The 57,671-nt window shown below is 55.8% G+C and carries 47 protein-coding genes and 3 pseudogenes (1 of these 50 running past the window's edge); 27 read left to right on the forward strand and 23 right to left on the reverse strand.

Annotated elements, in window-relative coordinates:
• Positions 1-128 precede the first annotated feature (128 nt).
• The 4 genes from Q1B13_RS21430 to Q1B13_RS21445 form a co-directional block, all read right to left on the reverse strand.
• Entirely contained in the window at positions 129-1,106 is a 978-nt protein-coding gene (locus Q1B13_RS21430) for a bifunctional 2-polyprenyl-6-hydroxyphenol methylase/3-demethylubiquinol 3-O-methyltransferase UbiG (protein ID WP_299083868.1), read from the reverse strand.
• A 211-nt stretch (positions 1,107-1,317) separates the two neighbouring features.
• Entirely contained in the window at positions 1,318-2,121 is an 804-nt protein-coding gene (locus Q1B13_RS21435) for a methyltransferase domain-containing protein (protein ID WP_299083863.1), read from the reverse strand.
• Positions 2,122-2,166: 45 nt separating this feature from the next.
• Positions 2,167-4,152, reverse strand: coding sequence for a glycosyltransferase (locus Q1B13_RS21440; protein ID WP_299083860.1), 1,986 nt, complete (start codon positions 4,150-4,152; stop codon positions 2,167-2,169).
• Positions 4,153-4,221: 69 nt separating this feature from the next.
• Positions 4,222-4,635 (reverse strand): hypothetical protein, encoded by a 414-nt coding sequence (locus Q1B13_RS21445; RefSeq protein WP_298934704.1) that lies wholly within the window; start codon positions 4,633-4,635, stop codon positions 4,222-4,224.
• Between the two features lie 203 nt (positions 4,636-4,838).
• Here Q1B13_RS21445 and gmd point away from each other — a divergent pair, with 203 nt between their 5' ends.
• Positions 4,839-5,876, forward strand: a complete 1,038-nt coding sequence (gene gmd, locus Q1B13_RS21450; protein WP_299083857.1) for a GDP-mannose 4,6-dehydratase — start codon at positions 4,839-4,841, stop codon at positions 5,874-5,876.
• Between the two features lie 20 nt (positions 5,877-5,896).
• Positions 5,897-6,775, forward strand: coding sequence for a GDP-mannose 4,6-dehydratase (locus tag Q1B13_RS21455; RefSeq protein ID WP_299083854.1), 879 nt, complete (start codon positions 5,897-5,899; stop codon positions 6,773-6,775).
• 43 nt (positions 6,776-6,818) lie between these two features.
• On the opposite strand, the gene Q1B13_RS21460 is transcribed toward Q1B13_RS21455, so the two are convergent.
• Positions 6,819-7,835, reverse strand: a complete 1,017-nt coding sequence (locus Q1B13_RS21460; protein WP_299083851.1) for an FkbM family methyltransferase — start codon at positions 7,833-7,835, stop codon at positions 6,819-6,821.
• 254 nt (positions 7,836-8,089) lie between these two features.
• Between Q1B13_RS21460 and Q1B13_RS21465 the strand changes: the two genes are divergently transcribed.
• Positions 8,090-9,829, forward strand: coding sequence for an FkbM family methyltransferase (locus Q1B13_RS21465; RefSeq protein WP_299083849.1), 1,740 nt, complete (start codon positions 8,090-8,092; stop codon positions 9,827-9,829).
• 490 nt (positions 9,830-10,319) lie between these two features.
• Here Q1B13_RS21465 and Q1B13_RS21470 read toward each other — a convergent pair whose 3' ends face one another.
• The 4 genes and pseudogenes from Q1B13_RS21470 to Q1B13_RS21485 form a co-directional block, all read right to left on the reverse strand.
• Positions 10,320-10,955, reverse strand: a complete 636-nt coding sequence (locus Q1B13_RS21470) for a DUF1826 domain-containing protein (protein WP_299083846.1) — start codon at positions 10,953-10,955, stop codon at positions 10,320-10,322.
• The gene (locus tag Q1B13_RS21475) at positions 10,952-12,166 is read right to left on the reverse strand and encodes a GTP-binding protein (protein WP_299083843.1); all 1,215 of its coding nucleotides are present in this window, start codon (positions 12,164-12,166) and stop codon (positions 10,952-10,954) included. The genes Q1B13_RS21470 and Q1B13_RS21475 overlap by 4 nt, the downstream gene beginning before the upstream one ends.
• Positions 12,159-13,283 carry a GTP-binding protein gene (locus Q1B13_RS21480; protein ID WP_299083840.1) on the reverse strand — a complete coding sequence of 375 codons (1,125 nt, stop codon included), beginning with the start codon at positions 13,281-13,283 and terminating at the stop codon, positions 12,159-12,161. The genes Q1B13_RS21475 and Q1B13_RS21480 overlap by 8 nt, the downstream gene beginning before the upstream one ends.
• 153 nt (positions 13,284-13,436) lie before the next feature.
• Positions 13,437-13,565, reverse strand: a pseudogene (locus Q1B13_RS21485) (zinc transporter); the annotation flags it as partial.
• 334 nt (positions 13,566-13,899) lie between these two features.
• Here Q1B13_RS21485 and Q1B13_RS21490 point away from each other — a divergent pair.
• From Q1B13_RS21490 to Q1B13_RS21505, 4 genes are all read left to right on the forward strand, one after another.
• Complete coding sequence (locus Q1B13_RS21490; RefSeq protein ID WP_298934712.1) at positions 13,900-14,229, forward strand: Nif11-like leader peptide family RiPP precursor; 330 nt, start codon at positions 13,900-13,902, stop codon at positions 14,227-14,229.
• 452 nt (positions 14,230-14,681) lie between these two features.
• Positions 14,682-15,014 carry a Nif11-like leader peptide family RiPP precursor gene (locus Q1B13_RS21495; protein ID WP_298934713.1) on the forward strand — a complete coding sequence of 111 codons (333 nt, stop codon included), beginning with the start codon at positions 14,682-14,684 and terminating at the stop codon, positions 15,012-15,014.
• Positions 15,015-15,211: 197 nt separating this feature from the next.
• Positions 15,212-16,477: an FAD-binding protein gene (locus Q1B13_RS21500; protein ID WP_299083838.1), complete on the forward strand. Its 1,266-nt coding sequence runs from the start codon at positions 15,212-15,214 to the stop codon at positions 16,475-16,477.
• Positions 16,478-16,492: 15 nt separating this feature from the next.
• Entirely contained in the window at positions 16,493-17,953 is a 1,461-nt protein-coding gene (locus Q1B13_RS21505; protein WP_299083835.1) for an NAD(P)/FAD-dependent oxidoreductase, read from the forward strand.
• 156 nt (positions 17,954-18,109) lie between these two features.
• Here the strand turns inward: Q1B13_RS21505 and Q1B13_RS21510 are convergent, their stop codons facing one another.
• Positions 18,110-18,439 (reverse strand): Nif11-like leader peptide family RiPP precursor, encoded by a 330-nt coding sequence (locus Q1B13_RS21510; protein ID WP_298934716.1) that lies wholly within the window; start codon positions 18,437-18,439, stop codon positions 18,110-18,112.
• 265 nt (positions 18,440-18,704) lie between these two features.
• Positions 18,705-19,664 (reverse strand): pyridoxal-phosphate dependent enzyme, encoded by a 960-nt coding sequence (locus Q1B13_RS21515; RefSeq protein WP_299083832.1) that lies wholly within the window; start codon positions 19,662-19,664, stop codon positions 18,705-18,707.
• Between the two features lie 236 nt (positions 19,665-19,900).
• On the opposite strand from Q1B13_RS21515, the gene Q1B13_RS21520 reads away from it, so the two are divergent.
• The 10 genes from Q1B13_RS21520 (at position 19,901) to Q1B13_RS21565 (ending at position 33,161) form a co-directional block, all read left to right on the forward strand.
• Entirely contained in the window at positions 19,901-20,350 is a 450-nt protein-coding gene (locus Q1B13_RS21520) for an ATP-binding protein (RefSeq protein WP_298934718.1), read from the forward strand.
• Positions 20,351-20,363: 13 nt separating this feature from the next.
• Positions 20,364-21,131: a hypothetical protein gene (locus Q1B13_RS21525; RefSeq protein WP_299083826.1), complete on the forward strand. Its 768-nt coding sequence runs from the start codon at positions 20,364-20,366 to the stop codon at positions 21,129-21,131.
• Positions 21,131-23,365, forward strand: coding sequence for an MFS transporter (locus Q1B13_RS21530; protein ID WP_299800435.1), 2,235 nt, complete (start codon positions 21,131-21,133; stop codon positions 23,363-23,365). Before Q1B13_RS21525 ends, Q1B13_RS21530 begins: the two co-directional genes overlap by 1 nt.
• Positions 23,349-24,491, forward strand: coding sequence for an ABC transporter substrate-binding protein (locus Q1B13_RS21535; protein WP_299083823.1), 1,143 nt, complete (start codon positions 23,349-23,351; stop codon positions 24,489-24,491). Before Q1B13_RS21530 ends, Q1B13_RS21535 begins: the two co-directional genes overlap by 17 nt.
• Entirely contained in the window at positions 24,488-25,267 is a 780-nt protein-coding gene (locus Q1B13_RS21540; RefSeq protein ID WP_299083821.1) for a hypothetical protein, read from the forward strand. Before Q1B13_RS21535 ends, Q1B13_RS21540 begins: the two co-directional genes overlap by 4 nt.
• Positions 25,264-27,114 carry a PP2C family protein-serine/threonine phosphatase gene (locus tag Q1B13_RS21545; RefSeq protein WP_299083818.1) on the forward strand — a complete coding sequence of 617 codons (1,851 nt, stop codon included), beginning with the start codon at positions 25,264-25,266 and terminating at the stop codon, positions 27,112-27,114. Before Q1B13_RS21540 ends, Q1B13_RS21545 begins: the two co-directional genes overlap by 4 nt.
• Positions 27,115-27,139: 25 nt before the next feature.
• Positions 27,140-28,954: a hypothetical protein gene (locus tag Q1B13_RS21550; protein ID WP_299083816.1), complete on the forward strand. Its 1,815-nt coding sequence runs from the start codon at positions 27,140-27,142 to the stop codon at positions 28,952-28,954.
• Between the two features lie 3 nt (positions 28,955-28,957).
• On the forward strand, positions 28,958-30,253 hold the full coding sequence (locus tag Q1B13_RS21555) for a TfuA-like protein (protein WP_299083813.1): 1,296 nt from the start codon (positions 28,958-28,960) through the stop codon (positions 30,251-30,253).
• The gene (locus Q1B13_RS21560) at positions 30,250-31,479 is read left to right on the forward strand and encodes a YcaO-like family protein (protein ID WP_299083810.1); all 1,230 of its coding nucleotides are present in this window, start codon (positions 30,250-30,252) and stop codon (positions 31,477-31,479) included. Before Q1B13_RS21555 ends, Q1B13_RS21560 begins: the two co-directional genes overlap by 4 nt.
• 62 nt (positions 31,480-31,541) lie before the next feature.
• Positions 31,542-33,161: a hypothetical protein gene (locus Q1B13_RS21565; RefSeq protein ID WP_299083807.1), complete on the forward strand. Its 1,620-nt coding sequence runs from the start codon at positions 31,542-31,544 to the stop codon at positions 33,159-33,161.
• 63 nt (positions 33,162-33,224) lie between these two features.
• On the opposite strand, the gene Q1B13_RS21570 is transcribed toward Q1B13_RS21565, so the two are convergent.
• The 6 genes from Q1B13_RS21570 to Q1B13_RS21595 are packed head-to-tail and all read right to left on the reverse strand — an operon-like array spanning position 33,225 to position 43,013.
• Positions 33,225-34,430 (reverse strand): hypothetical protein, encoded by a 1,206-nt coding sequence (locus tag Q1B13_RS21570; protein WP_299083804.1) that lies wholly within the window; start codon positions 34,428-34,430, stop codon positions 33,225-33,227.
• 7 nt (positions 34,431-34,437) lie between these two features.
• Positions 34,438-35,370: a peptidoglycan DD-metalloendopeptidase family protein gene (locus Q1B13_RS21575; RefSeq protein ID WP_299083801.1), complete on the reverse strand. Its 933-nt coding sequence runs from the start codon at positions 35,368-35,370 to the stop codon at positions 34,438-34,440.
• Positions 35,367-38,339 (reverse strand): NHLP bacteriocin export ABC transporter permease/ATPase subunit, encoded by a 2,973-nt coding sequence (locus tag Q1B13_RS21580; RefSeq protein ID WP_299083798.1) that lies wholly within the window; start codon positions 38,337-38,339, stop codon positions 35,367-35,369. The genes Q1B13_RS21575 and Q1B13_RS21580 overlap by 4 nt, the downstream gene beginning before the upstream one ends.
• Positions 38,340-38,352: 13 nt before the next feature.
• Positions 38,353-40,590 carry an NHLP family bacteriocin export ABC transporter peptidase/permease/ATPase subunit gene (locus tag Q1B13_RS21585; protein WP_298934732.1) on the reverse strand — a complete coding sequence of 746 codons (2,238 nt, stop codon included), beginning with the start codon at positions 40,588-40,590 and terminating at the stop codon, positions 38,353-38,355.
• 59 nt (positions 40,591-40,649) lie between these two features.
• Positions 40,650-41,903 (reverse strand): NHLP bacteriocin system secretion protein, encoded by a 1,254-nt coding sequence (locus Q1B13_RS21590; RefSeq protein WP_299083795.1) that lies wholly within the window; start codon positions 41,901-41,903, stop codon positions 40,650-40,652.
• 42 nt (positions 41,904-41,945) lie between these two features.
• Entirely contained in the window at positions 41,946-43,013 is a 1,068-nt protein-coding gene (locus Q1B13_RS21595) for a hypothetical protein (protein WP_299083793.1), read from the reverse strand.
• A gap of 92 nt (positions 43,014-43,105) precedes the next feature.
• Here Q1B13_RS21595 and Q1B13_RS21600 point away from each other — a divergent pair, with 92 nt between their 5' ends.
• The 4 genes and pseudogenes from Q1B13_RS21600 to Q1B13_RS21615 form a co-directional block, all read left to right on the forward strand.
• Complete coding sequence (locus Q1B13_RS21600; protein ID WP_299083791.1) at positions 43,106-44,236, forward strand: hypothetical protein; 1,131 nt, start codon at positions 43,106-43,108, stop codon at positions 44,234-44,236.
• Between the two features lie 134 nt (positions 44,237-44,370).
• On the forward strand, positions 44,371-44,709 hold the full coding sequence (locus Q1B13_RS21605; RefSeq protein WP_298934736.1) for an STAS domain-containing protein: 339 nt from the start codon (positions 44,371-44,373) through the stop codon (positions 44,707-44,709).
• Positions 44,710-44,724: 15 nt separating this feature from the next.
• Complete coding sequence (locus tag Q1B13_RS21610; protein ID WP_298934737.1) at positions 44,725-45,657, forward strand: M23 family metallopeptidase; 933 nt, start codon at positions 44,725-44,727, stop codon at positions 45,655-45,657.
• Between the two features lie 106 nt (positions 45,658-45,763).
• Positions 45,764-45,898 (forward strand): annotated as a pseudogene (locus tag Q1B13_RS21615) (IS6 family transposase); the annotation flags it as partial.
• A gap of 164 nt (positions 45,899-46,062) precedes the next feature.
• Here Q1B13_RS21615 and Q1B13_RS21620 read toward each other — a convergent pair.
• The 3 genes from Q1B13_RS21620 to Q1B13_RS21630 are packed head-to-tail and all read right to left on the reverse strand — an operon-like array spanning position 46,063 to position 49,453.
• Positions 46,063-47,568, reverse strand: a complete 1,506-nt coding sequence (locus Q1B13_RS21620; protein WP_299083787.1) for an ABC transporter ATP-binding protein — start codon at positions 47,566-47,568, stop codon at positions 46,063-46,065.
• Positions 47,565-48,611 (reverse strand): DUF1611 domain-containing protein, encoded by a 1,047-nt coding sequence (locus Q1B13_RS21625; protein ID WP_299083785.1) that lies wholly within the window; start codon positions 48,609-48,611, stop codon positions 47,565-47,567. Before Q1B13_RS21625 ends, Q1B13_RS21620 begins: the two co-directional genes overlap by 4 nt.
• Positions 48,612-48,637: 26 nt before the next feature.
• Positions 48,638-49,453 carry an alpha/beta hydrolase gene (locus Q1B13_RS21630; protein WP_299083783.1) on the reverse strand — a complete coding sequence of 272 codons (816 nt, stop codon included), beginning with the start codon at positions 49,451-49,453 and terminating at the stop codon, positions 48,638-48,640.
• A gap of 228 nt (positions 49,454-49,681) precedes the next feature.
• On the opposite strand from Q1B13_RS21630, the gene Q1B13_RS21635 reads away from it, so the two are divergent.
• Positions 49,682-50,188 carry an RNA polymerase sigma factor gene (locus tag Q1B13_RS21635; RefSeq protein WP_298934741.1) on the forward strand — a complete coding sequence of 169 codons (507 nt, stop codon included), beginning with the start codon at positions 49,682-49,684 and terminating at the stop codon, positions 50,186-50,188.
• On the forward strand, positions 50,185-50,928 hold the full coding sequence (locus tag Q1B13_RS21640) for an anti-sigma factor (RefSeq protein ID WP_299083780.1): 744 nt from the start codon (positions 50,185-50,187) through the stop codon (positions 50,926-50,928). Before Q1B13_RS21635 ends, Q1B13_RS21640 begins: the two co-directional genes overlap by 4 nt.
• On the opposite strand, the gene Q1B13_RS21645 is transcribed toward Q1B13_RS21640, so the two are convergent.
• Positions 50,925-52,337, reverse strand: a complete 1,413-nt coding sequence (locus tag Q1B13_RS21645) for a S8 family serine peptidase (protein ID WP_299083777.1) — start codon at positions 52,335-52,337, stop codon at positions 50,925-50,927. The two genes, Q1B13_RS21640 and Q1B13_RS21645, sit on opposite strands and share 4 nt — an antisense overlap.
• Positions 52,338-52,840: 503 nt before the next feature.
• Positions 52,841-53,716: a LysR family transcriptional regulator gene (locus Q1B13_RS21650; protein ID WP_299083775.1), complete on the reverse strand. Its 876-nt coding sequence runs from the start codon at positions 53,714-53,716 to the stop codon at positions 52,841-52,843.
• A gap of 122 nt (positions 53,717-53,838) precedes the next feature.
• On the opposite strand from Q1B13_RS21650, the gene Q1B13_RS21655 reads away from it, so the two are divergent.
• Positions 53,839-54,135, forward strand: coding sequence for a hypothetical protein (locus Q1B13_RS21655; protein ID WP_299083772.1), 297 nt, complete (start codon positions 53,839-53,841; stop codon positions 54,133-54,135).
• 235 nt (positions 54,136-54,370) lie between these two features.
• Complete coding sequence (locus Q1B13_RS21660; RefSeq protein WP_299083769.1) at positions 54,371-54,604, forward strand: hypothetical protein; 234 nt, start codon at positions 54,371-54,373, stop codon at positions 54,602-54,604.
• A gap of 61 nt (positions 54,605-54,665) precedes the next feature.
• On the opposite strand, the pseudogene Q1B13_RS21665 reads toward Q1B13_RS21660, so the two are convergent.
• Positions 54,666-54,791 (reverse strand): annotated as a pseudogene (locus Q1B13_RS21665) (IS6 family transposase); the annotation flags it as partial.
• Positions 54,792-54,892: 101 nt separating this feature from the next.
• Here Q1B13_RS21665 and Q1B13_RS21670 point away from each other — a divergent pair.
• The gene (locus Q1B13_RS21670; protein WP_299083766.1) at positions 54,893-56,287 is read left to right on the forward strand and encodes a hypothetical protein; all 1,395 of its coding nucleotides are present in this window, start codon (positions 54,893-54,895) and stop codon (positions 56,285-56,287) included.
• Positions 56,288-56,305: 18 nt separating this feature from the next.
• A protein-coding gene (locus Q1B13_RS21675) for a hypothetical protein (protein WP_299083763.1) crosses the window boundary here: on the forward strand, positions 56,306-57,671 show its 5' portion. 197 nt of this gene lie beyond the right edge of the window; the window shows 1,366 of its 1,563 coding nt (coding positions 1-1,366); the start codon lies at positions 56,306-56,308; its stop codon lies off the right edge, out of view.

Below are 57,671 nucleotides of genomic sequence, written 5' to 3' on the forward strand. Positions count from 1 at the left end.
CTCCCTATGGTGGTGGCGTTACAGCACCACATTGGCACATTGCGATGCCGTTCGTGGAGGGGGCATCCACCCCATCAGTTGGGCTAGGTTACGAAGCTTTACGCACCCGATTTTGAGTCGACTTTTGGTTACAACGAACGCGCCAGCCAACCCGCACCCGACAAGCCCGAGGGATCGGGAATAGGCTCGACGGAGAAACCAACGCGGGCCATCAACTCGCGAAAGAAATCTTCAGAGAACCCCAATTCCAGCCACTTGTTGCATGTGATCGCCCAAACGGCTTCGCCGTCATATCGCAGTCCCCAGGGAAAACTCATACCGTTCGAAATTGGTTCCGCAAAAAACGCAATACATCCGTTCTCTGTCAGGACGTTTTCCTTGATCGCCCGCAGCAACTCTTCGAATTCCAGACAATGGTGAAAACTTGAGGAGAACAAAGCCACGTCGTAGCGCTGCCCCGGGTTGCGCGCAGCCTCCAGAAAATCAGCATGCAAAGTACGCACACTGGTCGACAGCGCCTTGGCTTCGCCGGCAGTCCGCTTGAGGAACGCCTCATCAATATCAACCGCACAAACGTCTAGACCGGCGCGGGCCAACGGCACCGCGGTGTTTCCCCAGCCCACTCCGAATTCAATCACGCTCTTCGCATCGGGGGTGAATTGTGCCAGAGCACGAAACCCTTGAACGGCCTTCCCTAATTCGCTCGCGACAACACCCATATCATTGCTCATCCACGGGTAGCCGCGCGCAAAGTCCTCAGGGGAAAGATGTGTGGACGTCAGTTCGTTCGCAACATCATATTCTGTATCCACCAAACGCTGATAGACATCCAATACTTCATTGCGATACGCGTCAGAGAAAGGATCTTGAACGCGCATGCGGTAGGGAAAGTTCTTCTCCTTCCACAGACTGCTTAGGGCTGCGAAATCTTTCGCGGCAACAAGGTCTTTTTTGTAGGCGATGGCTTCTGAGACAAATGCCTCTGAATCAATTAATTTGTCCTGCGCAGGTTTCTTGTCAGAGATATTTGCCGCGGATAGAGACGCCTTCTTACGCTGCCTTTTAAACCACCCCATGTTGCCGTCCCCGCTGTTTGCAAAAGCCAAATTTTTTTCGCCCCGTTTTTTGGGATCGCTTGAACACTAACTCTGACACCAAAGCGCTCATCCTTCAAACTCCTAGCCGCCTTCGGCGCGATTAGCCATATGCGTAATAGACTGATTGCAGCTTGAACAAATCTCAAGGCGCGTCAGCCTGAAGATGTTTCAAGATCAAATACATCGTCGGGGGCTTCGGAATGCAGTTCTTATCACGCCGTCAAATAGCTTCGCACAAAATCACGTAGTGCTCTCCCGGGTATCCCAGCTCAGGGCGATCCATCACTTTTGGCCAATAGTAACCAATTTCAGGAATGGCTTGTGAGAAGACTGTCGGAGCAAACCCGGCGGCGCGCAGCTGCGCCAACAAAGACTCTCGCCCGAACATGCGCATTTCCAGTACGGTGCCGGGACCGCCGTGAAAAATGATATTCTGATCGTAGATCTCATAGCTCCCGTCGGCTTTTCGGGAAACCACCAGCCAATCCTCGCCGATCTGACAGGTCGCGAAGTCAACCATGCCGGGGAAATGCTCAACGGTCTCCGGGCTGCCGTTGAACGGGGTAGAGAATACCAAGTGCCCACCCTTTTTCAGCATCTTCCGCATGTTTTCAAAACCAACCTGCAACGGTTGGAGAACATGTTCGAAGACTTCGGTACAAATGACGAAATCAAGATCCGTGAATTTTTGCCAGTCGTCCGATGTGATATCCAGAAGGGGTTCCTGGTGAAAATAAGTATTGGTAAAGTCATACTTCTTTTTGAGTACTTTGGCGTATCCATCCCATTCACTCATCCCGATCCCTTTGACGTAACGGTCTTTTGTGAACTTGGGTAAAGGGACAGAGGTTTTCATCAAAGCCATACTGAGGCCATGTATGATGCCGCGGAACCGAGCGTTGGATCCGCAGCCTCCACAGATAGCAGCCTCACGATGAAAGTCGCCAGCGGCCAATTTGTTTTTGTGACCACAAATATTACATTTGTAATCAATGATATGATCGGCGGCGAAATCGGTTTCCAAGGGGCACCTCTGACTTATTCTTAGCTTCGACTGGTATGCCGGCAATTACAAGGATTGAGCGAGTTGCTCGGTTTTCTGTTGTGCAATCATATCGTGCAACGCGATCAAGTTCGTACGAAAGGCTTCATCAGAAAATTGTGCCGCGCGTTTGGCCACGTTGTCGCGTAGGGTCTCGATTTCATCATCGGGCAATGCCAGAACTTTTTCGGTGAGAGCAACAAGCTCTTCTTCGGAACTATAGTGAAAGCCTGAGATCCCATCTTCAACAATGAGCGAGGGTCCGCCGTTGTTGACAACAAATGGGATAACGCGCGCGGCCATCGCTTCGACAACACTGATCCCAAAATGCTCGCAGTTGCCTGGGTCCTTGTCGACATTCACGCCCAAACCCGCGCCATGCCAGTACAGAGAAGATTTATACAACAGATCTCCCAACGTATCGGAAGCGGCGTCGACGTGAAATGTAACCGGCAGGTCTTTGGCGTCGGTCTGGCATTTCGTAAAGTATTCTCGGTGTTCCGGTTCCGGGTGCAGAGACCCAACAAGGTTCAACCTGCTTTGAAGGCCTCTGTCCTTCAGTCGCTTCATGGCGCTGACCATCATGTCCTGTCGCTTACAGTGTCCGCCTGAGAAAAACCGCCCAATGGCTAGAATTCCGGATTTCGGTGACGACTTCGGCACATCTATTTTCATACCAACAGGGGGCGAGACAACCTGCAGGTGCTGGTCTTGAAGGTCAAACTCCACGATTTTCTTGCCGATCTCCTCGGCTACAAATTCCGAATAGCAAATGACGGCATCATAATCGGTCAGCCAGGGCAGCCGACGATCAAGTTCTTGCTGAGCAGAAGGGAGGGGGAACTGACAGCAATACAAGCTGATATCCCCCAGTGTTTTACAAGGCGGACAAATTTCGTTGCCCAGACTGAAAAACAGATCAAACCGACGCGATTGTTCAGCCTCTTGATGGGTTATGATCTCAATGGCATCAAGCGTGAGTTCCAGCTTTTCGAGCACCGCAGAGATGCGAATTCGCGAGTAAACTTCGGGTACTACCAGAGTCAGGCTATAGCCGAGTGTCTCAAACACTCTCATGACGCTGAGAAGATAGCGTTCTCCTCCGCCCGGAATGATGTTGTATGGCGTATAGATGCCTGCGGTTTTCTTGTTGCGTGACGTCTCGGGGACTAGCGAAGAAGGGGTTGCCAATGTGTCATGACGGCCGGTTTTCAGGAAATCCTGCCAGCGCGTTACAAATTTTTGCCTGTTGAGCCCAACAATCGTATTGAGGCGTAACTCGTGCGCCTTGTCAGATGTAGTCGTGCTCTCGTAATGCTCGACTTCCGACGCCGGCACGTAGTAGGTTTTCTTTCCCAATGCGCCAATTTTCAGGCACAGATCGCAGTCTTCATAGTAGGCCGGTTCATAGCGAAAATCGAAACCCAGAACATCGATGAAGTCTTTGCGCCGCATTAAAACACAAGCCGCCGACACATAATCTACTGTGCGCATCCGGTTGAACCGGGGTTGATCAGGTGATTGAAATTTGCCGATCTGTACGGCAGAGCCGTCTTCGTCTAGCAAGCCTCCGGCTTCTTGCAGGTAGCCGTCAGGATAAATGAATTTGGGTCCCGAGCAGCCTGCGTCGGGTTGAGTCTTCAGGACTTCGACAAGCGGTGGCAACCAACCTTTTTGTACAATCACGTCATTGTTGAGAAACAGCACATACTCGCCTTTGGCGGCTTCGGCCCCGATGTTATTCCCCTCACCGAAAAAACGGTTTATGGCGAGCGAAAGAACCCTTTGGGGACCTTCATAACTTTCCAAAATGGCCTTGTTTCCTGCAGTGCTGCCATTGTCGACCACGATCACTTCATAAGGGATGCCGTTTGTTCGCTTCCAGATCGCCTCGAGGCAATCAATTGTCATTTCAGGCTTGTCCAGATTCAGAATGACAATCGAGACAACGGGTGTGTCCGCATCGTAATCGGCCGGCATCATTTCGTTAAGCTGTGCGGAATTATGTGACACGCTGTCATCCATTTTATCTGTGTGGCGGTCTTTAACCGGTTCAAATCTACACTGGGATGCTTTCCCTGTTTAACGCGACCACCTGTAGGCCTTGGGCAAGCTCTGGTACTTCGTACTCTTCATCCAAGTGACATATTGGCTGCGGGGCTTGCCATTCTTTTTGAAAATGATTCGTTTACAAAGTGATCGCGGTTGACCGCTTGGGGCAAAAAGGAACAACCGCAAGAATTTTTTAGGACGCCCGTCGGCGCGAAAGAAGAACGTTTTTCGAGGCCCCGCTTGCTCAGTCGATCCTGATTCAGAAGACCTCGGCATGTGTCGGCAACGAGTCGCCAGTTCCATCTCCGCTTTGTAGCTGGCAATCTCAAGCTGACGCAATTCGAGAGTGTGCGCTTGCTTCAGGCGCTCAATTTCAGCGTGAAGTGCTGCAATTTTTGAAGCAACGTCGTCGTCGGGACGCTTTTGGGCGCTTTGTTGTGCCATTTCACTCTGTCCAGCATCAAATATTTTACCGTTTCTTTAATCCTACCAGAACCCATTCACAAGATATCAGATCAATATCGCGGGCGCCTACCATTGATACGGCATATTCATCACCTTGATCTTGCAGCACGTGGGCGAGGATTCGCCAGTGGACGAGGGAACGTTCCTACTTTAGGGAAGGCAAAAGACACTAGAGGTTGAGCATGGCGAAAAAAGCGATCGTAACCGGCATCACGGGCCAAGATGGGGCCTATCTGGCCAAACTACTTCTTGAGAAGGGGTACGAGGTCACCGGCACTTTCCGGCGTGTTGTGTCAACAAATTTCTGGCGCATCGAGAGTCTCGATATTGCCCGGCACCCCAAACTCACACTGGCGGAACTGGATCTGACGGATATGGGTGCTATGATCCGTCTTGTTCAGAAGTTTGAACCTGATGAGATCTACAATCTGGCGGCGCAGAGTTTCGTGGGCATTTCGTTCGACCAACCTCATACGACATCCCAGATCACAGGCATTGGAGCGTTGCACTTGCTCGAAACTGTGCGGATCGTGAATCCGAAAATCCGGTATTATCAGGCGTCCACCTCCGAAATGTTTGGCAAGGTGCAGGAAATTCCGCAGTGCGAAACAACGGCGTTCTATCCGCGCAGCCCCTATGGTGTGGCGAAACTTTATGCCCATTGGATGACAATCAACTACCGGGAAAGCTACGATATTTTTGGTACGTCCGGCATTTTGTTTAACCATGAAAGCCCGCTGCGGGGTTTGGAGTTTGTGACACGTAAGATCACCGATGGCGTTGCCAAGATTAAGCTGGGTCAACTGGATTGTCTGGAACTAGGCAATCTGGATGCCAAACGTGACTGGGGCTTTGCCAGGGATTACGTGGACGGTATGTGGCGCATGATGCAGACTGAAACACCGGACACCTATGTTCTAGCGACTGGCAAGACAGAAACGGTACGTAATTTTGTGCAGATGGCCTTCAAAGCAGCCGAGATCGATGTGACATTCGAAGGGCAGGGCGAGGATGAGATCGCAATGGATGCCGAAAACGGCCGCGTTCTTGTGCGTATCAATCCAAAATTCTATCGCCCGGCGGAAGTTGAACTGCTGATCGGAGATGCGTCCAAGGCAAAGCAGGATCTGGGCTGGGAAGCGACGACCTCTCTGGAAGATTTGTGTCAAATGATGGTACTTGCAGATCTTGAACGGAACCATACGGGCGTATCATTCTGATGAGCAAAGGGCGCTTGTTAATGACCGGACGCTTCGGATTCACCGGCCACTACGCGGCACGGGAACTGACAAATGCCGGGTGGGACGTGTGGAGCACGGGTCTGGCGGGCGCCGTGGACGGCGATGCGAAGTATGTTCCGGCTGATCTGACCCAAAGTGATCAAGTGGCACACTTGCTAGAGAAGGCGACCCCGGATGCAGTGCTGCATCTGGCCGCAATTTCGTTTGTGAAGCACGGCCGGGCCGAAGATTTTTACCGCGTCAATCTGATGGGCACCCGCTGTCTTCTGGAAGGGCTTTCAGAGCGCGGTTTGGGTCAGAAGGGCGTTGTTCTGGCAAGCACCGCCAACATCTATGGTCATACGACGGAAAGCCCAATCTCGGAATCGGTATTGCCGATGCCAGTCAATGACTACAGCGTATCCAAACTTGCAATGGAATATGCGGCGCGGCTGTTCATGGACAACCTACCCATCATGCTGATACGGCCCTTCAACTATACGGGGCGCGGCCAGGATCCAAAATTTCTCATTCCCAAAATAGTTCAGCACTTTCGGGACCGCGCGGCGCGTATGGAACTGGGCAATCTGGATGTTGCGCGCGATTTCTCAGATGTGCGGGATGTTGCGCGCGCTTACAAAGCGTTTTTCGATCAGATTGACCCCGGCACAGTGACCAATATTTGCTCGGGGCGGGCAACACGATTGCAGGACATCGTGACAATGTGTCGTGAGATCACAGGCCATGATCTGTCTATAGAGGTGAACCCCGCTTTTGTGCGCGCGCAAGAAATCAAGGAACTGTCAGGCGACAGCACACGTCTTGAGCGATTTTTGCCCAGCCAGGCGCGTATCCCTTTGCGTGAAACGCTTACCTGGATGCTGGACGGAGCGGCGTAACACCAGGATTCCTGTGGGCAAACCACCGGAAAGCACATTCAAACTATAAGGGATGCGCCCGCGGCAAGCTTTGATAGGCATCCGATTTCATCCAGTATTGCAGCGCAGGCCTTGGGGCGCCGTTACTCTTGAAAACAAGGCGTTTGAAAATACCCCGGCATTTCCCATCACTGTGGAAAAGCATTCGACGGAAAGCTTTGCGCGGGCGGCCGTTGTGGTTGAAGAACATATCTTCAAGAAACGAGCGGTTCTCAAGATACCGCATGTGCTGGGTGGCTGCATCGTTCTTTTCGGCCATAACAGACTGCTCCGACCGTAGGGCTTGAATATGCGATGCATTCTGGTCTCTTTCGATGAGAGCTGACTGCATCTCAACCGTCATATAATCATCAAAGATATTGGGAGGGTATTTGAACGCAGACACTAGTTCATCATGATGTTCGCGCGCCAGATAATACCTGTTCAAGCCATCGCAGTAGACGTCAACGTAGCGCGCCTCGATCAGGATATCTTCCCACTCCTGATGGTTCTCCACCTGTGACATGGGCTCCATTGCTTCAACAACAATGATCCAGGGGCGAAAACGCTCCCAGTCATTTCCTTTCAGTGCAGGTCTTTCAAAACCTTCCACGTCGACTTTGAGAAAGTGGATGTCCTGATCCGCCGTCAGATGCGTGTCACAAATGTCGGCCAAAGTGGTCATTGGCACCGATATGTCGGATTTTTCAAACCCCAGTTCGACATGGTTATCGGCGATCTTGCCAACAACGCTCGATAGACCCGCGTTGCTCATGATGTGCAGAACCGCCTCACCAGGCGTCTCCCCCACCACTACACCTAGGTTGGTATCGCGCAAACGCTCCATATTGAGTTGACTCAGAAGCTCTAAGTTGGGCTCTATGTTGATCCCGTTCCAGCCTCTTTCGTAAAACGCTTTGGTAACATTATGAAAGGATGGCCATGCGGCCCCGACATCTATGTATTTGCCCATCTCGACATGTTTCAGAGCGCGCCATAAAATCAGGTCTTCTGCGTTCTGCGCGTATGAAATAAATGTCATGGCACTCTCCAACTCATCGTGTATCGAGAGCGTCTCTAGCGCGGTTGGCAGTAGTATGCCATGGGAAAATCCTTGATGCAGCTGCCGCATCATGGACGACCTATGAGGGTTGTTAGACCGCTGGTTTCAGCCACTGGCAACCACATGCGATATTTTTGCTATAAGCTTTAGGGCCAATCATTGACAATGAGACCGCTGGTCGTATCGTGCGCGCATCGTGGCAATCTGGCCCGTTGTTATCTGGAGCGTACTGTGTGAACTACCCCCAAGAAACATTGTCCAATGAAGAACGCCTCGCCCTGGGGTTGCGGTGCCGCGATGCTGATTGCGTACCCAAAGTGGCGGATGCCGGGAAAGTCTATCAAGACACCCAAGGTCGCGAGCTTCAGATAATGCACAATGGGCTGCGCGTGCTCAACGGCGGGTATTATGGCGACTGGATGAGCAACCTGATCAAGCTGTCTGACGGACACCATGAGCCGCAGGAAGAACGCCTGTTCCATGAGGTGGATAAGTGCTTGTCCGACACCGCCAGAATGATCGAATTGGGCGGCTTCTGGTCCTACTACAGCCTTTGGTTTCTGCAACATCAGCCTAAACGGCGCTCTGTTGTCCTTGAACCCGAACCGGAGCATTTGGAAGTAGGGCGCATAAACGCAGCACTCAACGGTCTTGAACCCATTTTTAAAGCCGGTTTTGCAGGCCCTGAACACATTCCCTCAGCCTCGTTCCAGGGGGAACGCTCAGGCCCGATGCAGATCCCAGGCTATTCTGTGAACCACTTGATGAAGGAGCAAAGATGGGATCGGCTGGAGCTGCTGCATTGTGACATTCAAGGTCATGAGGTGGCAGTGTTGGAAAGCTGCCGGAAATTGTTTATTGCGGGCAAGGTTGATTGGGTATTTGTCTCAACACATGCGCATCAGATTAGCGGCGATCCTCTGACACATCAGAAATGCCTGCAAATCTTGCAGGAGTGCGGTGCGTTTATCGAAGCCGAGCATGACGTGCATGAATCCTTCAGTGGGGACGGCTTAATTGTTGCGCGCTTTGGCCCGCCACCGCGTGATTGGCAGCGTGTCACGTTAAGCCATAACCGCCATAGCACATCATTGTTCCGCAGCCTCGCTTACGACTTGGCAGAAAACCAGCAAACTTTGGCACACCTTGAAGCGCACCCGCGATCAAATGATGCAGCCGCAACCGTTCAGCATGAAAGCCTTGCAAAACGCGGCACCCTTTATGAGCTGACAGCCGATGGACCCCTGGGCCCTGCAGGGTCGACTCTGTTGCTTAGGGATGATGCTGTCATGTCCCCCGAGATCGTGAAGGAGGCGGCATGGGAATATGATAACATCGGAGCGTTTGCCGCACGTTGTCAGCCCGGCAAGTCCTATACTCTGGTTGATATCGGCTCCAATATCGGGTTGTTCAGCCGGCAACTGGCCTTCGAGGTGCCGCAAATCGCTCGCTTGTTGTGCGTAGAGCCTGATGAAAAGAATTTTCAGGCGTTGCAGTATAATCTTGGGCCCCTGGGGGATCGGGCATCCTTGTTTAACGTGGCTCTGGGGGACACGGACGCGACTCAGGAATTCTTTCGGGATTCTGAAAACATCGGGAATTACTCACTCAATCCTGACGCGATGCGTGCGCGTAGTTTTGATCGTGTAGAAGTCACCACCCGCGAGACGGCAGCCTGGATGCAGACCCATCTCGGCTCCACTGAGGCCATTGTCTGGAAGTCAGACACTCAGGGGTTTGATGAGCTGATAATTTCACGCACGCCCATGGAAATCTGGGAGCGGATTGACGTAGCCCTGATAGAAATCTGGCGCATTGCCAAGCCTGACTTCGACGCTGAAGCTTTTATGCAGCGGCTATCGGTGTTCCCCAATCGCAAACTTGGTACACGTACGGATGTCAGTGTTGATGCGGTTATGGATTATCTGACCGGGGATGACTGGGAATTCGAAGAGCTGTTGCTTTGGCGCTAGAGATGCGAGCGATATGAACCGTCGTAGGTTCAATGGTGGTTGCCAGTTTTCCGCTATCTCGGGTTCATCATCATCTCATTAGCTGTTTTATCTCAAGGCTTGATGGTGCGATCCATTGGATGGAATGGAGGGATGCCTTATGGGACAGTTACATCACGGCTGCGCCACAGGAACGTAAGCATACGAGCAGCAAAACGGCGATCGCAAGCTTCGAACGCTGGGCTGAGCAGCGGGCTCGGGATCAGTGTAAAAACCGTTGCGAGATGGCGAAAGCGGCAAGCGGTCGAGGATAGAAAGCCAGGGCCTAAGGAGCCAATTTCCTCGACGGTTACAACGAGGCCCGTTGTTGGAACGCACTAAGCGGTCTCACGCCTTACGAATAAATCTGCAAAAACGGGTGCTAAGCGGGATTGTCTTCATCCATGTTCGCGCATTGGGTCCTCTCTGCGGGGCCGCTTGCGGAGTTTTGTCTGGACAAGGTTGCGCCCCATCACTGGGCCTCATCGGCATCGAAGATCGGGTCAATCACAATAACCAGGCGTGTTTCGCCCGTACCTGAGATAGGTGGCGAGCGGTGCAACAGACCAGAGGGCGGGTTCTGCGGCCAAAGCGTCCCGCGCATGACCATTGGCGATCCGGTGCCAACAGTGAAGACCCGTTTTGGGTCTTCGCCGTCCAGCGAAATGCCATATTGAGTTCCCGTACCCCGATAAGTGCAGATCAATCGGGCATAGATCGCGTCTACGTGGAATTTGCGGCACGCGTTTGTGGTGATCGCGTCCAGGCGAAGGCGAAGATATGGTGCGCGCATCACTTCCGCAAAACGCGCGGCTAGGTCCGAGATATCCTCTTCAAGCCACGCGCGTTCAGTGACATCTTCCATACCCGCGATTTCAAACAGATGCCTCACCTTGTCTTTCACAGCTTCTGGGCGCAGAACGAGGCGTGCTTTTGGCAGTTTCAATGGATCCAGCTTATCGATCCATGTTTGAAAGTCTGAGGTTAGCTGACGGCGCCAGATTGTTGCGGCACAACCGGGCATTGCAATCTTCGCCAACCCGTCTGGTGTGTCACTGACGCCAACACCCACAGCTGCGTTTTTGATTTCAGTTTGGACGTAGCTCATGCGGCATCCTCAACACGACGCCACAGGGGGAATGGATCGGGCAAGTCTTCTGGAAGATTGTCAGGGCTTGAGGCAAGGGACTCGGGCAGGAGGCAGGCGTTTAGCTTAGAACTCAAAACTGGCCAATCGATACCGGCGCCAATGAATACAATTTCTTGTCGCCGGTCGCCCCAGGGTTCCGCCCAATGCTGTTTGATGTAGTTTTGGGCCGACGCATGCTCTGGCCATCTTTCCTTTGGCACCGATGCCCACCAGGTTCCGATTGGCTTAACGCTCGATAGCGCGCCAGCAAGCGAGAACTCGGCAACCCAGGCAGGTCTGGATGAGATCCAGAAATGACCTTTGGCGCGGATGACACCGGGCATTTCGCCGTTCAGCACGTTCAGAATTTTCTCTGGCTCAAAAGGTCGGCGGGCACGGTATACGAATGAAGAAACACCATATTCTTCCGTTTCCGGAACGTGGTCGGCAAAGCCGTAAAGCTCCTTTGCCCACATCGGATGTTCGTGGGCGACATCAAAGTCGAATAGCCCGGTATCCAGTATTGCTGAACTTGCAACCTCGGAATGGTTCGTCTCGATGATTTGGGCGTCGGCATTCAGGCTGCGAATAATCTTGCGCGCGGCATCGGTGCGTTCGGGGCCCGCGTCTTCCACCTTGTTGAGAACCACGACATCTGCAAATTCAATTTGGTCGGTCAGAAGATGGACCAGCGTGCGTTCGTCCTCTTCCCCAAGTGTTTCGCCACGGTCGCGTAGAAAATCATGGCTGGAAAAGTCGTTGAGCAAGTTCACCGCATCCACAACAGTAACCATAGTGTCGAGGCGGGCGACATCAGACAGGCTCTTATCGTCTTCATCACGGAAGTCAAAGGTAGCTGCGACCGGCAACGGCTCGGAGATGCCGGTTGACTCGATTAGCAAATAGTCGAACCTTCCTTCAGACGCCAGGCGTCTTACTTCAGCTAGCAGGTCGTCGCGGAGAGTGCAGCAGATACAGCCGTTGGACATCTCGACCAGGGTCTCATCGGTGCGGCTCAGCTCAGTCTCCGCACGCACAAGGTCGGCGTCGATATTCACCTCGGACATATCATTAACGATTACAGCGACGCGCTTGCCCTCGCGGTTGTTCAGCACGCGATTCAACAGGGTGGTTTTTCCGGCCCCAAGGAAACCGGACAATACGGTGACGGGAAGACGGGTATCAATCATGGTTAGGAAACACTTCCTCTTTTGTGGCGATTTCTGGCTGATGGGCACGCAGCATGTCGAGGCTTCGCTGCAACTCGGGGCGGTTGAGGTCTCGGGCAATGACCACAATGCGCGAGCGGTGGTCTCCGCCGTTCCAGTTCTTCATCGGGACCGGCGGGTCGAATATGTGCTGAACGCCATGGAAGACAAATGGAGTTTCGACGCCTTCCAGAAAGACGATGCCTTTGACGCGCAGAATGTCTGGCCCTCGGAGCGCAATCAGCGTGTCCAGCCAAAGGTCAAAAGCCACGTCTTTCAACGGCGCGTCCAACACAATCGAAGCCGAGCTTATCCGTATATCATGCGGCGACATCACCAAGGGCGACAACTTGGGTTTGGAGATGCTTGAGAGGTTGTTCAGTGGGGCTAGTTCAGGAGGTGAATCAGGTGTTGTCCACGCAATCACATCTTTCGGCTCTATGTTCTTGCGTAGGCCGCTCCGGCCCCACAGCTTTTCGAGCTTGAAACGACCATCAATCGGTCGTTCGATCTGCGCCGTAGGGTTCAGGCCACTTAGACGGTTTTCAAACGCGTCTGCTGCCGTAGGTGTGACTAGATCCGTCTTACTGAGCAGAATGAGATCAGCCATCGCAACTTGCGAAACGGCTTCGAACTGCGCGTCCAGTGTTGCGGGCCCGTTGGCCGCATCAACGACGGTGATCAACCCGTCCATGCGGGTGGTCCGTGCCAGCTCGGGGTCGACTAAGAGTGTCTGGAGAATTGGGCTAGGGTTAGCTAGCCCGGTCGTTTCGATGATGATCCGTTCAAATCTTAGGCTTCCGTCATCTCGCCGTTCGACTAAGCTTTCTATTGTGCCGGACAAGTCTCCTCGAATGGAGCAACATAGGCAGCCGGATTGCATCAACACGATCTCGTCTTCAACGGACTCGATCAGATCGTGGTCCAATCCAGCTTCGCCGAATTCATTCATAATGACTGCGACTTTTCCGGCGGAAATCTCGGACAGCGCTGCGTTCAATAGCGTCGTCTTGCCCGCTCCGAGGAAGCCTGTCAGAACGGTAACCGGTATCCGCCGATCCGTTGTGTCATCGGCGCCATTTGCTGCATAGGAAAACACTGCCATCTCCATTTGTTATTATGTGATATCATAACATAATTTTAAACGAAAGGCCGAAAAGCCCAATTCATCGTGGCGACTGAAATCGAGAAAAATGGCGGCCAAGCGATGTAGGAGTGCTCAAACTGAGGGCGTCAGGGACACCATTGATACTTGAACCTCGGCAATGCGCGCCGGGCCGCGGTCGGATGTGTCTCGGGCTGAAATTGCACCCGAAGCAGGGAAGTCGAACGTGCCCGCGAAACACTGAGTTGCGTCGTGGAACATAATGAAGCTGCCGCCGCCGAACAGGTTTAAGCGTCGCGCTCGTCACGCGCGATGTCGTCTTCGCGCTCCGCATCTTCCTCGTGGTCGTCGGGTATTGCCAAGTTGTTTGCCTGACTTGACCGGGTTATCTGCGGGTCACTAGCACTCCGAGCGACGTGCAACGCCAAATACGGTACTCTATTTCCTTTTGTGTCAACCGTTGCTTGATTTTTTGTCGCTTGTTCTGCACAACTATAGCGACACGGGCCTGTACGCCATCATGGCCGGTGTTCGGGAAAACGGCGGCGCGATCGATAGCGTCGATTCCTTGATTGGGAATGGTGGCGTTGATATCAATGGGAGGTCTAGCATGAGCGTTGAAAACCTGAAGGAATATGCCCGTCGTTGCGCCGCAGATGCTGAATTGCGCGCCAAGGCCAAGGAAATCGGCGCCACTGATTTGGACGGCCAGATCGCACATGCCGCATCCATGGGTCTGACGTGGACAAAGGATGACATGAGTGCCTACCAGGAAGAGATCCAAGCCGATGGCGAGCTTGGCGAAGATGACCTTGAGAAAGTTGCCGGCGGCGTCGTGACCACCACCGCAGCAGCGGCAGCGGCAGTTGTTTCCGCAGCCGCCGCAGTGGTTGGAACCGCGACTGCAGTCACCACTACAACAAGTGGCAGCGGCTGGTAACAGATTGGCGCAGCCCTTGGGCCGATTGCGTTGTATGCAAGATCCAAGCTGGGGGACCGTTTGGTTCCCCAGAGATTGATCGCTTAACTGCTGACGATGGCTCCACGCCCCGCTAGAAGTCTCTCGACGTCCGACGTGCCGGGATTGAACCCATATTGCCTAGGCAATGATTTCGGGAGGGCTTCAGGTTTGGCTTAGTTGCTAGTGCGGTCACGGTCACCTGCTATTTGAAATGGGCAGCAGGAGCGACCTGGCAATGCCAGATCGGCGTACTGACGTTACTTACTCTACTCGCCACAACCGTTGCTTGATTTTTTGTCGCTTGTTCTGCACAACTATAGCGACACAGGTCCGCGCGCCATCATGGCCGGTGTTTGCGAAAGCGGCTGTTTATGAACAACTCCGATTGCAGGAATGAGCATGGTGGCGTTGATGTCGATGGGAGGTTTAGCATGAGTGTTGAAAATCTGAAGGAATATGCCCGCCGTTGCGCCGCAGATCCTGAATTGCGCGCCAAGGCCAAGGAAATCGGCGCCACCGATCTGGACGGCCAGATCGAACATGCGGCCTCCATGGGTTTGAATTGGACCAAGGATGACATGAGTGCCTTCCAGGAGGAACTCCAGGCCGATGGCGAGCTTGGCGAAGATGATCTGGAAAAGGTTGCCGGCGGCGTCGTGACAACCACCGCGGCAGCCGCGGCTGTAGCTGTGTCCGCAGCCTCGGCTGCGGTAGTCGGGAGCGCTGCTGCGGTCACCTCTACGACATCTGGCAGTGGCTGGTAGTACATTGGTGCAGCCTTCGGGACCTGCTAAATTTCAACGCGACCCTTCGGACAATTGTCCGGAGGGTATTTTGTTACGCGACAACGAGACGTTCCAGCGTTGGGACTTGCCTCGGAGCGGATCGCGCGACCCAAATCAGTCTGGCAAGAGGCGGCCTTTCAATTGCGTTCTGTCAGACATCAACAAAAAGACTCACTATGCCGCTCGCTGATTACGGAAAACTATATCTTTCGCCACTCGAACCATCTCTGCGCGCGCCCCAGTCTGCTGCGGAAGCCATCTCGCAATGGCGCGAGGAACTCACTCGTGGCCACCGGCTGCGTGTACGGGGCAGCGGCCATAGTCTGAGTGGCGCAAGCCTGCCCAGAAGAGGAGAAACGCTGTTTCTGACCCATGGCCTTGACCAGTTCGAAGTTGTGGAACCCGACCTTCTGCGGGTCGGGTGCGGTGCGATCATGTGGGATATCCGCGATTTCGTAGCCGCTCATGGAGCGAGCTTGCCGGTTTTTAATGGTGGATGGGCCGGCCCGACTTTGGGTGGCTATGTCAACGCCGGAGGCATGGGATTGCGCGTGCCGCCAACCACCCGAGAGGCCGCAACGCGCGGCGAGTCCAATGACGGTTACGTCTCAATTTCGGAAACACATGGTGGCTTTTGGGCGCATGTTGTGGCCCTCACTTTGATTGATGGCCGCGGTGAACTGCATAATTTGACACCAGAAGCCCCTGATTTTTATTGGATATTTGCCGCAATGGGTCAATTCGGTTTGGTCCTGGATGTCACCTTACGGCTTCAGGCCATTCCGGGCGTCACCAATCAATTTGCGGTTGGTCAATCGGGCAAAATTCCGGTCACCAATCCGCTCAACCCATCCGAAACAAATGATCTGCCGGGGGCGGATGGCATCGACTGGCTTTATTGGTTCTCGGCCATGGTTCCGATCGACGAAGAAGGTCGATTCTGGTCGTTGCTCGGAGATTGGACCAACCGGCATTCCGCTACGCTTGAACCCAGTGGCGGTTGGGTCGGCCCATCGCTGAATGGAGTGCCCATCGGCTTCCGGTATCTTGTCAAGCGACGTGCGCCAGTGCCCCCGCTGCTGTACCCGAGGGACGAAGACTTTGTCCTTATGGGGGTGATGGCGCTTTGCCGCGGTATCGGCAAGCCGGAGGTGGAAACTGCGCTTGTCGAAGCCGAGCAGGACTTTGTTTCATCCATTGTTGACGCAGGCGGTCGCCTCTACGTACAGGCCGAGAATCTGAGCCGGTCGCTAGACTATGCGGACTATTACGACGCAGAGACTTGGGCGAAGTTTTGTGCTTTGAAGAACAAGTATGATCCGCAAGACCTTTTGAATATCGGGGAGTTGCAGCGATCGCAAGAGACGGAGCCTGTAACCGTTGCTCAGATTCGCAGGCTTGCTGCTGCCACGCAGCGTGTTTTGAATACACAGCCCGGTTAGGTTTGAGAGGCGAAAATGGACGAAGTGGAAACAGCAGATGTCGCGGTGATTGGGGGTGGCCCCGCCGGATCGGTGATGGCAAGTCTGTGCGCCAAGGCTGGTCTGTCCACCGTCCTTCTTGAACGTGAAACCAGCCCGCGCTACCGCATCGGTGAATCATTGCTGCCAGCCACGCTGCGACAAGTCTTGCCCCTGATCGGTGCACAGGACGCCGTCGATGCCGAAGCCTATACTGTGAAGCGCGGGGCCACATTCTGCTGGGGCGCCGACAAACAGGACATCTGGACCCTCGCCTTCGGCCCCGACCAAGCCGACGATCCCCCTGTTGCCCTCAATGTTGATCGCGCAAGCTTTGACGAAATCCTTCTGTCCAGCGCGCAGAATTGCGGCGCAACGCTGCGCCGAGGGTATGACGCAGTTTCTGTCGGCGACGGTAACACCCAGCAAGGTCGCAGCGTGACCTACTCTCACCGAGAAAGCGGGAAGCAAAATGCGTTGCGCGCTCGATTTGTTGTGAATGCCACTGGACAGATGCGCCTGAATATCCCGGAATTGGATGCGCGCGAGCATTCGCAGTTCTTTCGTAAAGTGGCGGTTTGGGGATACTGGACCGGCGGGGGGCGCCTTGATGCCCCTCTGGATGGGAACGTCTTTTTCGAGACCTTAGAAACCGAGCATGGGACAGCCTGGGTGTGGTACATTCCCCTGCGCAACGGATTGACCAGCGTGGGCGTGGTTGCGCCGCGCGACTGCCTGGCCAAACTGCGGGTCGACCCCCGAGCAGGTTTGGCAAACTGGCTTACGACATGCCCACGGATAACCGTACTGCTGCGCAATGCCACACCGGCAAAGCATACGCCCTACGATCAAGTGAGTCTGTGCGCGGATTACTCTTATGCATCCAACGCTTTCAGCGCGCCGGGCGTTCTGCAGATCGGTGATGCCGCCTGTTTCGTAGATGTGCTTCTTTCGTCAGGTGTGCATCTGGCGACCTACGGAGCGCTGTTGGCAGCCCGGTCGATTAAGGCGACGCTCTCTGGTGCGGTACCGGAAGATATTGCCATGGCCGAATACGAGAGCCGCCTGCGACAAGAATTTTCCGTGTTCTACGCTGGGCTTTCGGGTCTCTACGATATGGATAAGCGGTCGCAGGATTATGTCGGCTGGCTGCGCGCCTTGTTGCAGAACAGCAACGGGGTGCTTATGGAATGGGGCCAGACATTAGACAATCCCGGTGGTCTGAATGTTGGTGGCGCATCGTGTTCCGACGCAGACCTGCGCACACAGGCACAGAGAAATCTGACCATGATGCGCGGGTACAATTCCTATCAATTGGCTTATGACGGCCCGCCAAAGGCGACGCCCATTGCCGCCCTCCCTGCGATCCGCAATTTGTTGGCAATCGATGAGCGTGGCGAATGGATTATGCCTGCTCACACGCCGCGTACACGCCCGCTCGCCACCTCGGATGCCTGAGTAGACGTGAACCAGTTATCGAGTAGCTGGTGGCCTATGTAGGGCTTTGGCTCTGACGGAGACGCATTGAGTTTTGCAACCCGAGGCAGAGTCTATTCTTGGGTCATAAAAAAGGGCGGATGTGCTCCGCCCTTTACAAACTGTCTGCCTACTAGGTTACCAACCGCTACCGGTCGAGGCCGACGTTACTGCGGCGGCTGTGCCGACAACGGCTGCCGCTGCGCCAACAACGGCTGCTGCAGCCGCGGCCGTGGTGGTCACAACACCACCGGCAACTTTTTCCAGATCATCTTCGCCAAGCTCGCCATCGGCTTGGAGTTCTTCCTGGAAGGCGGCCATGTCTTCCTTGGTCCAGGTCAGACCCATGGATGCGGCATGTGCAATCTGGCCGTCCAGATCGGTGGCGCCAATCTCTTTCGCCTTGGCCCGCAAATCGGGGTCGCTTGCACACCGGCGTGCATATTCCTTCAGGTCTTCGACACTCATTGAATTGTCCCTTCTCATGTTTTGCCACGAGTAAATAAATACCGGGTCCGTGACCGGACGCACAACTAAACCAAATGGCCTTGTTCTTTTCACACGAATAAATTGTACCGAGGACCCATCAAAAATCAAGCGTCGTAATTTGAAAGCCGAATGTTCTTGTCTGATCGTCGGGCGCACAGTGAACGCAGCCGCCGTCTGCATGGTGTGGCAAACCCGTTTCGGCTAACCAGGAAAAATCGCGAAAGATCCTAAGCAAAGGTTGCGCCTATCCGGACACCAGAGATGGTCCTTCGGTCACGAGAGAGACCACATTGGCCGCCCCGTCGAGCCCGGCACGGGTGCGCAGGACCGAATCGGAGAGGATTTCCTGCAACCCTGCGAACGCAGCCGCCCCGGATGGCTGGGTGAAAACCGCGGATGTGGCATGAGAAGACTGAAGATCATTCATTGCTTTGAGAGCTACGAGGTCAGAAATGGCCATCGCGCCAAAAAGTCCGTCACGCAGGATTTCCCAAGCCACGTTGGACGGTGTCTCGCACGCGAGACAAGCCATCGAGGTCGTGGCTCCTTCGGGAACGCTCCTAATATCCCCAGCCTCCAAACTGGCGACAACAGGCGCTACGTGAAGCGGTTCGGCGGTGATAATGCGAGGCATCTCCGCACCCAGTCTGGTGGCGAACCGCGCCACTACGCCAGCCGCCAATGAACCAACACCCGCTGGTACCAGGACATGTGTCGGTGGTGATGGCATTTGGTCGAGGATTTCGTCTACGATCCGTCCATAGCCAAAGAGCGTCAGGTAGGGGATTTCCTCGCATCCCGGACGGCCTGTGTCGGAAAATTCGACAGCGCCAGTGCGATGGGCGTCTTCGGCGGCATCTGCAATCGCCCGGTCATAACCACCTTCGACCGCCACAGTCCGCGCGCCAAACTGCGTGATCCGATCAAAGTTTTCTTGCGGCACGGATGCAGGCATAAACACGGTCGCGGCAACACCCAGACGGTGCGCGGCCCATGCAACAGCGCGACCATGGTTGCCATCGGACGCGCAGACGAACCTGTCCGCGTTTGCCAGGTCCGGCTTTGCGGCCAGTACCCCAAGAACACCGAGCGCCTTGAAGCAGGATAGGCCCTCATCCGCAAAGCGTTTGCCTTCATTCTTGATCCAGCATGTTACATGCTCGTCGCTGTTGTGCTTGTCTGCGATTAGAGGGGTTTGCGTCATCGCTGGATGCTTTGCGATGGCCGAAAGGATTCTGTCGGATTGCGCGGCGAACATTGTTCCGGGCTGCGCGGGCGACCAATGAGCGTTCCGAAAGTAGGCTTTTGACGAACCGATTTGCACAACTGAGCGCTCCTAGGGGGATGTTTGAAAATTCTTCTAGCTGTCATTTGGGGGAAGCTATACAATCTAAAATAGAAGCAAGCACAAATTTGTGAATAATGCGCGCTGTTTGGCCGATGGATCAGAAGGTGACATTTCAGATGTTGAAAGCCGAAATCCAGCTCGCCAACACACTTTCGGCTGTGCCGGGCTTGCTGGACCAACTGGATCGGACACTTGCCGCGATGGATGTGCCTGATGCCGACGCATTTCAGGTAAAGCTTGCGTTGGAAGAATTGGTCACCAACGCCATAAATTATGGGTTTGACGCGGGGCAGACATCACAGCTTGAGGTAGCCCTTCAACGCCAGAACGAAGACCTCATTTGTGAGTTGAGAGATCATGGCCGGATTTTCAATCCGTTGGACGTGGTCGAGCCAGACGTGACGCTGGATGTTGACCATCGCAAGGTTGGCGGGCTAGGCGTGTTTTTCGTTCGTCAGGTCATGGACGACGTAAGCTATGAAAGAGCCGGCAATATGAATGTGATGCGTCTGCGCAAAACGTTGGGCCGTGAAGGCGATTAGGAAGGCGAAGACAATGATGCGTGTGCTGGTTGGGAGCTTTGCAGCAAGGCTCATCGCCTATCTGGCGGTGGCATTTGCTATTGCTCTGGCCGCGGCAGTCGCCTTGACGATAGCCAAGCTGTCCACCGCACTCACGCAGGCGGTTGACGGGCGCTACAGAATTGTCGCGACGGACCTGCGTGCCAATATCGAGACAGGGGTGAATTTTGGCCTCGCGGTCGAAGAGATCGTATCCAATGTATCGGCGCAAATTGAAGACAAGCTTGAGTCCGACGCCGAGATTTTGGCCATTCGGCTCATTGCTGAGGATGGTCAGGAAATCCTCGCGTTGCAGTCGCAAACAGAAGACCGAGAAGGCGTGCAGGCAGAAGATATCGCAACGGTATCCGAACCGATCATCAACTCATTCGGAGCCGAAGTGGGGCGTGTGGAAGTTTCCTACGACCCGAGGGGAGCACAAGGTATTCTTGCTGAGTCCGCCCGCATTTTGGCCTTGGAAGCTGCCGCATTGCTTGCGGCCTGCGTCGGTGTGATCGGAGTAGCCAGTCTGATGGCCGCACGGCGTATCGATCAAAGGCTGGACCGGCTGACAATGCAGTTGGAAAATGACATGTCGTCCGAGACGATGGCCGAGGTAAATGGCGATCAACTGGATCAATTGGCGCAAAGCGCCGTGCAAGCCTATCGCACCAGCCAAACAGAGCTGGATGATCTGGACGGAGAGTTGCAGCGTTTGTCCTATCCGGCGCAGGTAGCCGAGCCGGGCAAGGGGGTGACCTGATGGATCAAATGTCCAGACGTTTTACCCTTTTTATCCTGTCGGCGGCGGTTCTATGTCTGGTTGTGTCCGTAAGCGCCTTGGGGCTTCGCTCGATCGGGTTGCTTGAGCGCAATGTGCGACCCATTCTTGAGACCAATGCGCTGGTCGTCACCGAACGCGTGCGTGACAGAATCGAAAGCGCCGTGGCGATGGGGATACCCTATGAGGCGTTGGCGCAGGTGGACGAGTATCTTGATCGTGCGCTGGAGGGTAGCCACGGCATTTCAAGCATCGTTCTGACGTCTCCCCGTGGCGTGGCCATGTATGCCTCGGGCCAGGCGCAATCGGATCCTAACCAAGATGGGGTTGATACCGAAGCATCGAGCGGTTCGGAGCAGGCGGAGCCTGATCGTATGCGGGACCGTGGTTTGCAGGTTTTGCCTGCCGGTATGCAAAGCGAACTGCTGCGCTGGCTGTCACCGGGAATGTCCACGACGGGAAGCCTAACGCAGAGTGATACGACCGGAGATGGCGTTGTCGTCCTGCCGTTGCTGACCGCTGATGGAACAGAGTTCGGGCAGATCGTCACGCGTATTGACCAAACCTTTGTCGCGCAGCAGCTGCTAGATGCGGCGGCGGATATCTTGGTCATGGTCTTTGTTGCTGTCGTGTTGGCGGTCGAGATTTTGCTGGTTGTGACATCCGCCAGCATCAGCAGCCCGTTGGCACAGGTGGCGAGGCTGCTCAATGCGCTTGTGGGCAGAGATTTCCGTCGGTTGGAAAAACCGGCGGGAGGGGTTTCCATGCGTCGTGCGATACGGGCAGGAAATGCTCTTTTGGAAACGCTGTCGACTCGGATGGCGGATACAAAGGCGCGCATTGAAACCGGCCTTACTGACGCCGCTGATGCGGATCGGATGCGCACCCGCCTTCGAGCCGTTGGCGAGTTTGTAGAGGGCGGGCGCAACAAAATTGGCACGGCAGCCCACCTGGCGGGTGTGCGCGGTGCCGCGTTCTTGTTCGTGATGACTGAAGAGCTGACGCGACCGTTTCTGCCACAGTTCATCTCGGAAGTGCTGGGCAGTGGGCCTGCACAAGGTTTCGACGGGTTTGACAGCACCATTCTGATAGCGGTTCCGATATCGGCCTTTATGTTGGGGGCCGCGGTGGTCGGAACGCTTGCGGCTGGCTGGGCCGATCGGGTCGGGCGCCGGAATGGCTTTATGATAGGGGCCGCACTTGCCAGCCTCGGCCTTGTGGCAACCGCCTTTGCTCCGAGCCTCGAGGTTCTGATTTTGGCCCGTACTGTTTCAGGGGTTGGCTACGCTTTGTGCTTCTTGTCGTGTCAAGGACAGGCGATAGATCAGACAACAACGGCCAACCGCACGCGGGGCATGTCTGTGTTCGTGGGCGGCATCATGGCGGCAGATGTCTGCGGGCCGGCGATTGGAGGCATTCTGGCAGAACAGTTCGGCTTTAAGCCGGCGCTTTTGCTCGCTGCGGCGTTGGGTGTGCTCAGCATTCTGCTGGCGATGCGATTGTTGGACGGGCGCAACGACGAGGCAAAGTCTTACAAGTCAACGCATTTTGGATTTGAACCCAAAATTATCTTTGAGTGCATGAGCCAGCCGCGCTTTGTAGTTGCCGCCTTGCTTGCAGCTTTGCCCGCCAAACTTCTGCTTTCAGGCTTCTTGTTCTTCCTAGTCCCCCTGCTCCTGACCGATATTGGGGCGACGAGCAATGAAATCGGTCGCATCACGATGTTGTATGGGGCGTCGGCGCTGATCCTTTTGTCGCTGTTCTCTCGGCTATGCGACAGGTTCGGGCTGCATGCTTTCATGGTGAGCGTCGGAGCCCTGCTGACGGGATGGGGGTTGGTACCGTTGGCCTATGGCGCCACGGTGTCGGCAGTGGCGTGGTCGGTTTTGATCCTTGGCGTTGCACAGGCCATGAGCATTTCGGCGCAATCGGCTTTGTTTACGATTCTGGCAAAACAGGAGATCGAGACGTATGGGCCGGGTCGGGTCTTGGGTATCTATCGCATGACTGAACGGGCCGGGTCGGTCATCGGGCCTCTGCTTGCCGGTGTTCTGTCGCAATATTGGGGGCTGGCAGGTGCGGCGGCAATTTTAGGCGGTTTGTCCGTTGTCACGGGTACCGGTTTTGCGGCCTTCTTCCTGGTTTCGGGCTTGCGGTCCGAGGATGATGACCTGAAAACGCGCGGCACAAGGGGGTACGATGTTGAGGCTGTGTGATATACGCGTTGCTCTTGTGAACTGCTGTGCCCTGGCGTTGGCGATGCTGTTCGGTACCGGAAGCTTGCAGGCCCAAGACCAGATGCAAAACCTTTGCGAGCGTCCGCATATCGATGGCGTGCCCCATGTCGTAATGGTTTTGTGGCGTGGTCCGACAACTGTCGAGCAAGGGGTTCAGGCTTATTTTGATAGTCGTGATCTGAAATTCAATGTTACCTGCCTCAGTGCGGATCGGGACAGCTCGCGTTTCGTGCGGCTTGTTGAGCAGGCGAAAGAGCTGGAGCCCGATCTGCTGTACACGTGGGGGACATCTGCAACCTTGGCCGCGGTAGGCACATATGACGAAAAAGGTGCCGCGTTTCCGACATCGCAAACACCGGTTCTTTTCACGATGGTATCCTATCCGGTTCAGTCTAAAATCGTGCCGGATTTTGCTGGTAGTGGGCGAAACCTGACAGGCAGTTCGCATACCGTGCCATTGGAATCCCAACTCAAGGCGATGCTCGCTTATCGTGACGTGGACCGGATTGGGATGATCTTCAATCCACGAGAGGACAACTCGGTCCTGAACATGCGTGCGCTGGGCGAATTAACGCAAAGGGAAGACATCAACATTGAGCTTGTGGCTATCCGGGTTCCCCTCAAAGAGCGTCAAGCTGAATCCCTAGGCGAGTCCGGCGCAGAAGCCGAGGCTGGCAGCGGCGAAGAGGAAGTTTCCGAAGGCCAGCCTGACCCTTCGACCTTGCCAGAGCTGATTGCCCGGATGGCCGCACAGGACGTACAGTTTCTGTATATCGGGCCGGATAACTTCGTTGGAACCAACCAGGAAACCATAATCGGCGAGGCCCTGTCGTATGGTATCCCAAGCTTTACCGGCACCGAGCTCGAAATCCTCGACGGGGACGCATTGGTTGGGCTGGTTACGCCATATTACAATCTCGGGCTTCTCAACGGATCGCTAATTGAGCGGATCCTTCTGGATGGAGAAGCCCCCGAGACAATTCCGATCAGCACTCTTGCACGGTTTACCTATATCGTGCGCATGAATGTGGCGCTGCGCATCGGTGTATTCCCGCCACTGGATATTTTGGAATTTGCCCGCATTCTCGAAGGAGAGACCGAATGATGGCCACCATGTCCCAGGGGCCGGCCAACGCGGACGGGGGCTATGCGCCTTTGCATGGGGCTTGGCCTCGGACCTTGCCACACGGTCTGGTGCTGCGCAAAATGGATATTGGTGATTTCGACAGGTTGACGGCTTTGCACGCTGAGCTGCACCAGCAGAGCCCGCAGCAACCCGCACCATTCGTACGCGAAAAAGATGCGTTCTTCGCTGAGCATCTGACAAGTGCCGGAGAGGTTTGGGGCCTTTGGGAAAACGCCGGGCTCAGATACCAGCTGGCCGGATATACCGTCATCGGGTTGCCAACTGCTTCTGACCCGGAAAATTTTGGCCGTGACCTGGGGATAGATGACGAGGCGCACCTCGCCCTGGTTGCACATTTGGACGGTACAGGTGTCTTGCCGCATCGGCGCGGGCTTGGCCTGCAACGCTATCTAACGGGGTATCGCATGGAGCGGGCGCGGACATTGGGACGCAAAACCGTAGTATCCATGGCGTCACCGCAAAACAGTTTCTCTTTGTCGAACCTGTTACAATGTGGCCTGACAGTTCAGCGATTGATCCGCAAATATGATGCGTTGCGATTTGTTCTGGTTCGGGCTCTGCCTGGTCAACCGACATATCAGGACGACCGACATGCGGTCACTGTGCCGCTTCTGGCAAACGCAGAAGAACATGAACGGTGCTTGCAGGCAGGCCGCGTCGGCGTCGCGCTGAGAGATATCGGTGGCCACTTGTCACTCGTCTATGCAAACCGGGGGAAGGACGCAGCCCCATGACATCCGGCTCCGACACCGCGGCACTTGCAAGGCTCAGCTTGCGCAGTCGGATCACGACTATCGTTTGCGTCGTATTTCTGGTTCTCACGACGCTTTTGCTATTCGAAATGCACAACCGCGAACGGGAAATGCAAACGCGGCTGGAAAATGCGTTGCTGACCAGTCTGGAGCTCAATCTCGAGAGCTTACAGGACGTCGAATTTCAGCGTGTAGAGGCCTATGCCCGCCGGTTTCAGGAGAACCGCGAGCTTGCTCAGGGATTGCGTGACCGTGATGCCGACCTGATTGATCTTGAGCTCGTGGAATTGCAAGCCGAGCTTGACCCCACCGCTGCGCAGTTTGTCAGCTTCGATGGCGAGTTTCTTGGCGGCTCTGACGATCCGCTGGTCGAAGCACCGATCTTGACGGCTGAACACCTCGATCTGTTGCGGGCTCAGGGCCGCGTCACCACCGGACTGACATTCGGGGCAGACGGGTCATTGGTCCATGTCGCTGCAGCCCCGCTTTTTGTGCAGGCGCGTCCGGTGGCTGCGGCCATTGTCATCAGCCCATTTCAACGCACAACCGACAAGTTGGCCAAAGGGTTCGGTTCGCAGGTTCTGACTCTGTCGCAGGACGGAGACGTTTTGCAAAGCAGCGGCACAGCCATGGTGGAAGAGCAGCAAACAAAAATCAGCGCGCAGGCGACCCGGTGGGGCATTTCCCTTTTGGAAGATGACGGGCGATTTCTTCAGATTGCCAGCTTGCCTGTTCCAAGCGCGTTTCTAGACGCGCCGCTGCACGTGGTGGGTGTTCAGGATGCCTCTGATGCGCTGTACGAAACCCGGATTGGAAACGCCATATCCGCACTTGCACTTGCCAGTGGCCTCACGTTGTTTCTTGCGTTCATCAATTGGTCGCTCAGGCATTCGTTCTTTCCTTTGAATGCGGTGATACGGTCGCTGGACGCTTTGTCGGAAGGTAAGACAGACCAGGCCGTGAACGTACCAAAGACAGATGATGAAATCGGCAGGCTAGCCGGTACGTTCGAAGTTTTTCGGAAGAGTATGGAAGCCCGGAGCGAATTGGAACGGGTCAACCGCGAATTGGATGTCGCGACCCGCATTCAGCAGCAGTGCCTTCCAACAACTTTTCCCGAACTGGCAGAGATGAGTTTCGCTGCGGATATGGTGCCGATGCGCGAAGTCGGAGGGGACTTCTACGATGTGTTCGACTTGCCGTCGGGCAAGATCGGATGCGTGATCGCCGATGTCTCTGACAAAGGCATGGGGGCGGCCCTGTTCATGGCCATCTCGCGTACCGTCATGCGGGCGATTGCCGCATCGGCGCGAGGGCCTGCGGACTGCGTGACGATGGTGAACAACTACCTTTGCGTCGACAATGACGCGATGCTCTTTGTCACCTTGTTCTATGTCGAAATCGACCAGAATACCGGCGCAATGGTTTTCTGCAACGCAGGGCATAATCCGCCGGTCATCGTCGGTCCCGAGACCGAACCACGTTATCTGAAGTTCGATCAGGGTCAGCCTGCATTGGCAGTGTGGGAAGACTTCGACTACGAGGAAGAGACCGGAGTGCTTAACCCGGGAGAGACACTGTTTTGCTACACAGATGGCGTGACCGAGGCGATGTCAGCCGAGCTTGAGGAGTATGGCGAAGCGCGTCTGCTAGAGGCGATGCGCCCGCTGATGGGGGCCACGCCGTCGGACCAGCTTAATGCGGTCATGAAGTCGGTCTCGACCTTTACGGAAGGGGCTGAAACCAGTGACGATATCACTTGCCTGTCGATAGAGTTCAAGGGTCCGTCGTCGCAATCTGAAGGCGGCGCCGCGGGGCAGGCGGATTGAACAAGCAGGTTGACGGGAGGTGGGCATGAAAACCATTGCGACCTGGCTGGTACATGTTGTCCGCGCAACCCGTGTCGGATGGAGTTTGCCGCCCGCCATGGAGGCCGGTCCCAAGGGTCAGCTTTTTGCCGATTTGATGCAGGCCCAGATCGCAGAGAAACTGTCGGCGGACAGATTGGCCAGCTATGAAACAGTGCGCGACACGGTGCGACAGGCAGTATCGGTGCTTCATAGCGAAGGAACCGACGCAGCCAGCGCGGTGTTTGCAAAGGCGCAGCGCTTAGCCGCGCCATTCGCCGCCGCGGATCCGGAGTTGGACGCCCTTTCGCAAAGCTGGATCGAGCAGGCCATGGCCTTCTACGACGTCAGGCACGGTGATTTGACGTCTGCAGAGGCTCGGCTGGAACGGGCCATGGCGGATGATACGCGACTAGAGCAGGATTTCGGTTATGACCTGATGCATATCGGGCGCATTCATACACTTCACCTTTGGCTACGCGTTCAGGCGGCAAAAGGCGATGTTTCGACTGCACTCAAAACGGCGGATGCCGTATTGGTTTATCTGCATGGTCACGGAGCGGATCTGCCGTTCGGCGCCGGGTGGTCCCCGCACTTGGCCATGCAAATCCGGCCCGACCTGGCGGCGGCCATGACCTATCGGATATGTAGTGAAATTGGTACGATCATACAGTCAGTGTCTCAGGCCGAGGCACAACAGTTTTTGCTGGCGATGCCGGGGCTTCAACAGGCTGCCACTTTGGACGCCTATAGCGAGATAGCCGCCTGGCGCAGTGCAAAATTGGCTTGGTGCGAAGGTCACGTCTACCAGTTTTTTGAGGTGCTTGTGCCGGCGCTACTGGCCGGGCGCGGCCAAACATGTCTGTGGTACGCGATGGTGCTGGATGCGGTTTCGGTCGCAAAAGCCCTGAGAGAACAGAGCGGCCTTCTGTTTGCGGAAGATGTCGCACAACGGGCTGAAGAAGACACTGCAGACCCGGTTATCCTGCCCGGCGCAATTCGGGCTGCCTTGCGAAACTGCGATGCAGCACCCGTCTCGGCCCCATTGGTTGTGAATTGGCCGAAACGCCGATTTCATTTGATGTGCATGGGGTTGCCCAGGTCAGGCACCACGTCTTTGTATACGCTCTTCCGTCCGATGCGTGCGGCAAATGAATATGCCGAGAAAGCAACCATTGAAGCGCTGACCAATCGGATGTCAGGTTCGGATCTGGCTGCATTTTTCGCACGGCGCGATCGCGAAAGCGCGTTGGAGATGGATGCTGCCAGTTTCTTGCATCTCGCGGCACCCGAGTTGGTGGCCCAGTGCTCATACTCTGGCTTCGTTTTGCCCATCAGGCCGCCCGCGGAGTGGTTCGAAAGCTATCTGAAAATGCTGCTGCGCTGGCATGACGGCTTTCAAGCCAAAGGCCGCACCCCGCCAGACTGGATGCAGGCATATGGCCAACTCCTGTTCGGCCATTTTGATTGGGCGGAAATTGCCTCGGAAGACGCGCGTGAGCGTTTCATGCCGAAGGTTGCGGAACGGTTTCTTGGTCATTGGGCTGATGCCACGTTACGCACACTCGATGTTCTACCGCCCCAACGTCGGCTTGTCTTGCATACGCAAGATTTGGGCCAACGTCGTGGAGATCTGGCGCGCTTGGCTGGCATCTCTGAAAAGCACATCACGACAGAGAGCCATGCCAATATCAGCCCGCCCGGCCCTGACATTCTGCAAGGAATATCCAGATCGGAATTGAAACAGATGGCGCACGACATCTGTGGCCCTGCTTATGCGGCCGCAAGCGCCGAAGCCGATGCGCACCGGGTGCCTGTTTAGAAAATGACAGTGCCGCAACACCAGATGCTCTCGGGTCGGGATCTCGTCTTTCTGGGACCATCCCTATCTTTGCCAGAGGCGGTTGTGCTGCATCCCGAAGCGGTTATTCGACCACCGATCAAATTCGGCGATCTTTACGCCGTTCTGGCATGCCCGCCCGCCCGGGTATTGATCATCGATGGATTCTTTCACGCGCAGACACCGATCTGGCAGCGAGAAATTCTCTCGGCGCTTCACGCCGGTATCGAGTTATTTGGGGCATCAAGCATGGGAGCGTTGCGGGCGTTAGAGCTGGCTCCATATGGCATGGTCGGATTGGGAGAGGTCTTTCGACTGTTCGACAGCGGCGAGATCGAAGGTGATGACGAAGTGGCGTTAAGCCACGGTCCGGCTGAGATGGGGTATGTTGAGCTTTCCGTTCCTTTGGTTGATCTGCGCTGGGTCTTGGGAGAGATATTCGGAAATGAACCTCACGCTAGAGATTTGATCGCGCAAGTTAAGTCTTGGGGGCATGTGAATCGCACCGTAGAACGGATCGTTGCCGCAGCGGACCGGTTGGGGTTAAACGGCGCAGAGCTGAGGCAGTCACTTGCGGGACGGACCCGATTGAAAACCTTGGATGCAAGGGCTGCGTTGACACTATTGGCCGATAGCGGGCCTGCCGGCGTCAACAAGACGGACCTGTGGATGATCCCCGACCCAGCGCCGCTTGATGTTGAACCGCGGCTATCGCGCCTTGTGAATGGGGCAGATGGCCGACCGCTCTCCTTGCGCGCGCAGTTGCAGGCCCGCGCCGAACAGCCCGGAGCCTTGTCGGACGCGTGGCGACTAAGCCGACGTCATTGGTTTCTTCAAGATTGGTGTGCATTGACAGGGCAAGGTCCAAACGAGGCAGAGGTTTCTCGGTTTGCGGGTCAGGCCGTAAGCGAATATGCGAAGGTTGGGGGGCAAACTCAAGAAAGCTGGCTTGCATTGCATGGGCTGCGGCCCGAGGAGATGCCATCCGTTTTTCAGGGCTCGGCCACAAGCGATTGGATCGCGCGACGACCCCTTTCAGATCTGAACTTGATATGTCAGTTCGGTCCGGAAGTGCCCCCCGAAATGGCAGTTTTGCTTGATTGGGCAGCGCGCTCTGGCGTGATCCCGCCGGGCGACACGGCGAATGAGGTACACGCGACTGCCGTTTGGCTCGTTCAACAGGGTCCGTTGTTTTTCGGGGCTGTGGACTGGCATCAGGACGTCGCCTTGCTTGATACGTCAATCGCTGAAAATCAGCTGTTCGCGCGCGCCGGATCATGACCATCGGCACGCATGATCTGAGCGGATTGAAATTCGCACAAGGACTGTCGAAGCAGTCAAGCCAGATGGGCCAGATGCGCAAGTATTCGGCGGAAGAAACCTGGACCCGGATCCAACCAGATCTGAAGTCATGCGGTGTGACTCGCGTGGCTTCCATTACGCCGTTGGATGTTCTTGGTGTTCCGTCTTGGGTCGCTGTGCGCCCAGGTGGCATGGTGCTTCAGGTATCCAATGGCAAGGGGCTGTCAGACGCTACTGCACGCGTGTCCGCCGCAATGGAGGCCTGCGAGTTGCACCGGGCCGAACACCCTTTGCCCAGCCAGATTTGGCGAGCCTCGAGCCAATCTCTTCCGAACGAGCGGGGTGGGGGTGCCAACCGCATCCTGCGCCCGCATGAGTTGCCGGGCATGTTGCAGAGATACTATCATGATGAGTTCACGGGCGAATGGACCTTGGGTGTAAACCTGAGCAATAGCGACCCGTGTTTTGCACCCTCCAGCGCCGTCTATTTTCTGCGCAGGCCCGGTTACTACGAAACCAGTTCGAACGGCCTCGCCTCTGGGAATTCGTTGGCGGAGGCCTATCTACACGGGCTTTACGAAGTAATCGAGCGTGACGCGATGTGTGCCGTTCGACAGAATGGAAAGCTGTTGCTACGGCAGAGAGCACAGATCATCGAGCCCGATAGCGTCGATGACCCTGTCGCGCGATTGATCCTTGATCGCTGTCACGAAACGGGTTCCGAGATGCGATTGTTCGCGCTTCCAGGCGCAGTTAATCTGCCGGTCATTTGGGCTGTCTTGTTAGATCAAGGCTCTGGTTCTGCCAGGTCGAGCTGCAATGTCGGGTGGGGATGCCATGCACAGCCGCAGATTGCGCTACATCGTGCCATCACCGAAGCCACCCAGTCCAGACTTGGTATGATCCATGGCGCCCGAGATGACATTTTGCGCAAACCCGTCCACGCGGTCGAAGGTCCTGCAGCGAGCCCGGTCTTCGCGTTTTTTCGGAACCTGAAATCCGATACCTCCTGGTCCACCATTTCCAATGCCCCATACCTTGATCCGGGGCAGGGGCCTGACATCGCGATCAGAAGGATTGTAGATGCGCTTGAGAAGAATGACCGTGGCCCGGTATTCGGGTTCGATCTCAGTGATCCGATGCATAGTTTCTTTGCTGCTCGGATCTTGGCCCCCAAGCTCAAGTTCGACAAAGCACTATTTTAGGTTGTGTCGCGTGGAATAGTGCGAAACTATGACTGAAACGCGGTTTTTGGAGGAGCGATATCGTGACCAGTATGATCGAGACCGGACGGGGAGAATCCAACGTAGAAATGCGCGACCGTAACCGCTATGTCGACACGCTTAGCGATTTTTCACCTGAAGAGATGGAAAGTCTCTGCCAGGTGAAGCGCTTCATCGAGTGTTATGAAGGCGATCGTGACTTCCGCAAAGCACTGGATGACGGCGGTAATTTTTCTGATGACCAGCGTAAGATGCTGAAAGACATCGGGGTGACGTTCGAACCCGAAGAGCTTGCCTTGCTTTGGGAGCAGCCGAGCTTCAACGCCGAGTTTAGCCACCACGGGTTTTCGGTGGACAGTTTCGAAGAACTGCCAAGCGAAATTCACGAGACTTTGGCGCGTTATCCGCGTTTGCGCACATGGTTTCTGTGGCGGTTTCGGCGCGAAAAGACCGGCTTTGTTCAGAAGAAAATGGTGCTGTCCACCCGGTCAGTGAGCGATGAATACACGGTCTGGCGCGCACGACGCATCGCAACCACACGGAATGAGCTTGGAAGCTATGGCTGGGATATCGATCACCCCTGTCATGCCGTCGAGATGGCCGTCGGTTGTTCTGTCGGCTGCCATTTCTGTGCTTTCGATGCGCCGAAGCTGCAAACGGTCTATGACGTTTCCGTACCGGAAAACCAAGCGATGGTAGCAGGGGTCGCGCAAGGTATGGCTGATGTGCTTGGGTGGCCAGCCGCACATGGCATGCTCTACTGGAGCACGGAACCTCATGACAATCCGCATTACGTGAAACTGTTGGAGATCTGGCAATCGATTACAGGTGCGTCTTTGTGCACCGCGACAGCGCGTGCCAAGGAAGACTGGGTCGGCGAGTTGATTGGATTTTATAGCAAAGTTCCGGCGCCGTGGCCCCGTATCAGCGTTCTGTCACGCAACATCATGCGGCGGTTGCACAAAACGTTTACGCCTTCGGAAATGCGCGACACGATCCTTCTGATGCAACAGGCGGATGCCGAAGTATTCCGGGCGAAGGTGCCCGGCGGTCGCGAGCGCATGCTGAAGCAGCTGGTTGAGTCGGATGATTTGCGCAATATCGACACGGACAATCCGCCCGACGGATTCGACGTGCCCCAAGGATCGATCGCCTGCGTCTCTGGTTTGCTGGTCAACATGGTCAACCGGTCCGTTCAATTGATCAGCCCCTGCTACACGACGCTGGAAAACCGCTATGGCTATCGCGTGTTCGACAAGGCGAAATTTGAAGACGGAGAGGACTTTAAGCGGGTGCTTGAGAAGATTGTGGCCCGGTCAATGGTAACCGAGCCCTATCAGCAGATGCCCATGAAGTGGCGCGACGATCTGAAGTTTGTCGAGCAGGAGGATGGCTTCACCCTGATATCTCCGACCACGCGGCGCGATTTCCGGCGTGGCACATTGCATCTTGTCACTGGCGCGCTGATTTCCGAGGGCAAGCTGACCTATGGCGAAGTATTTGATCATCTGTCCGACCATCCGGAAATCGGTCCGATGGCAGCCATAGCGATGCTCGATAATCTGTTTTCCAACGGGTATCTCTGTGAGATGGCGATCACGCAGGATTACCGCGCCAGGAAGGAAGCGGAAAACCCAGCGCTGCGGGACGTCGAGATCGCGTAGTTTGGTCATTAAGTCAGAGGTTGGTCCGGCGGCCCTTTCGGCCGCTGGTTCTTGGCAACTTCACTAACGCCAACCACCGCCGCCTTCCGCCTCGCCGCCTTTGGTCGGCGATTGATTGAAGGGCGGACGCAACACACCGACATATGCTTTGGCCTCGGTGACCTCGGCTCCGACGATAACCAATTTGAGGTGGTGCAGGTTGCACGAGAGCGCGGGATAAATCACTTGCGGGCCGTCAGGGGACCATGTCGGCAAAGCATAGTGTTCCATAAACGGCAAATCCCGCAGCGCGCTGATCTTCTCGGGGCGCGCCAGACCTGCTGATAGAATCTGGTTTAACGCGGATTCCCATGGTCGCGTTGAGAAGGTGTTTTCCTTCGCATATAGTTCGATGCCCAGCTTGGGTCCGACACCATCCGGCATCAGGTCGATATTGAGAGCAGGCTCGCCCAATGGGTCAACGTACTTTCGCCATACGGTCTCAACTGTTCCCAAGTCTCCGGGCCAGCCGATCTGGTCAAGCCAAGCGATCGCAGCGTCGCAATCCAGGTTGGTCAAGCACAGACGGGTGACAACGACGTCTCGGGCCCCCATCACACCCATCTGAAAGACAGTGGCGCCTTCAGGAAGCGCATCGGCAAATTTCGCCAATTGGCCGCTGTCGATGTCCAGTTGGAAGAAGCGGCGTCCAAGTTCAGGCAGCGCGTTGAGAAGGGCGCGGTCGATACCGTTGGATTGTCTGTTTGGGCCCCAAAACATGCAGGGTTGGTCAAGGCAGCTTTCCAACTGGTGCCCTTCGGCGCTTGCGCTGTCGACTTCAAGCCAGACATTGCCAAGCATTGGTTTCCACTGCGTCCCGTCCCGCCAGTCCAGCGCAAAGGCTGACAGAGCGTCCCAGAATGCCGACCGCTTCAAAACAGGAGCGGACGACGAGGATGGACGCCCCGACACATGGTCTCCGGCAAGTGCGCTGATCGATCCGTTGCCCTGAGCGACTTCCCAAAGAATGTCTGCGCGTGCAGCAGGATCGCCCAATCGGAGTTCAAGACCCCAAAACGGCGCCATCTCTGCTGGCAGTTGATCAGCCACGTGATAAAGCCGCGTCATGCCGGTTGTATCGACGAGCTCGGGACGAATACGTGGTTCGACCAATCGCAGTACATCGCCGATACTCTGGCAGTGTGGAGCCAGAGACCTTTTGGCGGCGGGCGTGGCTAGAACATCGTCCTCTATCTTGGATGACGTTGCAGAGTTGGAAGGGGTGGTCATGTCCCTGCTACCTCAAAACCATGTTTCGGGTCAGGAAAAGCCCGTCGAATGTAATCGGGACTGCGGTCGCGGTCGAGATCGCCGCAGTGATATCGTCCACCTGGCCTTCCACAGCATGGATATGCAAATGCGGTTCCGTCGAATTTCCCGAATTCCCGACGCGTCCCAATTCCTGTCCCGTACCGACACGGGTGCCCGCGTCGACAGTCAGGCTGCCTGGCTGGAGATGGGCCAGTAGGACGGTGATGCCGTCACAGGTGAGTAGAGCAAAGTTTCCGGCCGGTGCCTGCGGATTCGCGCCTCCGATAGGTGTTTCGGGCTGGTCGTCGCGCGTTGCAAGAATATCTCCCTCACACGGCGCAATCACCGGCATGCCAAAGATCGCGTAATCCTCTGGATCTGAAGAGGAAAGGGACTTGGCGCGCCGCCCATCGGGCCAGAGTGCTATCAAATCCACGGCATATTTCTGGCTCGGCGTAGTGAAATGGTGGTTCACGATGATCGATTGACCGCCCTGCATAACAGCAATGCGGTCACCACTTAGCGGCAGGGCCAGATCGACGGCATCGTTGGGCACATTTCCTGCTGTCAGGATTTGTAGAAGATTGGACAGGAACAAGGCTGTTGGCAAAGCAAATGCGATCAGTGAAACCCATCCGCCCCATCTGCTCGGGACATACTGTGTTTCAGCGGATTGACGGACCGGACATGACCAAATCGTTGAGGCAATCGCCAGAACAATCAGGACCCATCGCCATTGCGATCCGATGGCCAACCAAACGACGCCACCGAGAAACAAAAAGGTCGAAAAGCTCAACAACAGTGCCGAGCGAAAAAGCCAATCCGCCCAGTTTCGCGGTCGCCTCAGGGTAAGATCGATTGCAAACAGAAGCGGAAGGCCGAAGGTCAGGATCACGGCCAGCCATTGGCTGTCGATCATAGAAGCTGCCTCCGCGCCAGCGCTGCAAACGATCCATCGCGGGACATCAATTCGCTGTAGCGCCCTTCTTCGATAATCTTGCCGCCCTCCAGCATGATGATCCGGTCGGCATTTACAATGGTCGTCAAGCGATGTGCCACGACGATCCGGGTCAGGTTCTGTTTGTCGAGACTCGCGTTCACGATTGACTGGGTCTTGTTGTCCAGCGCGCTTGTGGCTTCATCCAGAATCAAGATGCGTGGTTTTTGCGCCATCGCGCGTGCGATCATCAACCGCTGTTTCTGTCCGCCCGAAAAAGTGCCTGCGCCTTCAGAAACCACGGTATGAAGTTTCATTGGCATGGCTTCGATATCATCTTCGAGCCCGGCGGCAATTGCTGCTTCCATCGCATCGTCCTGTGTCAGCCGCGTAGAGCCTACAATATTCTCGAAAATCGTGCCTGACGTGAGACGGCTGCCCTGCAGAACGACCCCAATCTGGCGGCGCACGGCACCAAGATTCAGCCCGTGCAAATCCTGCCCGTCAAAATAGACGCCGCCCGCTTCGGCTTGTTCGAAGCCAAGGATCAAGCGCAGGATCGTGGATTTTCCGGACCCGGATGCGCCGACAAACGCCACAAATTCCCCGGGACGGATTTTGATTGAGACGTTGTCAAGGACTGGAGGACCTTCCGGGTCATAGCGGAAGGTTACGTTGGACAATTCGATCTGACCTGTCAGTTCTCCCGGGTCGAGGGCATCGCTGCGTATCTCGGGCACCGCCTTGAGTATCGGGTCTGCGCGACGATAGAGCGGAACAATTTCGATGATCTGCGAAGCAGCGGCGGCGAAGGCCATAACTGAAGCGTTGAACTGACCCAGTGCTGCGTTGAAGGAGAGAAAATCACCAATGGTGAAGCCAGGACCGTCAATGCTGGAATCGTTCAGTTGGTAGTAGACATAAGCAAACACGGTGATTGAGGCAGCCACTGGAAACATCGCGTTGAACACCTCTTGACCGGCATTCAAACGGGACGCGGCATAGGTGTGGCTTTTGGTTTTCTGATAGAGCTTTGCCCAACGCGCAAAGGCGCGGCTTTCACTATTTGAACTTCTGAGCTTGGCGATTCCTGCAAGAAACTGGAACACCTGGCCTTCGATCTTGCCCATCGTTTCCAACGCAGCCTGTTTGTGCGGAATCATCGCCCAGGTGAAAAATGTGGTCACGAGAATGACGATCAGGATCAGCCCGGTGGCGACCAATGCAAGTTCCCACGAGTAGTAGAACAGCAGCGCGAAGGAAAAGAGTGAGAAAATAAGCGAAAATACGGACTGCAACGTGGCGCCCGTCAGGACTTCGCGGATTGAGTTGATGCTGTTGGCCCGGTCAGCCAGATCACCCGAAGTGTAATCTCTGAAAAACCCTAAAGGCAGCGCAAGCAGCCTGTCCCAGACAGCGGATTGAATGCGCCCGTCCATTTTTCCGGTCACGCGCAAAACGGTGAAGCCGCGGGTTATGTCAAAGATGAAGACGCCCAGAGCAGTCAGGATCAAAGCTCCGATGACCGCTGTGAACGTGTTCAAATCGGCGCGCGGCACCACGTCGGAGAACAGATAGCCAATTGAAACCGGTACGGCGAGGCCAAGCAAGCCGGACAGCAATCCCAAGCACAACACCAACCATAATTCACGCTGCATGCCGCGCAAACCAAAAGAGAGAACTTCTTTTACGTCCAACCCCTTCAATGGGAACGGCACATAGAACATGTAGGCAAAAGCATTTAGTTCGCCTGCATTTCGCCGGGTCAGTTTGGTGCGTGTCCCCGACGCCGGATCTATCATGACATAGTCGCCAGAGGCAGAGCTTGGCATTAGAGCGACGGGCTGTGTTTCATCCTCGTCTAAATACCCAACAAGCGCACCGACATCCGAACGATACCAATTATCACGCAGTGCGACGCGCCGCATACGCAGCCCCGACGCGCGCGCATACTCCTTGAGCTGGTCAACCCATTTTCGGTGTGTGCCGTGCTTGGGTTTCTTCGCCGCAGAGCCCTGGCTGCGCACAACATGTGAAAATGCAGTGAAAAGCAGGTCTTCGCCCGTGTCGGTGTCTCCGCCGGCCTCGGCCAAGTTCTCCAAGTCTGGGCGCAATACGCTGCCCAGCGTGGCCAGGGCTCCTGTAAAACGAACTTGTCGCTGTCCGAACCGTGCCGCGCGTATTTCGGTCGCCTCTGCGCGCGTCAGATCGATCTCTTCCTGGATGATCGGAAGGAAGTAGCGATGGAAATTGTCCATAGCTTCCCAGAGACCGCCCAAGAACAGAAGCGTTGGCGTGTAGGCGCAACTGATCGTGCAGTCGGTTCCAAAACTGATCCAGCTCTGATCCGTTATCGGAACCGCTACACCGCCTTGCTGCAATTGGCACTCGTCGCGATCCAGAAACTTGGCTTCGCCGTCATCCAGCGTGCCCCAGACCACATCCTGAAACTGCGCGCAGGCGTCAGTGCCTGCTGAGAACGCCTGAGCGGGTTCCGCTTCAAGCACGAGCGCGTTGCGCGGAATTCGGTTCTGGACTATCGAGCGCGACAACAGCCCGACCCAAGTGTCGATCCAGTCCACAACGATAATGTCGAAATCGTCGCCCTGAACATCTGCGGCGTCGCCTTCGTAAAGCTGCGTACCCATGGCTGCCACGGCCCGCAGCGCCAGCCGATTGCCATTGGGCAGATCAAGGCTGGGTACACCAAACAGTACTGCACCGGGGCCGACATGCATGACGTGCCGCCCGGTCGAAACCACCTGATCTCCCGACATCTCGATGGCGTAGACGTCGATGTAACCCACCAGCACGAGCCAAATTTTTGACGTGTCTTCGATCAGGAAGGGGCGGTGCCCGCCCACCGCCATACGCGTGCCGGTGATCTTTCCCAGCAGTTCGGCGTCAAAGGCGTCATGAGTTTCGGTCTGGGCCATGTCCGTTTGTGTCATGCTCTCAAACCTCCTATTCCGCCTGCATCAGGCTGCGATAGGGCCCGTCCTGTTCGATCATTTCTTCATGAATGCCGCGCTGCACCGCCGATCCCTGGCTCAGCACGATGATTTCGTCGCTGTCGCGGACAGTCGAAAGCCGATGCGCCACAACCACGCTGGTGCATCCGCGCCGTCGGACATTGTCGTCGATCTGTTTTTCAACAATCGGATCGAGCGCCGCGGTCGCCTCATCCAACACGAGGATCGAAGGATTAACTGTAAGAGCACGGGCGATTTCGACGCGCTGGCGTTGCCCGCCAGAAAAGTTTGAACCCATCTCCGACACCTGTGTGTCATACCGTCCGGCGCGTGCTTCGATGACGTCCAGAATGGCGGCATCGCGTAGCGCGTTCACAATGTCACGCTCCTGCACCATTGTGTCCCACATCGACAGGTTGTCGCGTAACGATCCTTCGAACAGGAAAATCTCTTGATCCACGGTCGAAAGCGATTGTGAAAACACTCGCTGCGGGATCTCGTTAAGGGGTTTGCCGTCAAACAGGATATCTCCGCTCCATGGCGCATAGAGCCCTGTAATCAACTTGGCCACCGTCGATTTTCCGCTGCCAGATCCACCGATCAAGGCCACGCGCTGACCCGGTTCAATCACCAACGACAGCCCGTTGATCAGAGGGGGGCCGGCTTTTGAGTAGCCAAAGACGACGTCGCGCAATTCGATCCGTCCGTTCAATTTCATGAGGGCCGCTTCGGCTGGCGTTTTCTCGTCCTGCACGCCGGACCGTGGATCGAGCTCGTGGTTGAGAACGTCATCGAGGCGCGCAAGATCGCCTTTGATTTCCTGCAAGCTGCCTGCGAGGTTGACCATTTTCTCGATCGGGCCGGTGAAGCTTCGCATCAGGCTCTGGAACGCGACAAGCATGCCGATGGTCATCGCCCCGTCCATCACCCGAAGCCCGCCGAGAAACAGTATCGCCACGGTGATCAGGGCTGACACCAATACAGGCACCGATCCGAGGATCGTCGAAAAGAAAGAAAACTCTTGCCGGGATGCCAGATACTTGGCCTGGTACCCAGACCATCTGGAAAAGAAATCATCCTCTTGACCCGATGACTTCAGAGTTTCCATAAGCTGTATGCCGGCAACGGACGTGCCCGCAAGCTTGCCCTGATCTTGCATCAGCCGACGACTGCCATCTTCGCGCACCCGATTGAGCAATCTGAGGACCAGCACGTTCAGCAGAGCAAGCCCTGCACCAACCATCGCCATGATCGGATCAAAGGCGTACATCACCGCCAGATAAAAGATTACAGTCGGAAGTGAGGCGAGATTGGTTGCCAACGGGCCGGACAACAGTGTGGCCACGCGGTCATTTGCCGTTACGCGTGACAGGATGTCTCCGGCAAAACGCTGGTCGAAGAAACCCTGGGGCAGTCGGAACACGTGCCACAGAAAGGCCGATGCCTGCGTCAAGGCAATCTTGGTGTCCAGTCGCACCAGTGCAATCTGCTGCAACCACGTCAGCGCGCCGCGCATCAGCCCGGTGAGTGCCATTCCGATAAGCAGAGGCATGACCCAGTTATCGAGGTTCTGAATCAAGATTTCGTCGACGAAGATCTTTGAGAAGACCGGGATGACCAGCCCTGGGATGACCAACGACAAAGTGGCCAGCAGCACGAAGGTCACGGCGGTTTTTGAACTGCTCAGACGGCGGAAAAGACCAGCCAGGTCCTTGGGACGCTCACCACCCTTTTTGAACTCCGGCCCGGGTTCGAATTCGAGTACAACGCCCGTGTATCCTTCGTCGAACTCTTCAAAGCTCAGCGTACGCGGACCCATCGCCGGGTCGTTGATGTGAACTTTCTTTCCCCGGATGCCTTCCAGGACCACAAAGTGATTGAAGTTCCAGAACACGATGCATGGCATCTTGACGTCGAGTAGCTTGGGCAGACTGTATTTGTAGCCCTTTGCTGTCAAACCATGCCCACGCGCAGCCTTCAGAACGTTCGACGCTTTCGAGCCATCACGGCTCACGCCGCATTCGGTCCGCAAACGTTCAAGCGGGACATAGCGCCCATAGTAGCGCAGGATCATTGCCAGAGCGGCGGCGCCACATTCTACGGCTTCCATCTGAAGCACGGTCGGGACAGACTTTCTGCGTCCCTTTTTGCGAGCTGCTTCCTTGAAGGCGAGCAATTCCTTGTCAGCGCTCTGATCGTCTGAGGCGTTGGATTGGGAACCGGAAAACACGTCAGATCAAGCCTTTTGCAGAAGACAGAGTGCAGCGCGAGAAGGTTTGGTGGGATACATCAGAGGCCTGTCCATTCACGCAGCAATGGGATTACCATCTCAATGGGGCGCTGGGTGCGTACGGTCACTTCCCCTTCGGTCAGTGTGCCAGAGCGCAGTTCAAGCCCGGCACCTCTGTCAGATGTCCAGGCATAGCCAGAAACTGAATTCGGATCCCGGTCGAGTCGCACGATCGCCCTGTAAGGCGGGCCCGAGGCGGAAAACTGCCGCACAAGCTCGCTGTTGCGCAGCACCGCCATCATGCCATCGACGGTCGACGGGAAGCCGGACACCTCTGTGACTTGTCCACGAATGGTGCCATATTCCTCACGGGCTGCTGTCAGCGGCGAAATCTGAACCTGCATACCTGGTTCTACCGATTTGCCGTCGGATGGACCGACATACAAAACCAGCTCAAGGCTGTCGCCGAGGGTTTCAAATGACAGCGCGGCCTCGCCGCGGCCTAGAAGCTGACCGGCCGTGGCCTGCAATTCAGTTACGCGACCGGCAGCAGGGGCAATGATGACCGAGCCGCGCTGTAACTGGCTTTCGATCGCGGTTTGCCGGCGTTCGGCTTCGGCGACACGCTGCTGCGCCTGCTCAATCCGATCGTTATTGCTTGCCAAGGCGTCGAAACGGCGCACTTCTATGTCGGACAATACCTGCCGCAGCTCGCCCAGTTCCTTGAGGATGGAGTCAACGGCGAGTTGGCGTTCAAGAACGGCGTCATTTGTGGCACGACCGCGTTCTAAAAGATCTTCGAATTCTTCCAGACGTTCGCGCGCATTTTTCAATCGCACCTCGGCGACTGTCACCCGCTCATTGGTGGCGTCTATCTGCTCTTGTAGTGCATCGTTCTGCAACTCTGACTGCCGTTCCACATCTGACTGAACTCGATTCAGCTCACTCTTTGCCTCATCGACGGTCGCAATCGTGTTGTCCAACTCGATCTGCAGATCCCGCTGGGAAAGGCGCGCAACGATCTGATCCTTTTCGACGAGATCGTCGATAGAGACCTCCAACCTTTCAACGATACCGTCGGCCTGCGCCACAGCATCAAAGACGCGTCCGCCTTCGATGATCAGGATGCCATCACCTTTTACGCGGGAGGGCAGTGAGCCTAGAAAACTCCAGACGACGGCCGCGGCGAGCATGGACATTAGCATCAACATGGCGAGCCACGCTTTGCTGTCCGTTACCGGAACCAACCTGTCGAGCTGCTCTGGAGAGGCAAGCCGGTCCATCGCACTTTTGCGGAAGATATTCTTGCTCATCGCTCACGTCCCGGTGTTTTTGCGGGCCCTTTTCCGGATTTCCTACGGTTGTCCGCCACGCTCCGGTTCGGTTGACCCTTTGATTGAATTCTCTGCGGTGAAAACCGTTCCGTCAAGAGATTCATAAAGCGTTTCGCGGGCGCTATCGACTTTTGACTTCAAGAGGTTCCTGATCTCATGGCCTAATACCGAGCCCACAACTCTAAGTTGATGTTGTGAAAGGAAATTTGTCTCATTTTGGGGGAGCAGCGTCATCGGCTCGTGCAAGGTATCTTGATAGCGCTCGTCCGGTTCAAGGCGCGAATTTAGTCGTCCCAGAGTTGGAGACAGCCTGTCCAGCATCGCGGCCTGGACGCATTTTGCGGGGTAGGCCGCGTGTGCAGTGACTTCTGGCAACGCACTGCAGAGCGCGTCTGAGAGGATGCGGCCGCGCCGGCCGATTTCTGTATTCAGTGCCAGTTGTAACTCCGTTTCCGCGCGGGTCAGGCCCCGATTGATTCTTGGGGCCCTTGGAGCATTGAGGTCTTGTGCCTCTAGGCCAAGCCAATCTGCCAGGCGGTCTGTAAGATGCGCCTTGTGGCGGCTGTAGTTGAACAATTTGATCGATACATTCAGTTGATCGTCATAAGCGTCCAGAAATCGCAGTACGAGATCGGGTACGGTGTAAAGTTCAAAGAAACGCTCTAACGGGGCCGTCCCGCCTGCGCGTTTCACATATTGCATCCAAAGCGACGCCGCGTGCGAAACAGGGTCTCGGATCGCAAGCAAAATGGAAACTTTGTCATAACCAGCTTCGATGGCCAGCTGCCCCAGACGCTCCGGATCCGAGGCTGTTGCGAGTTGTGGAAAGAACTCTTCGCTCGACAGGATCAGCCCTCGGTCGGGGCGGGGGCGGTCTAGCAGTAATGCCTGCATCGCCTTCGGGGTTTGCGCCGCCACGAGGCCATTGCCCTGACCGATTTCCGCGTTGTCTTCTTCGTTCTCCTGCCAAGAAGGCGGCGGGTAATCATAGCCGTGCCGTGCCAACACAGATCGATTTTCCCTCAGAAGTGCCTGTAGAAAACTGGTGCCCGTCTTGGAGTGGCCTATGTGCAGTAAGAGTCTTGACATGGGACCTTCTGAGCTTGCTAAGAATACCAGGTGGCGCCGTGTCTTCAACGTAACCGCACCCTCAATGTACTGGGAAGTAAAGGTGATTTACGATGCTTGAGCAAGCACCCAATGCGTTGCGCGTCGCAGGTGTAACAGGCGCAGATGCGGAGTGCCTTCTGGCGACGCTTTCGCCGCCGTTTGAAGGCCCGAACAAGGCTCCGGATTTCCCATTGCCGGACGAACCCTTTGTGGAAACATGGGATAGTTACGCGAGCAGCCCGGACATCTGGTTGAAATTGTCGACGTCGCTCCCACAGCTGCGCTTCGAGATTTCAGATATGCAAGGTCAGAACCCCGCCTATCTGGCCGCGACCAAACGGGGGGACCTGTCTTTGGCACCAGACCCCGGCGAGGGTTTGCAATTGGAAGCGCCACAGGCTTTGAAGGTGACGCTACATCAGACAGCGGCCGGGCGAATACCCGTTCTCGAGCCTGCTACGCGATCAGATTTTGAAGCTCTCCTGCGCGCATTCTTGTATCGCAGCGAACCCGTTGCTGTGCCCAGCAGTATGGGGGCGGCTATGGTGTCAGGGTTCAACAACTGGGACCGAATAGCGCGGCTCAGGGCAGATTGGCTTGCCGACGGCAACTCCGAGTTTGATTGGACAGCGTATTTCCGGGCAGAGATTGTGCCCAATAAACCTCTATATCAGGATCGGTTCATAATCCTGTCGCGCGGAACCTACAGCAACGTGACCGCCGATGATTTGCCCGGTGGTCAGGAAAAGGTCCTGGAGTTATCACGGGTGATCCGGCTGGAACATGAATGCGCTCATTACTTCACTCGGCGTGTTTGCGGGCAAATGCGCAACGACCTGTATGACGAGTTGTTGGCTGACTATGCTGGTCTTGTCGCCGCGACCGGTCAGTTCGATGCAGAGTTGTTTCTGACTATGATCGGTCTGACACCAGACCGCGCGCTTCAGCCTAAGGCCCGCGCCCGAATATACCTTGACCAGAATCTCACGCCCGCTGCCGAACGCGGCATGCTGAGACTGCTTGCCCATGCGGCTTCAGTGATGGAAAGGTTGCATCAGGATCATGTCGTACCGCGACTGGGCGCTTCGCCAGATCTCGGGAAGGTTTTGCTTGCTCTTTCAGCATTGTGCTTCGAAGATTTCGCAGCAGACGACATAGAACACCGTTTCATCCAAGGCCTCGACTGGGCGTGCGTTTCCTGACGGCCGACCGAAGCGTACGGAGATTTTTTGCGGCGTCGCGTGGTGGCATCAATTGACTTTTGGCTGGTTAGCCTGCCAGTTTAGCGCGAACCAACAAGAGCAGTTAAAGCCATTAGGCTACATGGGAGCGACCGATGGAGATTAATGTCATCCAGCATGACGGCTACGCGCAGCTGGTTGTTACTGGCCGTATCGACAGTTCAACCGCCCCTCAGTTCGAAGGCGCACTTATCGCCCAGCTTGACGGGGCGGCGACGTCGACGCTCGTGGATATGACAGCCGTTGATTTCGTAAGCAGTGCGGGGCTGAGAGTATTCCTGATGGGCGCAAAAAAAGTCAAGGGAACTGCTGCGGAGATGATCCTCTGTGCGATGAATGACAATATTCGCAACGTCTTCAAAATGAGCGGGTTTGATCGCATTCTGTCGATTGCCGACAGCCTCGAAGACGGTGTGGGCCAAGTCAGCAATTAGAGGGTTTGCGCGGCGATGTATATCCCGCGCCCACTTCTGGCAGCACTGTCGAACGCTGCTCTGCCTCCGCTGATGGCGGTTCAAGTCACCCTTGCATCAAGCTTGGCCGAGCAGATGTCCGGTGTTTTGATCTTTGCCGTGTTTTGCCTGTTCTTCCAGATCATGCTGCCGCGCACGCCGCCATGGGACAGGTGGATCATGCTGGTCAGCGGGGTCGCCATGGCAATGGCCATTTTTGCACAACCCGACTTGCCGGTTGGCACGTGGTCTGACGCTTTTGTAGGGCTGTTGATCGGCCTGCCAATTGGTGTGTTTTGCTTTCTTGTGAAACGCCAGCGACTTGCCGAGGTGGCCGAATTGCATTTGCACAGCCCGGTATCAGATGGCCGATTTCTGGTCATACAAGGTGGAGCCAGCCGATTTTTGAACCATCACCTGAAATGCTTGAATGTTCCAGATCTTCGTGGCCAGTCATACGGGGTCGACATTGTGGCTGCGGGGCTGCTCGGTCTGCAGACGCGCAGGGTCTGGCCGCGAGGTGTGGATGATTTCTGGATATATGGGCATCCACTGTTATCACCGGTCACAGGGCAAGTCAGTGCCGCGAGCGACGGCGCCGACGACCAAGCGCTGGGAGCTTCGGATCGAACCGGCCCGTTGGGAAACCATGTCTGCATTCAGTATGACGATCCCGAAATTGGCATGGTCGAGGTTTGTCTGGCACATCTTCGCAAAGGCAGCGTTTCGGTTGCGAGGGGGGATGTGGTCAAGATCGGCCAGCTAGTGGGTGAAATTGGCAATTCGGGAAACTCCTCGGATCCGCATCTGCATATTCATGCGCATCGGCCTGACGGATCTGGTAACCCCCTGAGCGGTGAGCCGATACCGATCAGGTTCCAGGGCGTGAGCGCGTTGAGGCGCAATCGAGTTTTCACTATTCCGGCTTAGAGTCAGGTAGGCATTGCCAAGCTGATCCTGGGGATCGTCAAGGTGTTGGCCACAATCCCAAATGCCCCTAGCCCGAACGATGATCAGCCAAATTCGCTAGCCTCGTCTGACGGGCTATCGTTTTCTAAGATCCATCATTTCCAATGCGGTCTGGCCTTCCCATCGCCTTGCGCTCAGTCTGCGCAACGACGAGGATCTGCTTGCCGAGCAAGCGATCATGGTGAGTTGTGAGACGATCCGGGCGTCGATCATCGAGCCCATTAGGTGTCGAATACCCGCATCGAAGGATCGCTCAGACCATCCGCGATCTACGCAACAACGTGGTTTTGACGCAGACTTGTGACCATTGACGTTGTTAAGGTCAGTGAGTGAATGACTGTTGGGTATATCAAGTCGAAAGCCAGTTCATGATTTCCCTGACGGATAGGGGAGTGTTACGAGTTTGGTCGCTGTTTTCCATATAGTGGATGCACGCACACTGACAGGGGGCGCACTGCGTACAAGTATGACGCCCGGCTTTTGCAGCATAAGGTGCAGGCATGAGATGGCCAGCCTCTGATCTGCTAAAAGGTTGGCGCCGCGCTCTGACAGCTTGGAACTTAGCCCCCCGATATCATTGATAACGTTCATCAATCCTGTATCGCGGGCGGCTTGTAGGATCTGATCATCTGATGGTCTTGTCCGCAAGCCCAAGGTCACTGCACGGCGCATACTTCCCTTCAGGATCAATGGCCGTTCGGTGACAATCCCCACACAGCGGCGCAGGCTGCCCGGCGATAGGTTGGAAATGTCCTTTCCGTCTAGTTTGAGCTTAACATCCACGAGTTTGGAATTGCCTGTAAAAGCGGTTTCGATTTGATCCATCAGTGTCTTGGACACAGCCTCGGTCTGCCCCGGAGCCAACTTCAGAGCAGGTCCGTGATGAGACGTGACTTCTACTGAGACTGGTTTCCGACGCAGGCGGCTTTTGGAGTTCGTTCGTGTAGACAAAGGACGCTGTAGGGCGCGGATAAGTTTGTTGTGAGCAATGTGAAACCTTGCTGCCTGATCGCCGGACGCCATCGCATTGCGCAATGGTCTGATCATCAGCCCCAGCGTTGCCAGAGCGGCCGCAATTGTCCCGGCTGGCATGCCTTCAAGCGCGCCAATCCACATGATCAGGCTGGCCGCGACGGCTGCCGACACCTCTGGGACAGCTTTTCGGACCTCAATGAGGCCATACAAGCCTCGGGCGGTCTCGACGACCTGGGTTGCGCGGCGAGATAGCAATTTTGACTCAGTCCTCCGGCGCCCCAATGCTGCTAGTCGGGGTGCAATCGGCAGGCGTTCGGTGACATCTGCGGCAAGCCTCGCGCGGCGCTGGCGCAACGTCCGATGTGCACGCACCAACCTGCGTTGTGACAGAGGTACCCAAATCGCTGTGGGCAGAAGGGCACAGACCGCCGCCCATGCAAATTGCTTGTCCAGGTAGATCAGAACGGCGGTGGATACGGGCAACAGAACCGAGGCCTGCACCAATCGGGGCAATCCAAGGCTGGGCCAGCCTTTCAGTGCAGTCAGATCGCCTGTGAACCGCAGAACGTGATAGCCTAAGCGCTTTTGGTTCAGTTCGTTCTGGTCGCTCCGACTGGCGTGATCGAACAAGGTCAGGCGAATGTCTTTGGCAAAGTCCTGCCCCAAGTGTTCAGCGAGTACCCGAATGGTCAGCTGCATCACAGCCGCGCAAGCTCCCGCGGCGCCAACCAATGCTATCTCTGCTACGGGTAGTCCCGACCCGGCATGCAGCGCCACAAAAACCCTGCGCGTTGCCACGGCGACCGTCACGAAAGCCACCGCCTGCAGAAGGGTCGAAATCAGGACCCATCCTAGCAGGCGGCGTCTTAAACCAACAAAAAGTGCGGGGGGGTTCATGCCGCCAGGGCGGATCGACCCATCAGGGTACGTGCCGCCAGTGTGTTGGCATAAGCCGGATCAAGCAGCTGACCCTTTGTCAGCACTTGAACACCCGTCGCGATTTGGGCCTCGTTCACGGCCATGGGCGAGCATGACAGCATCCCAGTCAAAGCAATTGGACGGATCCCGTTGCGATCCAGTTCAGCGACGCCGCCCGCAGCCGCAACGGCATCTGAACATGCGAATAGATATTTTGAGAACCTGCTGCGTGCTGAGGGTGTCGCCAGAATGGCGGCCGTTTCCTGTTGGAAAATGCCATCTGCCAGCTCCATCACTGCGATGTTGCAATCGCGGGTCTCAGCCTCGCTTAGCAATGTGTCTATGCCTTCAACGATCCTGTGCAAGGGCTCCTTATAGGTGGTGACCATGCCCGCATCGGTAAAATCAGCGACATAAGATGCGCCAGTATCGGTGTAGGCATTGTAGTCGCCAAATGCGCCCGTGCCTGTCCCTTTTAGTACCGCAGCCTGCCAACCCGCCTTTGTCAGCCCATGGGCAAGCGCCGCCGTTGCGGTTGTCTTGCCTGAGTTCATCGAGGTGCCAACGACACAGATGACCGGGATTTGGCTGGTTGTGGTCGGTTTGGCCAAAGCGAAATCACGGGTGTTTAGAACGGTTCCGTCCTTGGATGTGATACGCCCCAAAGGTTGAATACGCGTAGGGGGTTTGATGCGCTCATTGCGCTGCACCATCCGCCCGATACACCCACCACCAGCAAGCATGTCGCTACATTGTTCATCAATCTCGGCAAAGCCTTCAAACTGATCGGGGGCATACCGGGCTCCGCACGGCAGAACGACCAGATCGCCTGGGTACAGGGTCGAGGGGCGCCCCTCAGGCAGCTGGATGCGCCTGTGGTTGCCGATCGACTTTACACGACCGAGGATAAGATCACCCGGTTTTGTCTGCGAGAAATCATGGCACAATCCGCCAGCAAGATTCGGATCAATGCGGCGTGTTGCAAAGCACCATTTCGCGGTTTTGAAACTGCAGTTTTTCATAGTTAAACTCCTGTAAGTAAAACGTTTTAATCGCCACACACCAGTCCGGTTAACCCCACTGCCGCGCAGTCTGAAAAGCTGTGGGCACATCCCGGAAGTTCACACAGCGACAGGTCAGCCGTGACACCGCGCGCATCAGCCGCGGCGCGAACTGCTTTGCAGTAGTAACGCGCACGCGCCAACCGGTGGCGTCCCTGAACATCATCGATGCACGGCTCTTTGCGTAAGGCTTCATCCCGGTGATGATCTTCGGCACCGACGTAGACCCGCAGTTTCAGGGCAAGAAAGTGCCTCAGTTGATTGTGCGCCAAAGCCGGAATGTTTGTTTTCAGATCCGTTTCTGACGGGGCCAGCCCCATCGGAAATGGCTGCGTCAAATCAGGCAGGCAATACCAGCCAGCAGCAGCGAGGTGCAGGGCCGCCACCCGCTGCGGGTACAGCATTGCAAACCGGTGTGCGAGCTGTGCGCCGCCGGAATAGCCGAACATCTCAACCTTGTCTGTTCTTGCCAATCCCATCTGCTTCACCAGGGCGAGCAGGGCAAGAAGCGCACGATCCGGGCGGTAACCGCCGATCCGTTGAAAATGCGACCAGTTCTCTCTCGTGAACAATGGAGTAATCAGAACCTGGCCTTTACTCGCACATGGCTCTGAAAATGCCCCGGCAACCCCTGCGGCGTCGCGGGATATTCCGTGCAGCGCCACCAGAGGTGGCATATCCGGGGAACATGTATTAGGGACGCGGATTTCGGCGTGTAGCTGGCGGCGTCCTGACCAAACTGAGACTCTGGTCACTGACATCGGTCTTGAAACGGGCATGACATCCATAGCGGTATCGAGCATCCTTGAACTCCTGATTGCTGTCTTGCTGGTACAACGGCTCAGGCGGCGGTCTATTCCAAAATTTTTAAAGGCGCGGAGCAAGGGTGGTTACAGGGCGGCACATAAGCCAGTCTCTGTATCGAGCGTCTGTTGGCCATCCCGCGGTAGATTTTTATGTTTCCGATCTTTTGGAATAAACTCTGTCCTGATCCGTTGTCGGGGGACACGACATGAGACAGGAGTGACTGCATGACAGACCGGTTTCGAAAAGACCTGGTCGCGCTGGTGCCAAAACTGCGTCGGTTTGCACTGACACTGACAGGCAACAAACCGGACGCAGATGATCTGGTGCAGTCAGCTTGTGTGAAAGCGTTGAAAAACGTCGACCAGTTCCGTGAAGGGACGCGTATGGACAGTTGGATGTACCGAATTATCCAAACACTTTGGATTGATGATCGCAGGCGCGCCAAAACCCGCGGGACCGCGTTGGATCCGGAGGCCGCCAGTTTGTCTGATGAGGGGCGGGCAGCGCGTTTGCCTGAGGATAGGATGATGCTGGACATGGCGCGGGTTGCCATGGGGGCGTTGCCCGAAAAGCAGCGTCTCGTTCTGTCACTCGTGGCGATTGAAGGTTTGAGTTACAAAGAAACCGCCGATGTGCTTGAGGTGCCAGTCGGCACTGTCATGAGCCGTTTGTCGCGGGCCAGGGACGCTTTGCTACCGCAATTGGGGATGTCGAAAGGACCGATGCAATGAGTGCTGAAACCGTGTTAGACAAGTCCCGCCTCGCCGCGTTTGCCGATGGAGAGTTGTCGCCGGAAGAGGCCGCAGCGGTCGTCTTGCATCTGGCGGATCATCCGCAGGATCAGTCCTATGTCGACAACCTTATGGCCGCTAACGAAGCGCTGTCCGAAGCCTTTGCTGAGCCGTTGGATGAACCTATCCCTCAGGCCGTTAAAGACACTTTATTGGGCGAAACAAAATCGGCCCAAATCTTGCCGTTTCGCGCGCGTCCGCGCGTCTGGATCGGGGCGGCTGTTGCAGCCACATTGGCCTTTGTGGCGGTGACGGGGTCCCATCTGCTAGTACCGAGTGCCGCGCCAAACCTGGCAGTTGGTCCAGTTGAAAGTGGCTCAGGCCTGGCATCGGCTTTGCGCCGTTTGCCCTCGGGGGTTCCCGAAAAAACTGGTGTGAATCAGGAATTCATGATCCTTGCCACGCTTCCGACGGCGGATGGTTTTTGCCGCGAATTCGAGATCATCAACCGCCCAGATCAGCGTATTGAGCTTGGCATTGCCTGCATCGCCTCTGACACATGGGTGGTCGAAGTCACCCTGTCAGAACCACTTGCGGCGTCTGGAACCGAAGATGGTTTTGTGACCGCAAGCGGGGCCGAGATGCAGGGGCTCATGCCATTTCTCGACCGGTTGGGGGCAGGCGAGGCGCTCGCTCCCTCGGAAGAAGCGGATTTGATTGCACAGGGCTGGCGGCCTTAGCACAGCGATGCTGCGTTCAGCAGGCCAGCCCCAAAAACCTCATCCACGCCGGGCGAGCCCAGGTCTCGGGCCGATTGCCTCAAGAATTCGCGCACCTGTTCAGGGGACAGGGTTTCGTCCTGTGACAGCAAAAGAGCCACCGCCGCGGTAACAAAAGGGACCGCGAAAGACGTGCCTGATTTGAGACGTGCACCGCGTATCGACGTGGCCGATAACATATTCACGCCGGGTGCCGTCAAATCGATATGTGCCCCACGCTGCGCCTGACGGTAAATGCGTGCCCGGGCGTCCACGGCAGTAACGGCCAGCACAGGTTCATAAGCGGCGGGAAAGGCCGGTTTGCCCGATGGTCCAGCGTTGCCCGCGGCTGCAACCAGAACAATTCCATCTTGCTGTACCAACTGATTGACAGCCTCTTCAAGCAAGCTGTTCTCCGGACCGGACAGAGAAAGATTGATCACGCGTACACCACGGGCTTTCAACGCATCAAGGCCGCGCAACAGCGAAACCAGATCGGCCCGATCATCCGAACCCCTGCGGGAAAAGACATCAACCGCAATGATCTTGGCATCATGAATCAAACCGGGAACCCGGCTGTTTGGATTGCCAATCATCAGGGATGCAACCGCGGTGCCATGGATCGCCTTAGACGGTTCAAGAGATTGGTCGGAAAGCTTAATCAAATCCAGCTGCGCTGCAGCCATGATCTCATGATCCGAATTAATTCCGGTATCAATCATGCCCACGGGAACGCGAACGGAACACGTATCGCTGGCCCTTGTGATGTCTGGCCACTGGATAATGTCCCAGGCGGCGCAGTTTTCGTGAAGACAGGGCGCTGAAACGGCCACGTTTGTTTCGCCTTGTTCAAACCTATAATAGTGATTGAAATCTGCGGTGCTGACCGACGGTAGGGCTCTGACCCGGTCCCGAGCGGCCTCCAATGTCAGGTCCGTTGGCGTCGTCAAACGTGTAAGAACCTGATTGAACGCCCCTAAGTTTTCCGTCGCTAAAACCACAAATCCTTCTGATAGTAGCTGTTCGATGTCTTCGGTGGACGCATCTGATACCACGACTTCTGCGGGTGCGCGTGACGGAAGCACAACGCGCGCAGGAGGTGGTGCTGGTTCTGCCGGTTGCGGTGTGTCGGTCAGCCGCCGCAGCAGCGATCCGAGCGGATTTTTCCACGAAGAGGCCCGGCCATTTCCCGAGCCACCAGTGCTCTGGCCCATTTGGTCGTCATCGTCATCATCATCCCCATCGTCTCTGTCATCCCCATCGTCGTCATCATCAGCCCAGGCGGCAAAAACCAGCGAGGCTTGCCACTCCATAGGCAGTGCCAGTTGCAAAGGGATCAAAAGGCTGGCGACTATTAAAACCTGGAAGAGTTTTATCGTTGGCATTCTCATATCGACTTCCAACTCCGATTATACATGTTTCGGAAAGACAACGATGTAGAGGGTGACTTATTCCATATTAGACTCTTAAAACACTCAGGTGGATATCATGTCCCTGATATGGAGTCTTCTGGATCAACACGAGGTCGCTAAGGAGACATTAGCCCGGTTGATTACGCCTTGGCTGCTCGGTTCATGGGGTGAAATGCGAATGGCGGCAATTCTCGCTTACGCTGGTCAAGAGATGGGCAGCGTTGTAGCGACTGAGATATTGGTACCAGCGTTGAAATCAAAACGTCGGACGACGCATTGCGGATGGGGCAGCTGCTAGATTTTCCAACGAATGAGCCAAGACGGCTCTAAACTCGGACAGATTGTGACCAGCGGGTTGGTTAAGTGGTTGGATCTCCATTGGCATTTGGCCTGAGGCGAACACCGCATGGCCATCATTCATCCCACGGTGTGTGTTTTGGGGTTATGGCCAAAGCCAGCTTAGCTTGTCGAAATCCCCGCAATCAAACGGCATCTGCAAGTTCAGGTTTTTGAAAAGCCTCACGGATTGCCTGTGCCATTCCTGTTTTTGTGCTGCATTTGCTCTGAACTCTCTGCCTGAGAACCATATTTGTCCCATGAAGATATTGGAATCCCTCTTCCGGTGTCAGCACGCGGCAATCCGGCGGGACTTGGCTTTGCGCCAAAACCGCCACGGCAATGCCGGATGAGACTGCGGCTTGTAAGCCAAACGTGCTCCCGCTTACATAGGCTATCCGGTAGTCCTTTTGACGCTGATCGAGGCTCGCAATTGCCCATTCCCTCCACCAGCATCCCCGATCACACAAAGCAACAGGCATCGGAACACATTCGTGTTGAAAGTGCTTGTCCGATGTAACCCAAACCACCGGATCGTTCAAAAGAACCTCACCGCCAATTCTGCCTGCTTCCTCATGGACGACGACGAGATCAAGTTCACCCTTGTCCAGTTCCGCCTTCAATTCCGATGACGCTGCGCAGCGAACGGTTACTTCGACTAACGGATGCTTCTTTGAAAATCGTGACAGGACATGGGGCAATACTGTCCCGCCATATTCTTCCGGAATGCCAATCCTGACGAACCCATCAAGGGGATCAGAATGCAGTGAAACAGCTGCCTGATCGAGAAGAGAGAGTATTCGTCTTGCATCCGTTACAAGCTGTTCTCCCGGAGGTGTAAGCGTCACACCCCGTGGGCCACGCTCGAACAGGCGCTCACCAACTATGTCTTCCAGCTTCTTCATCTGAACACTCACCGCCGATTGAGTTCGGCCAACGGCCTCTGCTGCGCGCGTGAAGTTCCCGGTTTCAGCGATGGCGGTAAGAGTGCGCAAAAGATCACTCTCTAAATTTGGATTCATGGCGGCTCCCCTGATACGGCAAAGACATAATTTCTATGAATGTCTAGGATTAGTATTACTCGTTTCGTTAATGGCTTGTCTAGCCCCATATTGTCTGAAGACGCAGACATGGAGTGTTCGAGATGGCTTATGAAAATGACTGTGTGAGCGCTACTCAAGTGAGCGATCCAATCAGAGGATGGGCAACAAGAGTTAGATCATGGGTACATGCAAGACGTATCAAAAATGCAAGAAAAAAAGAGATTGAGCGGCTGCTTGCGGGAGATGAACGCATGTTGAAGGATGCAGGCGTTACACGTTCGGAGCTGGTCCGCGCACTTGGTCACAATCCCCGCGAACTGCCGAACATTGCTGACTTTGCAGGCTACCGCGTCCCATATATTGCGATGAAGAGTAGCACAAAGAAAATTCATAGCTAGTGACGCTACTCGCCGCCGTCCTGCGGTATCACGCCTATCGGTTCCAGTTGGAAAAAGTCTCCGCGGCGCGTCTGTTGGGCCGATTCCTGACGGGTTTGGCAGAACACCAACGAAGTGGGAACGCCTTATTCCCGAAAGCGGACTCACCGTGTTCCGATGCGTGATCCCAAGGAGTCTTTCCTGCCCTGCGGGCTGTCGGTCCATCGTATTGACCGTATCAAACAGGATTAAAACTATGACCTCGAAAATCATGCCCACCAAAGCAGAAATCCAACGGCTTGCAGAAAACTTGTTGTTCATCGCAGGTGCAGCGGTCTTGGTTGCCATATTCACGCTGTCATTCGCCAATCCGGCGCAACTAGAAAGGGCGGGTAAGCCCGAGCCTGCATTGGGGTTTGAAGAGCAACAAACCGACAAACGAGACACTCAAACGGTTCCCCCCGTTTTGCAAAAAGACTTCTTGAAATAAGTTACACGCTTCACGGGATCGCTGAGTGACAGAGTAGGTTGCTGGAGGCTCTTGGCACTCAGTTGATAGCCTTTATGCCTGCGGTGTTGGCACCGCTCTTGTTGATCACAGTCTTCCTCGGCAATCCATTTGTCTGCAACATCCGGGTGAAGAACCTTGTCGCTGCTGGCTTGTTAGGACGTCGTGAAACTGCACGCTTGTGTTGTATGGAATCGCGGTCGGACTTACAATCGTCGGTATTATTTTCTCTTTTTGCGGCCTTTATTTTCGTCGTGGCAAGGTATCTGAATGGATAGGGACGCCCGAAAAAAGCGCCAAGTTCAGGTGCAAACTCTTCTAAAAAGCGTCGAAGGTCGACTGCTGGAAATTCCAGGTGTCAAGACGGTGGCGGTTGGGTTGAAAGTCACCGATGGCAAGATGACCGACGACATCGTGCTGCGCATTGGGGTCGAGGAAAAGCGCCCGATAAGCGAATTATCGCCGGAAGAGATGATCCCTTCCGAGATTGATGGAATCGAGACTGATGTCTTCGTGTGGACGCCAACAAAGGCAATGTCCGACACCTCGCGATATCGTCCCATCCGGGGAGGTATTCAGATCGGCAACGGAACCGGTTCCGTCGGTACGCTGGGCTGCCTGGCGACACAGAATTCGGGTGGCGCGACGGTAGCTCTGAGTAATCATCACGTGATGTTTGCAGGAAAAAGCGCGACGGCGACGGGGATTGAAATAGCCCAGCCAGATTTCAGCTGCTGCTGCTGTTGCCGGGCTGGCAAGGTCGGGGCGGTGTTGGCCGGGTCCATCGGTGGCACAGTCGATTGTGCAATCGCGTCGATTGATGCGGATATCCAGCATTTGCAAGAAGTCGTCGAGATCGGCGGAATTGCCGGCACGGACGTCGCCGTTGTTGGGGACGCGGTTCGAAAGCGTGGACGCACGACCGAATTGACGACTGGGACGGTATCGATGGTCAATTTTGCAACGACCAGTTCGGACTCTGGCCTCAGCTTCACCGATCAGATTTTCGTTACGCCGGATGCAGCGCATCCAAATTTCGTGGAAGGGGGCGATTCAGGCTCGGCGCTGCTGGATGAGGACAATAATGTTATCGGACTGATCTGGGGGCAGAATGGCAATGCCGGTGTAGCCAACCCGATCGCCGATGTGGAAGCCGCGTTGGATATCACCGTTTTCGCGCAAAGCACCACCGCAGCGGCGATGCCCGCCGTGGCGATGCTGCCGCAGCCCGGATCGGATGGGGTCATCCGGAGACGGGATTGGGAGGCCATGCTGTGGGCCGAAACCGACAGCCAAGATCTTCTGGGTCGCAAGGTCGCACAGCATTGGAATGAAGTGTGGAACCTGATCCAGACCAATCGCGAGGTTGGTCTGAGGTGGCAGAGAGGGCAAGGGCCCGCTTTTGCGGCCGCGTTCGAGCGTACCACTCGGGTCACAAGCTATCGGGTGCCAGACGACGTGGATGGGGTCAGTTTCACACAATTGCTTCTGTCGATGGCCACGGCGCTGGAACAGCACGGCAGTGAAGCGCTCAAGGCGGATATCCGGGCCGAGGGTATCGGTTGGATCCCGATATTGCAGGGTTGTCGGACAGCCGATGAACTTTGGCTGGCTTACCACAACATCAAGGCGACCCAAGAGGCCGCGGCCCGAAACGCGGGCTAGACGAGGGAAAGGGGCAAGATGACATATGCAAAAGATCTGATTGCCAAGCCCGCTCTGAAAATTCTGCGTGCCTTGCCGAATGTGACGGATGTGGGCTTGGGATTGAGGCGCGTGAACGGGCGTTTGACGCAAGAGCTCGCCGTGGTCGTCTATGTGGACAAGAAACGCAGCGAAGCCGAGTTGCCAAAGGGCGCCGTGGTGCCGAGGCTTGTGGGCAATCTGCGCACGGACGTGGATGAGGAACTGAACCCGGCCTTTCTGCGGCCAAGCGACGGGCCACCTTTGCCGGAAGACAGCACGCGTGTGCGTCCGCTGCTGTCCGGCGTGTCCCTGAGTACCAGCCCCGATCACGCGGGCACCCTGGGCTTTTTCGCAAGGCGCAACAGCGACAACAAACCGGTATTGGTGAGCAACTACCACGTGTTATACCGAGACCGGGATCTGCTGGACATCACCGGAGAGCCGCACGAGGCATTGCAACCACCAAGGGGCAGTGACACCCGGGTTGGCGAGGTTGTGGATGGCAGCATCGGCGGCTCGGTCGATTGCGCGATTGCCTTGTTGGACGAAGAAGGCTCCAGTTGCTGCTGCAAAAGTCCGATCAAGCACGAGAACAAGACCCGGAACACGGAAACTGGCGGCACTGATAACTCTGTCCAGATGACGGGGATCCGCCGGGCGCAGGTCAATGATCTTGTGACCAAGACGGGTCGATCCACGGACAGGACTCTGGGTCGCATCGTGAATGCCAGCAAAGACGTCACAGGCGCCGTGGACTACTCTGATTTTGATCTGCCTGCCGGGGATAGTTTCAACTTTACCAATCTGATCATGATCGTGACCTGGGACGCCGCCGCGGGTGATTTTGATGACACCATCCCGTTTGGAACAAGCGGTGACAGCGGATCGGCAGTGGTAAACGAAGCCGGAGAGATTGTGGGCCTGTACTGCCTGGGCTTCAACGATCCAGCCAATAACCGGCATTTCGGCTTTGCCTGTCATATCGAGGATGTCGAGACGGCGCTGCAGATCACCGTTCCGGGAACCCGCGCTGGGCTGGGGGCTGCGCCCGGGGCGCCGATTGCAGCGTTGGATCATGACATCGACACCAGTGCCGGAGAGGTCGCCATTGGTGATGTCACATTCGCCCGCGCGGGCGTGGATCAGGTGGCCGAAGCGCTGGACCGGATGCTGAGTGCAACGCCCCAAGGCCGCGCCTGGCGAGAGATTTTTGAACGGCACCAATACGAAGTATTGAAACATGTAAACCGCAAGCGCGGCGTCACATTGGCCTGGCAACGCGGGGCGGGGCCAGCCTGGCTTGCCGCGCTGGTGCGTAGCGCGCAGAAACCGGAATATACTCTGCCCCAACAGGTGGACGGGG

The sequence above is a fragment of the uncultured Ruegeria sp. genome (genome assembly GCF_947489545.1).
Taxonomy (GTDB): domain Bacteria; phylum Pseudomonadota; class Alphaproteobacteria; order Rhodobacterales; family Rhodobacteraceae; genus Ruegeria.

Bases quoted from the DNA above. Each gene is read 5' to 3' on its own strand.
- Q1B13_RS21445 (WP_298934704.1), bottom strand. From the start codon at position 4,635: ATGGCACAACAAAGCGCCCAAAAGCGTCCCGACGACGACGTTGCTTCA.
- gmd (WP_299083857.1), top strand. From the start codon at position 4,839: ATGGCGAAAAAAGCGATCGTAACCGGCATCACGGGCCAAGATGGGGCC.
- Q1B13_RS21455 (WP_299083854.1), top strand. From the start codon at position 5,897: ATGACCGGACGCTTCGGATTCACCGGCCACTACGCGGCACGGGAACTG.
- Q1B13_RS21460 (WP_299083851.1), bottom strand. From the start codon at position 7,835: ATGACATTTATTTCATACGCGCAGAACGCAGAAGACCTGATTTTATGG.
- Q1B13_RS21470 (WP_299083846.1), bottom strand. From the start codon at position 10,955: ATGAGCTACGTCCAAACTGAAATCAAAAACGCAGCTGTGGGTGTTGGC.
- Q1B13_RS21475 (WP_299083843.1), bottom strand. From the start codon at position 12,166: ATGATTGATACCCGTCTTCCCGTCACCGTATTGTCCGGTTTCCTTGGG.
- Q1B13_RS21490 (WP_298934712.1), top strand. From the start codon at position 13,900: ATGAGCGTTGAAAACCTGAAGGAATATGCCCGTCGTTGCGCCGCAGAT.
- Q1B13_RS21495 (WP_298934713.1), top strand. From the start codon at position 14,682: ATGAGTGTTGAAAATCTGAAGGAATATGCCCGCCGTTGCGCCGCAGAT.
- Q1B13_RS21500 (WP_299083838.1), top strand. From the start codon at position 15,212: ATGCCGCTCGCTGATTACGGAAAACTATATCTTTCGCCACTCGAACCA.
- Q1B13_RS21505 (WP_299083835.1), top strand. From the start codon at position 16,493: ATGGACGAAGTGGAAACAGCAGATGTCGCGGTGATTGGGGGTGGCCCC.
- Q1B13_RS21510 (WP_298934716.1), bottom strand. From the start codon at position 18,439: ATGAGTGTCGAAGACCTGAAGGAATATGCACGCCGGTGTGCAAGCGAC.
- Q1B13_RS21515 (WP_299083832.1), bottom strand. From the start codon at position 19,664: ATGACGCAAACCCCTCTAATCGCAGACAAGCACAACAGCGACGAGCAT.
- Q1B13_RS21520 (WP_298934718.1), top strand. From the start codon at position 19,901: ATGGATCAGAAGGTGACATTTCAGATGTTGAAAGCCGAAATCCAGCTC.
- Q1B13_RS21525 (WP_299083826.1), top strand. From the start codon at position 20,364: ATGATGCGTGTGCTGGTTGGGAGCTTTGCAGCAAGGCTCATCGCCTAT.
- Q1B13_RS21530 (WP_299800435.1), top strand. From the start codon at position 21,131: ATGGATCAAATGTCCAGACGTTTTACCCTTTTTATCCTGTCGGCGGCG.
- Q1B13_RS21535 (WP_299083823.1), top strand. From the start codon at position 23,349: ATGTTGAGGCTGTGTGATATACGCGTTGCTCTTGTGAACTGCTGTGCC.
- Q1B13_RS21540 (WP_299083821.1), top strand. From the start codon at position 24,488: ATGATGGCCACCATGTCCCAGGGGCCGGCCAACGCGGACGGGGGCTAT.
- Q1B13_RS21545 (WP_299083818.1), top strand. From the start codon at position 25,264: ATGACATCCGGCTCCGACACCGCGGCACTTGCAAGGCTCAGCTTGCGC.
- Q1B13_RS21550 (WP_299083816.1), top strand. From the start codon at position 27,140: ATGAAAACCATTGCGACCTGGCTGGTACATGTTGTCCGCGCAACCCGT.
- Q1B13_RS21555 (WP_299083813.1), top strand. From the start codon at position 28,958: ATGACAGTGCCGCAACACCAGATGCTCTCGGGTCGGGATCTCGTCTTT.
- Q1B13_RS21560 (WP_299083810.1), top strand. From the start codon at position 30,250: ATGACCATCGGCACGCATGATCTGAGCGGATTGAAATTCGCACAAGGA.
- Q1B13_RS21570 (WP_299083804.1), bottom strand. From the start codon at position 34,430: ATGACCACCCCTTCCAACTCTGCAACGTCATCCAAGATAGAGGACGAT.
- Q1B13_RS21575 (WP_299083801.1), bottom strand. From the start codon at position 35,370: ATGATCGACAGCCAATGGCTGGCCGTGATCCTGACCTTCGGCCTTCCG.
- Q1B13_RS21580 (WP_299083798.1), bottom strand. From the start codon at position 38,339: ATGACACAAACGGACATGGCCCAGACCGAAACTCATGACGCCTTTGAC.
- Q1B13_RS21590 (WP_299083795.1), bottom strand. From the start codon at position 41,903: ATGAGCAAGAATATCTTCCGCAAAAGTGCGATGGACCGGCTTGCCTCT.
- Q1B13_RS21595 (WP_299083793.1), bottom strand. From the start codon at position 43,013: ATGTCAAGACTCTTACTGCACATAGGCCACTCCAAGACGGGCACCAGT.
- Q1B13_RS21600 (WP_299083791.1), top strand. From the start codon at position 43,106: ATGCTTGAGCAAGCACCCAATGCGTTGCGCGTCGCAGGTGTAACAGGC.
- Q1B13_RS21605 (WP_298934736.1), top strand. From the start codon at position 44,371: ATGGAGATTAATGTCATCCAGCATGACGGCTACGCGCAGCTGGTTGTT.
- Q1B13_RS21610 (WP_298934737.1), top strand. From the start codon at position 44,725: ATGTATATCCCGCGCCCACTTCTGGCAGCACTGTCGAACGCTGCTCTG.
- Q1B13_RS21620 (WP_299083787.1), bottom strand. From the start codon at position 47,568: ATGAACCCCCCCGCACTTTTTGTTGGTTTAAGACGCCGCCTGCTAGGA.
- Q1B13_RS21625 (WP_299083785.1), bottom strand. From the start codon at position 48,611: ATGAAAAACTGCAGTTTCAAAACCGCGAAATGGTGCTTTGCAACACGC.
- Q1B13_RS21630 (WP_299083783.1), bottom strand. From the start codon at position 49,453: ATGCTCGATACCGCTATGGATGTCATGCCCGTTTCAAGACCGATGTCA.
- Q1B13_RS21635 (WP_298934741.1), top strand. From the start codon at position 49,682: ATGACAGACCGGTTTCGAAAAGACCTGGTCGCGCTGGTGCCAAAACTG.
- Q1B13_RS21640 (WP_299083780.1), top strand. From the start codon at position 50,185: ATGAGTGCTGAAACCGTGTTAGACAAGTCCCGCCTCGCCGCGTTTGCC.
- Q1B13_RS21645 (WP_299083777.1), bottom strand. From the start codon at position 52,337: ATGAGAATGCCAACGATAAAACTCTTCCAGGTTTTAATAGTCGCCAGC.
- Q1B13_RS21650 (WP_299083775.1), bottom strand. From the start codon at position 53,716: ATGAATCCAAATTTAGAGAGTGATCTTTTGCGCACTCTTACCGCCATC.
- Q1B13_RS21655 (WP_299083772.1), top strand. From the start codon at position 53,839: ATGGCTTATGAAAATGACTGTGTGAGCGCTACTCAAGTGAGCGATCCA.
- Q1B13_RS21660 (WP_299083769.1), top strand. From the start codon at position 54,371: ATGACCTCGAAAATCATGCCCACCAAAGCAGAAATCCAACGGCTTGCA.
- Q1B13_RS21670 (WP_299083766.1), top strand. From the start codon at position 54,893: ATGGATAGGGACGCCCGAAAAAAGCGCCAAGTTCAGGTGCAAACTCTT.